This is a genomic window from Afipia birgiae 34632 (assembly GCF_000308295.2).
In the GTDB taxonomy this organism is placed as follows: Bacteria; Pseudomonadota; Alphaproteobacteria; order Rhizobiales; family Xanthobacteraceae; genus Afipia; species Afipia birgiae.
In genome coordinates, this window is record NZ_HG326655.1 from 114763 (window position 1) to 170485 (window position 55723).

60 protein-coding genes, 3 tRNA genes, 2 rRNA genes, 1 pseudogene and 1 riboswitch (2 of these 67 running past the window's edge) are annotated in these 55723 nt (G+C 61.6%); of the genes and pseudogenes, 25 read left to right on the forward strand and 41 right to left on the reverse strand.

The window, feature by feature from the left end; all coding sequences use genetic code 11:
• The 4 genes from BN32_RS23540 to BN32_RS23560 form a co-directional block, all read right to left on the reverse strand.
• Positions 1-359, reverse strand: a 23S ribosomal RNA gene (locus BN32_RS23540); it reaches 2461 nt to the left of the window's first position.
• A 501-nt stretch (positions 360-860) separates the two neighbouring features.
• Positions 861-936: transfer RNA gene (locus BN32_RS23550), tRNA-Ala, on the reverse strand.
• A gap of 97 nt (positions 937-1033) precedes the next feature.
• Positions 1034-1110: transfer RNA gene (locus BN32_RS23555), tRNA-Ile, on the reverse strand.
• A 208-nt stretch (positions 1111-1318) separates the two neighbouring features.
• A 16S ribosomal RNA gene (locus BN32_RS23560) occupies positions 1319-2807 on the reverse strand.
• Together the 16S and 23S rRNA genes with 2 tRNA genes alongside form the textbook arrangement of a ribosomal RNA operon.
• Before the next feature lie 1078 nt (positions 2808-3885).
• Here BN32_RS23560 and BN32_RS23565 point away from each other — a divergent pair.
• A complete protein-coding gene (locus BN32_RS23565) occupies positions 3886-5916 on the forward strand; it encodes a LysM peptidoglycan-binding domain-containing M23 family metallopeptidase (RefSeq protein WP_040427535.1) in 2031 nt (676 codons plus the stop codon).
• A gap of 220 nt (positions 5917-6136) precedes the next feature.
• Here BN32_RS23565 and clpB read toward each other — a convergent pair whose 3' ends face one another.
• Positions 6137-8770: an ATP-dependent chaperone ClpB gene (clpB, locus tag BN32_RS23570; protein WP_019200007.1), complete on the reverse strand. Its 2634-nt coding sequence runs from the start codon at positions 8768-8770 to the stop codon at positions 6137-6139.
• Between the two features lie 219 nt (positions 8771-8989).
• On the opposite strand from clpB, the gene BN32_RS23575 reads away from it, so the two are divergent.
• Positions 8990-9775: an MOSC domain-containing protein gene (locus BN32_RS23575; RefSeq protein WP_040427645.1), complete on the forward strand. Its 786-nt coding sequence runs from the start codon at positions 8990-8992 to the stop codon at positions 9773-9775.
• A gap of 123 nt (positions 9776-9898) precedes the next feature.
• On the opposite strand, the gene BN32_RS23580 is transcribed toward BN32_RS23575, so the two are convergent.
• From BN32_RS23580 to metX, 3 genes are all read right to left on the reverse strand, one after another.
• Entirely contained in the window at positions 9899-10513 is a 615-nt protein-coding gene (locus BN32_RS23580) for a TIGR02594 family protein (protein WP_019200005.1), read from the reverse strand.
• A gap of 187 nt (positions 10514-10700) precedes the next feature.
• The gene (gene metW, locus BN32_RS23585; protein WP_019200004.1) at positions 10701-11360 is read right to left on the reverse strand and encodes a methionine biosynthesis protein MetW; all 660 of its coding nucleotides are present in this window, start codon (positions 11358-11360) and stop codon (positions 10701-10703) included.
• A gap of 1 nt (position 11361) precedes the next feature.
• On the reverse strand, positions 11362-12561 hold the full coding sequence (gene metX / locus BN32_RS23590) for a homoserine O-acetyltransferase MetX (protein WP_040427537.1): 1200 nt from the start codon (positions 12559-12561) through the stop codon (positions 11362-11364).
• 89 nt (positions 12562-12650) lie between these two features.
• Positions 12651-12730: riboswitch (SAM riboswitch) on the reverse strand.
• Positions 12731-13093: 363 nt separating this feature from the next.
• Between metX and BN32_RS23595 the strand changes: the two genes are divergently transcribed.
• Genes BN32_RS23595 through BN32_RS23605 form a run of 3 tightly spaced genes read left to right on the forward strand, consistent with a single transcriptional unit; the run spans position 13094 to position 15996 of the window.
• On the forward strand, positions 13094-13933 hold the full coding sequence (locus BN32_RS23595; protein ID WP_019200002.1) for a chorismate mutase: 840 nt from the start codon (positions 13094-13096) through the stop codon (positions 13931-13933).
• 24 nt (positions 13934-13957) lie between these two features.
• The gene (gene hisC, locus BN32_RS23600; protein ID WP_019200001.1) at positions 13958-15052 is read left to right on the forward strand and encodes a histidinol-phosphate transaminase; all 1095 of its coding nucleotides are present in this window, start codon (positions 13958-13960) and stop codon (positions 15050-15052) included.
• Complete coding sequence (locus tag BN32_RS23605; protein WP_019200000.1) at positions 15049-15996, forward strand: prephenate/arogenate dehydrogenase family protein; 948 nt, start codon at positions 15049-15051, stop codon at positions 15994-15996. The genes hisC and BN32_RS23605 overlap by 4 nt, the downstream gene beginning before the upstream one ends.
• Positions 15997-16120: 124 nt before the next feature.
• On the opposite strand, the gene BN32_RS23610 is transcribed toward BN32_RS23605, so the two are convergent.
• Positions 16121-17248 (reverse strand): DUF2125 domain-containing protein, encoded by a 1128-nt coding sequence (locus tag BN32_RS23610; protein ID WP_019199999.1) that lies wholly within the window; start codon positions 17246-17248, stop codon positions 16121-16123.
• Positions 17249-17440: 192 nt separating this feature from the next.
• Between BN32_RS23610 and BN32_RS23615 the strand changes: the two genes are divergently transcribed.
• Positions 17441-18025, forward strand: a complete 585-nt coding sequence (locus BN32_RS23615) for a gamma-glutamylcyclotransferase (protein WP_019199998.1) — start codon at positions 17441-17443, stop codon at positions 18023-18025.
• Positions 18026-18035: 10 nt separating this feature from the next.
• Here the strand turns inward: BN32_RS23615 and BN32_RS23620 are convergent, their stop codons facing one another.
• From BN32_RS23620 to ftsE, 4 genes are all read right to left on the reverse strand, one after another.
• Positions 18036-18812, reverse strand: a complete 777-nt coding sequence (locus BN32_RS23620) for a lysophospholipid acyltransferase family protein (protein WP_019199997.1) — start codon at positions 18810-18812, stop codon at positions 18036-18038.
• A 178-nt stretch (positions 18813-18990) separates the two neighbouring features.
• A complete protein-coding gene (locus BN32_RS23625; protein ID WP_244438269.1) occupies positions 18991-19692 on the reverse strand; it encodes a YdcF family protein in 702 nt (233 codons plus the stop codon).
• Between the two features lie 148 nt (positions 19693-19840).
• Positions 19841-20803 (reverse strand): cell division protein FtsX, encoded by a 963-nt coding sequence (locus BN32_RS23630; RefSeq protein WP_019199995.1) that lies wholly within the window; start codon positions 20801-20803, stop codon positions 19841-19843.
• On the reverse strand, positions 20796-21455 hold the full coding sequence (gene ftsE / locus BN32_RS23635; RefSeq protein WP_040427541.1) for a cell division ATP-binding protein FtsE: 660 nt from the start codon (positions 21453-21455) through the stop codon (positions 20796-20798). The genes BN32_RS23630 and ftsE overlap by 8 nt, the downstream gene beginning before the upstream one ends.
• Before the next feature lie 193 nt (positions 21456-21648).
• On the opposite strand from ftsE, the gene BN32_RS23640 reads away from it, so the two are divergent.
• Both BN32_RS23640 and BN32_RS23645 read left to right on the forward strand, forming a co-directional pair.
• A complete protein-coding gene (locus BN32_RS23640; protein ID WP_019199993.1) occupies positions 21649-22530 on the forward strand; it encodes an MJ0042-type zinc finger domain-containing protein in 882 nt (293 codons plus the stop codon).
• The gene (locus BN32_RS23645) at positions 22531-22908 is read left to right on the forward strand and encodes a response regulator (protein ID WP_019199992.1); all 378 of its coding nucleotides are present in this window, start codon (positions 22531-22533) and stop codon (positions 22906-22908) included.
• Position 22909: 1 nt separating this feature from the next.
• Here BN32_RS23645 and BN32_RS23650 read toward each other — a convergent pair whose 3' ends face one another.
• Positions 22910-24127 (reverse strand): multidrug effflux MFS transporter, encoded by a 1218-nt coding sequence (locus tag BN32_RS23650; protein ID WP_019199991.1) that lies wholly within the window; start codon positions 24125-24127, stop codon positions 22910-22912.
• 152 nt (positions 24128-24279) lie between these two features.
• On the opposite strand from BN32_RS23650, the gene BN32_RS23655 reads away from it, so the two are divergent.
• On the forward strand, positions 24280-25068 hold the full coding sequence (locus BN32_RS23655) for an SDR family NAD(P)-dependent oxidoreductase (protein ID WP_019199990.1): 789 nt from the start codon (positions 24280-24282) through the stop codon (positions 25066-25068).
• A gap of 37 nt (positions 25069-25105) precedes the next feature.
• Here BN32_RS23655 and BN32_RS23660 read toward each other — a convergent pair whose 3' ends face one another.
• Positions 25106-25495, reverse strand: a complete 390-nt coding sequence (locus BN32_RS23660) for an antibiotic biosynthesis monooxygenase family protein (protein ID WP_019199989.1) — start codon at positions 25493-25495, stop codon at positions 25106-25108.
• Positions 25496-25605: 110 nt separating this feature from the next.
• Here BN32_RS23660 and soxR point away from each other — a divergent pair, with 110 nt between their 5' ends.
• Positions 25606-26064 carry a redox-sensitive transcriptional activator SoxR gene (soxR, locus tag BN32_RS23665; RefSeq protein ID WP_019199988.1) on the forward strand — a complete coding sequence of 153 codons (459 nt, stop codon included), beginning with the start codon at positions 25606-25608 and terminating at the stop codon, positions 26062-26064.
• A 21-nt stretch (positions 26065-26085) separates the two neighbouring features.
• On the opposite strand, the gene BN32_RS23670 is transcribed toward soxR, so the two are convergent.
• The 6 genes from BN32_RS23670 to BN32_RS23695 form a co-directional block, all read right to left on the reverse strand.
• Positions 26086-26619: an SRPBCC family protein gene (locus BN32_RS23670; protein WP_019199987.1), complete on the reverse strand. Its 534-nt coding sequence runs from the start codon at positions 26617-26619 to the stop codon at positions 26086-26088.
• Positions 26620-26652: 33 nt separating this feature from the next.
• Positions 26653-27051 (reverse strand): DoxX family protein, encoded by a 399-nt coding sequence (locus tag BN32_RS23675; RefSeq protein WP_019199986.1) that lies wholly within the window; start codon positions 27049-27051, stop codon positions 26653-26655.
• A 17-nt stretch (positions 27052-27068) separates the two neighbouring features.
• On the reverse strand, positions 27069-27599 hold the full coding sequence (locus BN32_RS23680; protein ID WP_019199985.1) for an SRPBCC family protein: 531 nt from the start codon (positions 27597-27599) through the stop codon (positions 27069-27071).
• A 42-nt stretch (positions 27600-27641) separates the two neighbouring features.
• Complete coding sequence (locus BN32_RS23685; RefSeq protein WP_019199984.1) at positions 27642-28079, reverse strand: VOC family protein; 438 nt, start codon at positions 28077-28079, stop codon at positions 27642-27644.
• Between the two features lie 61 nt (positions 28080-28140).
• A complete protein-coding gene (locus BN32_RS23690; protein ID WP_040427543.1) occupies positions 28141-28536 on the reverse strand; it encodes an ArsR/SmtB family transcription factor in 396 nt (131 codons plus the stop codon).
• 232 nt (positions 28537-28768) lie between these two features.
• Entirely contained in the window at positions 28769-31342 is a 2574-nt protein-coding gene (locus BN32_RS23695) for a TIGR02302 family protein (RefSeq protein ID WP_040427647.1), read from the reverse strand.
• A gap of 201 nt (positions 31343-31543) precedes the next feature.
• On the opposite strand from BN32_RS23695, the gene BN32_RS23700 reads away from it, so the two are divergent.
• On the forward strand, positions 31544-32221 hold the full coding sequence (locus BN32_RS23700) for a methyltransferase family protein (protein ID WP_019199981.1): 678 nt from the start codon (positions 31544-31546) through the stop codon (positions 32219-32221).
• 373 nt (positions 32222-32594) lie between these two features.
• On the opposite strand, the gene lysA is transcribed toward BN32_RS23700, so the two are convergent.
• The 3 genes from lysA to argH all read right to left on the reverse strand — a co-directional run bounded on the left by lysA (position 32595) and on the right by argH (position 35617).
• Positions 32595-33854 (reverse strand): diaminopimelate decarboxylase, encoded by a 1260-nt coding sequence (gene lysA / locus BN32_RS23705; protein WP_019199979.1) that lies wholly within the window; start codon positions 33852-33854, stop codon positions 32595-32597.
• A gap of 7 nt (positions 33855-33861) precedes the next feature.
• On the reverse strand, positions 33862-34137 hold the full coding sequence (gene lptM, locus BN32_RS23710) for an LPS translocon maturation chaperone LptM (protein ID WP_019199978.1): 276 nt from the start codon (positions 34135-34137) through the stop codon (positions 33862-33864).
• 82 nt (positions 34138-34219) lie between these two features.
• Positions 34220-35617, reverse strand: a complete 1398-nt coding sequence (gene argH / locus BN32_RS23715) for an argininosuccinate lyase (protein WP_019199977.1) — start codon at positions 35615-35617, stop codon at positions 34220-34222.
• 116 nt (positions 35618-35733) lie between these two features.
• Between argH and tlpA the strand changes: the two genes are divergently transcribed.
• From tlpA to BN32_RS23750, 7 genes are all read left to right on the forward strand, one after another.
• A complete protein-coding gene (gene tlpA / locus BN32_RS23720) occupies positions 35734-36408 on the forward strand; it encodes a thiol:disulfide interchange protein TlpA (protein WP_040427545.1) in 675 nt (224 codons plus the stop codon).
• 63 nt (positions 36409-36471) lie between these two features.
• On the forward strand, positions 36472-36921 hold the full coding sequence (locus BN32_RS23725) for an ArsR/SmtB family transcription factor (RefSeq protein WP_019199975.1): 450 nt from the start codon (positions 36472-36474) through the stop codon (positions 36919-36921).
• A complete protein-coding gene (locus BN32_RS23730; RefSeq protein ID WP_244438276.1) occupies positions 36888-37235 on the forward strand; it encodes an SRPBCC family protein in 348 nt (115 codons plus the stop codon). Before BN32_RS23725 ends, BN32_RS23730 begins: the two co-directional genes overlap by 34 nt.
• 97 nt (positions 37236-37332) lie before the next feature.
• Complete coding sequence (locus BN32_RS23735) at positions 37333-37695, forward strand: DUF1428 domain-containing protein (protein WP_019199973.1); 363 nt, start codon at positions 37333-37335, stop codon at positions 37693-37695.
• Between the two features lie 44 nt (positions 37696-37739).
• Positions 37740-38216, forward strand: coding sequence for a VOC family protein (locus tag BN32_RS23740; RefSeq protein WP_019199972.1), 477 nt, complete (start codon positions 37740-37742; stop codon positions 38214-38216).
• Complete coding sequence (locus tag BN32_RS23745; RefSeq protein WP_019199971.1) at positions 38200-38748, forward strand: VOC family protein; 549 nt, start codon at positions 38200-38202, stop codon at positions 38746-38748. The genes BN32_RS23740 and BN32_RS23745 overlap by 17 nt, the downstream gene beginning before the upstream one ends.
• Positions 38749-38777: 29 nt before the next feature.
• The gene (locus BN32_RS23750; RefSeq protein ID WP_019199970.1) at positions 38778-39155 is read left to right on the forward strand and encodes a VOC family protein; all 378 of its coding nucleotides are present in this window, start codon (positions 38778-38780) and stop codon (positions 39153-39155) included.
• A 6-nt stretch (positions 39156-39161) separates the two neighbouring features.
• Here the strand turns inward: BN32_RS23750 and BN32_RS23755 are convergent, their stop codons facing one another.
• From BN32_RS23755 to BN32_RS23780, 6 genes are all read right to left on the reverse strand, one after another.
• Positions 39162-39341: a putative motility protein gene (locus BN32_RS23755; protein WP_040427547.1), complete on the reverse strand. Its 180-nt coding sequence runs from the start codon at positions 39339-39341 to the stop codon at positions 39162-39164.
• A gap of 90 nt (positions 39342-39431) precedes the next feature.
• Positions 39432-40310 carry a 3-hydroxybutyryl-CoA dehydrogenase gene (locus tag BN32_RS23760; RefSeq protein ID WP_019199968.1) on the reverse strand — a complete coding sequence of 293 codons (879 nt, stop codon included), beginning with the start codon at positions 40308-40310 and terminating at the stop codon, positions 39432-39434.
• Positions 40311-40469: 159 nt separating this feature from the next.
• Positions 40470-41405, reverse strand: a complete 936-nt coding sequence (locus tag BN32_RS23765) for an electron transfer flavoprotein subunit alpha/FixB family protein (protein WP_019199967.1) — start codon at positions 41403-41405, stop codon at positions 40470-40472.
• Positions 41405-42151 carry an electron transfer flavoprotein subunit beta/FixA family protein gene (locus BN32_RS23770; protein ID WP_019199966.1) on the reverse strand — a complete coding sequence of 249 codons (747 nt, stop codon included), beginning with the start codon at positions 42149-42151 and terminating at the stop codon, positions 41405-41407. The genes BN32_RS23765 and BN32_RS23770 overlap by 1 nt, the downstream gene beginning before the upstream one ends.
• Before the next feature lie 133 nt (positions 42152-42284).
• Complete coding sequence (locus tag BN32_RS23775; RefSeq protein WP_019199965.1) at positions 42285-42857, reverse strand: cob(I)yrinic acid a,c-diamide adenosyltransferase; 573 nt, start codon at positions 42855-42857, stop codon at positions 42285-42287.
• Between the two features lie 46 nt (positions 42858-42903).
• On the reverse strand, positions 42904-43101 hold the full coding sequence (locus tag BN32_RS23780; RefSeq protein ID WP_040427651.1) for a twin transmembrane helix small protein: 198 nt from the start codon (positions 43099-43101) through the stop codon (positions 42904-42906).
• Positions 43102-43387: 286 nt separating this feature from the next.
• On the opposite strand from BN32_RS23780, the gene BN32_RS23785 reads away from it, so the two are divergent.
• On the forward strand, positions 43388-44272 hold the full coding sequence (locus BN32_RS23785) for a YihY/virulence factor BrkB family protein (RefSeq protein ID WP_019199963.1): 885 nt from the start codon (positions 43388-43390) through the stop codon (positions 44270-44272).
• Here BN32_RS23785 and BN32_RS23790 read toward each other — a convergent pair.
• A complete protein-coding gene (locus BN32_RS23790; RefSeq protein WP_019199962.1) occupies positions 44223-45536 on the reverse strand; it encodes an ATP-binding protein in 1314 nt (437 codons plus the stop codon). The two genes, BN32_RS23785 and BN32_RS23790, sit on opposite strands and share 50 nt — an antisense overlap.
• Positions 45537-45601: 65 nt before the next feature.
• Positions 45602-46480, reverse strand: coding sequence for a tRNA glutamyl-Q(34) synthetase GluQRS (gluQRS, locus tag BN32_RS23795; protein WP_019199961.1), 879 nt, complete (start codon positions 46478-46480; stop codon positions 45602-45604).
• A gap of 233 nt (positions 46481-46713) precedes the next feature.
• Between gluQRS and BN32_RS23800 the strand changes: the two genes are divergently transcribed.
• From BN32_RS23800 to BN32_RS23810, 3 genes are all read left to right on the forward strand, one after another.
• On the forward strand, positions 46714-47538 hold the full coding sequence (locus tag BN32_RS23800) for a DNA-3-methyladenine glycosylase family protein (RefSeq protein WP_019199960.1): 825 nt from the start codon (positions 46714-46716) through the stop codon (positions 47536-47538).
• Positions 47535-48626, forward strand: coding sequence for a DUF2855 family protein (locus tag BN32_RS23805; protein ID WP_019199959.1), 1092 nt, complete (start codon positions 47535-47537; stop codon positions 48624-48626). Before BN32_RS23800 ends, BN32_RS23805 begins: the two co-directional genes overlap by 4 nt.
• Positions 48627-48744: 118 nt before the next feature.
• The gene (locus BN32_RS23810; RefSeq protein WP_019199958.1) at positions 48745-49302 is read left to right on the forward strand and encodes an HNH endonuclease; all 558 of its coding nucleotides are present in this window, start codon (positions 48745-48747) and stop codon (positions 49300-49302) included.
• 10 nt (positions 49303-49312) lie between these two features.
• Here BN32_RS23810 and BN32_RS27945 read toward each other — a convergent pair.
• The 5 genes and pseudogenes from BN32_RS27945 to BN32_RS23830 form a co-directional block, all read right to left on the reverse strand.
• Positions 49313-49468 (reverse strand): annotated as a pseudogene (locus BN32_RS27945) (alkene reductase); the annotation flags it as partial.
• 123 nt (positions 49469-49591) lie between these two features.
• Entirely contained in the window at positions 49592-50314 is a 723-nt protein-coding gene (locus BN32_RS23815; protein WP_019199957.1) for an LrgB family protein, read from the reverse strand.
• The gene (locus tag BN32_RS23820) at positions 50311-50697 is read right to left on the reverse strand and encodes a CidA/LrgA family protein (RefSeq protein ID WP_040427653.1); all 387 of its coding nucleotides are present in this window, start codon (positions 50695-50697) and stop codon (positions 50311-50313) included. Before BN32_RS23820 ends, BN32_RS23815 begins: the two co-directional genes overlap by 4 nt.
• An 83-nt stretch (positions 50698-50780) precedes the next feature.
• Positions 50781-51575: an LssY C-terminal domain-containing protein gene (locus BN32_RS23825; RefSeq protein ID WP_019199955.1), complete on the reverse strand. Its 795-nt coding sequence runs from the start codon at positions 51573-51575 to the stop codon at positions 50781-50783.
• Between the two features lie 76 nt (positions 51576-51651).
• Complete coding sequence (locus BN32_RS23830) at positions 51652-52152, reverse strand: hypothetical protein (protein WP_019199954.1); 501 nt, start codon at positions 52150-52152, stop codon at positions 51652-51654.
• Between the two features lie 188 nt (positions 52153-52340).
• Here BN32_RS23830 and BN32_RS23835 point away from each other — a divergent pair, with 188 nt between their 5' ends.
• Positions 52341-52610: a PsiF family protein gene (locus BN32_RS23835; protein ID WP_040427655.1), complete on the forward strand. Its 270-nt coding sequence runs from the start codon at positions 52341-52343 to the stop codon at positions 52608-52610.
• 108 nt (positions 52611-52718) lie between these two features.
• On the opposite strand, the gene BN32_RS23840 is transcribed toward BN32_RS23835, so the two are convergent.
• Positions 52719-53258, reverse strand: coding sequence for a disulfide bond formation protein B (locus BN32_RS23840; RefSeq protein WP_019199952.1), 540 nt, complete (start codon positions 53256-53258; stop codon positions 52719-52721).
• Between the two features lie 142 nt (positions 53259-53400).
• Between BN32_RS23840 and BN32_RS23845 the strand changes: the two genes are divergently transcribed.
• Together BN32_RS23845 and BN32_RS23850 are read left to right on the forward strand one after the other, a co-directional pair.
• Positions 53401-53485, forward strand: a tRNA-Leu gene (locus BN32_RS23845).
• Between the two features lie 144 nt (positions 53486-53629).
• Positions 53630-54022: a hypothetical protein gene (locus BN32_RS23850; protein WP_051488588.1), complete on the forward strand. Its 393-nt coding sequence runs from the start codon at positions 53630-53632 to the stop codon at positions 54020-54022.
• Between the two features lie 43 nt (positions 54023-54065).
• Here BN32_RS23850 and BN32_RS23855 read toward each other — a convergent pair whose 3' ends face one another.
• The 3 genes in view from BN32_RS23855 to BN32_RS23865 are tightly spaced (at most 26 nt apart) and all read right to left on the reverse strand, a layout consistent with a single transcriptional unit that may run on beyond the window.
• Positions 54066-54503: a hypothetical protein gene (locus BN32_RS23855; RefSeq protein ID WP_019199950.1), complete on the reverse strand. Its 438-nt coding sequence runs from the start codon at positions 54501-54503 to the stop codon at positions 54066-54068.
• Between the two features lie 26 nt (positions 54504-54529).
• Positions 54530-55300, reverse strand: coding sequence for a thioesterase family protein (locus BN32_RS23860; protein ID WP_019199949.1), 771 nt, complete (start codon positions 55298-55300; stop codon positions 54530-54532).
• 18 nt (positions 55301-55318) lie between these two features.
• A protein-coding gene (locus BN32_RS23865) for an NAD(P)H-dependent flavin oxidoreductase (protein WP_019199948.1) crosses the window boundary here: on the reverse strand, positions 55319-55723 show its end. Its footprint extends 564 nt past the window's final position; 405 of the gene's 969 nt are visible here — the last part of the coding sequence; the start codon falls outside the window, past its right edge — the gene reads right to left on this strand; the stop codon is at positions 55319-55321.

Consider the following 55723-nt stretch of genomic DNA (forward strand, 5'->3'; position numbering starts at 1 on the left):
AGGTTCTGGTTGTCTCACATTTATGACTGGCCTGGTCCGCGTTCGCTCGCCACTACTAGCGGAGTCTCGGTTGATGTCCTTTCCTCCGGGTACTTAGATGTTTCAGTTCCCCGGGTTCGCTTAAAACCTCCTATGTATTCAGAGATTTCATACCTTCACTTGATAACCGAAAATCCAAACCCACGGTGACTTGCGTCATCGTGCGCTTAGAGTTTCGGCTATCGAAGGTGGGTTTCCCCATTCGGAAATCTGTGGATCAAAGCTCCTTCGCAGCTCCCCACAGCTTATCGCAGCGTAGCACGTCCTTCATCGCCTCTCATCGCCAAGGCATCCACCGAACACCCTTAAGGCACTTGATTGCTCTCATTATCAATATCCACACACTCGGCAGAATGTTGAACTGCACACTTGCTGAAGATCCGGAGATCATCAGCGCGCCCCCTCGATAGAGGCTGCATGCAGCTGGATATGATTAGAAAGACCAGCTTGCTTCGTAAGATCGAACCGATAGTGAGGCGGTCAAGCTTCACTAACAAAGACGCTGTCACACAAGGTAACAACATCGGCCGTCTTGCGACGCCCGATGCCATCCCGAACCATCTTGCGATGCTTCAGAATGAGCGGCCAGGAGATAGTGCAAGAATCCGCAACGCACATCTTGCGATATGCTTCGCGATCCAAGCTCGGATCGATCTCCTCTTTACGATGTCAGAAATCCCGCAGGCAGCGTTCTGGTGAGAACATTCTGCATGCGAAGTGATGTATCGCGGACATTGAAACAGGCGCCACCCGTACGGGGCACACTGTGAACACGCTGCTATCAAGCAGTCGCTATGAACTCGTCGCCCCATCCAGACTTCTGGTGGAGGCAGACGGGATCGAACCGACGACCTCATGCTTGCAAAGCACGCGCTCTCCCAGCTGAGCTATGCCCCCGTTCCAGAAGACGAATGCTCAACGCAAAGACAGCGTTTCTACAAGATGCGATGTCGTGACGTGAGCGCAGCAACCTCAATGGATAGTCGCGCAAATATGGTGGGCCTGGGAAGACTTGAACTTCCGACCTCACGCTTATCAAGCGCGCGCTCTAACCAACTGAGCTACAAGCCCCAACGACGAGGAGCTCGGCCGGCGCGACGTCGCATATGCAACGTGCATCGCTGTGGCGCCGCCCCTGGCGCGTGTTCGTCCGCGAAGAAAGAGAAACGAAGACGGCGGTGTCCCGCCAATGCAGCTCAGCGATTGATCCAATCACTGGCCACTGATGTTTCTAAAACGATCCGATAGTTGCCGAAGCAAGCTGAAGGACCATCCTTAGAAAGGAGGTGATCCAGCCGCAGGTTCCCCTACGGCTACCTTGTTACGACTTCACCCCAGTCGCTGACCCTACCGTGGCCGGCTGCCTCCCTTGCGGGTTAGCGCACCGTCTTCAGGTAAAACCAACTCCCATGGTGTGACGGGCGGTGTGTACAAGGCCCGGGAACGTATTCACCGTGGCATGCTGATCCACGATTACTAGCGATTCCAACTTCATGGGCTCGAGTTGCAGAGCCCAATCCGAACTGAGACGGCTTTTTGAGATTTGCGAAGGGTTGCCCCTTAGCGTCCCATTGTCACCGCCATTGTAGCACGTGTGTAGCCCAGCCCGTAAGGGCCATGAGGACTTGACGTCATCCCCACCTTCCTCGCGGCTTATCACCGGCAGTCTCCTTAGAGTGCTCAACTAAATGGTAGCAACTAAGGACGGGGGTTGCGCTCGTTGCGGGACTTAACCCAACATCTCACGACACGAGCTGACGACAGCCATGCAGCACCTGTGCTCTATGCCCCGAAGGGAAGGCTCCATCTCTGGTGCCGGTCATAGACATGTCAAGGGCTGGTAAGGTTCTGCGCGTTGCGTCGAATTAAACCACATGCTCCACCGCTTGTGCGGGCCCCCGTCAATTCCTTTGAGTTTTAATCTTGCGACCGTACTCCCCAGGCGGAATGCTTAAAGCGTTAGCTGCGCCACTGAAAAGTAAACTTCCCAACGGCTGGCATTCATCGTTTACGGCGTGGACTACCAGGGTATCTAATCCTGTTTGCTCCCCACGCTTTCGTGCCTCAGCGTCAGTATCGGGCCAGTGAGCCGCCTTCGCCACTGGTGTTCTTGCGAATATCTACGAATTTCACCTCTACACTCGCAGTTCCACTCACCTCTCCCGAACTCAAGATCCTCAGTATCAAAGGCAGTTCTGGAGTTGAGCTCCAGGATTTCACCTCTGACTTAAAGACCCGCCTACGCACCCTTTACGCCCAGTGATTCCGAGCAACGCTAGCCCCCTTCGTATTACCGCGGCTGCTGGCACGAAGTTAGCCGGGGCTTATTCTTGCGGTACCGTCATTATCTTCCCGCACAAAAGAGCTTTACAACCCTAGGGCCTTCATCACTCACGCGGCATGGCTGGATCAGGCTTGCGCCCATTGTCCAATATTCCCCACTGCTGCCTCCCGTAGGAGTTTGGGCCGTGTCTCAGTCCCAATGTGGCTGATCATCCTCTCAGACCAGCTACTGATCGTCGCCTTGGTGAGCCGTTACCTCACCAACTAGCTAATCAGACGCGGGCCGATCTTTCGGCGATAAATCTTTCCCCGTAAGGGCTTATCCGGTATTAGCACAAGTTTCCCTGTGTTGTTCCGAACCAAAAGGTACGTTCCCACGCGTTACTCACCCGTCTGCCGCTGACGTATTGCTACGCCCGCTCGACTTGCATGTGTTAAGCCTGCCGCCAGCGTTCGCTCTGAGCCAGGATCAAACTCTCAAGTTGGACTTGAACTTTGAACCGGCTGATCACATCGTTTTGACGAGGTCCCACCATTTTTGGTCAACCGAAGCTGACCGCCGTCCGTGATTCACATCACTGACAGCGATGGTGTAACCTTATAAAACGTGTACCGCCGAAGTCTTTCGTCCGGTCTCAACCCCTTGAAAGCCGAAGCTTTCTCGCGATCGAGACCCGCAAGGACTCCGCCGTCCACGTTTCTCTTTCTTCATCTTTACTTGTCAAACAACCCGGTGCCGAAGCATCGCCCTCCCTGTACGGGAGAAAATCTCGTTTCTGATCTTCCAAAGTGAAGGTCATCAGGCGACATCCCGTAGGATGCCAGCGCCCCGAAGGGAGCGAACCAGTAGACCCTCCCGAAGAAGGAAGCAATCTCTTTTTTCAGAATTATTCGGCGATTTTCTCTTTCGAAGAAATCAACGAACCTCTCTGAAGAAGAGGATTTGCCAAGCATCTATTCCTAGACACCCGGCAACCTTACCTCGAAAACAAATCCTCAACCGACATATATCGGCTGATGCTTCACTCTTCAAGGTGAGGAGCTTGTGAGACACAGACAACCGCCCGGGCCGTTGGGCCCCGGCGCCGCCGCGCTCAGTGGCCGTCTTATAGGGCAGGCCTTCGAACCTTGTCAACGCCCTTGTCAAAAATCCGTCGCACTGCACCGAAGATATTTTGCAACGCAAAGAAGTCCCCGGTTTATTGGGCTTTTGCGCCGTACTAGAGCCACATTCCTGCGACGTTCTGCACAGGAAACATGCCTTGGCCGGGCGAATAGAAGTATAGTTTCGGCCGGCCGGTTCGAAGATTCGGCGGTGATGCGGGATCGTCGTCTGACTTGGGATCGAAAAACATCCTTGGGGTCAAAAAGAATCGACGAGTTGACGTTCGGCGATCTCGCCAACACTTTGGCGCACGGCGAATAAACGACGGCGGGATAACCAGGCGCTTGTGGCTCGTAATTGCCCCACCCGGGGCAATGAGCCGGACGAAAGGCAAACTGGCAGTTCGTTGCGTACTGAGTATTTTGTAGACCAAGACGAAGACTTTGGGGGACGGCAGTTTGAACCACGGGACGTCACGCGGGGGACACTATGGGCGTGCCGGGATCATTGATCTCGGTCATGAGCCCCCGCTATCCGTCGACGGGTCGGAAGCCGCGGTGATCGACCGCCGCCGTGTCTCCGTGCAGTGGTTCAGCGGAACGATTCTCACTGGTCTGTGCGGCGCGGCTCTGATCGGCGGCGCCGTTTTCGCGTCACTCGATGGCGAAATGACCTTTGCCAAGGTGCCGGAACGCGTCGAAGGCGCGCTGCGCGGCGCGTTTGGCGCCAATGACAAGGGGGCTGTCGCGCGCAAGAGCGACCGTCTTCCGCCGCCGAGCGAATCGGCGGCGGCGCGTCAGGTGATCCGCGTCTCCACTGCAGTGCGCGCCGGCGGCCGCGACGTGATGCGGGTGCGCCCGTTCGTCCGAATTGCCGGCAACCTGTCGCTGACGACCAGCGATCTCTCCGCGAAAGTCCCCGCCTTCAATGCCCAGCGCATGCTGACCGATGTCGGCACCGCGGCACCCGCGGACGGCGACGATTCGCAGAATCCGAACGCCGCCGAGCCGGATGCCGAAGTTTCATTTGTGACGCGCGACCTCGCCTCGGTGCTGCCCCGCGCCAAGATCGCAGCCAATGTCGCCATTGATGAGGTGCTGCTTCGGGTTCGGGATGCATCGAGCTGGCGAGGTAACAGCGCCGTCAAATATGCGTCCAGCAACCCGGCCGATCTCAAGATGGCCTATGCGGCGGAAGGCACGCCCGATCCCTATGCCGGGTTCGAGGCCCGCGTGGTGCCGGAAAACGTCACCCTGCTGCCGAAGACCAAGGAACAGATCACCGGCGGCAACCCTTCGAGCGAGCGAATCCATATCGTCAAGAAGGGCGACACCGTCCAAACCATCCTGCGCGACATGGGCGCGAGCCCCGGCGAAGCGCTGGCGATCGCCAACAATCTTGGCGCGCGCGGCCGCGACGCCGGACTGAAGGAAGGCCAGAAGCTGCGCATCATGATGGCCGGCACCGGTCCGGGACTTCAGCGCCAGCAGCCGGTCCGCGTCATCGTCGCCAACGAAACTACTATTGAAGCGGTGGCAGCGCTTTCGGATCTCGGTAAATACGTCGCCGTCGACGTCCAGAGCTTCAACAGCGTGGCGGAAACCGCCAATGCCAGCGACGACGATGACGAAGATGACGGCACCGGCGTGCGGCTCTATCAGAGCATCTACGAGACCGCGATGCGCAACAAGGTTCCGGCCGCCGTCATCGAGGACATGATTCGCATCTACTCCTACGACGTCGACTTCCAGCGCAAGGTGCAGGCCGGCGACTCGTTCGAGGTGTTCTTCGCCGGTGAAGACGAAACACCGGTCAACAACGAAAAGACCGAAGTGCTGTACGCCGCCCTCACCGTCGGCGGTGAAACCAAGAAATACTATCGCTTCCAGGCCCCCGACGATTCCATCGTCGATTACTATGACGAGACCGGTAAGAGCGCGAAGAAATTCCTGGTCCGCAAACCCGTCAACAACGCGATCATGCGCTCCGGCTTCGGCGGCCGCCGTCACCCGATCCTCGGCTATACCAAGATGCACACCGGCGTGGACTGGGCCGCCCCTTACGGCACGCCGATCTTCGCATCCGGCAACGGCACCGTCGAGAAAGCCGGCTGGGAAGGCGGCTACGGCAAATATATCCGCGTCAAGCATCCCAACGGATATGAAACCGCCTATGGCCATATGACCGCTTTCGCCAAGGGCATGGAGCCCGGCAAGCGCGTGCGGCAGGGCCAGGTGATCGGCTTCGTCGGATCGACCGGCCTCTCCACCGGAGCGCATCTCCACTACGAAATTCTGGTCAACGGCCGCTTCGTCGATCCGATGCGTATCAAGCTGCCGCGCGGACGGTCGCTCGATGGTCCGATGCTGGCGAACTTCGAAACCGAACGCGACCGGCTCGACGGCATGATCAACACCCGGCCCGGCGGCAACCGTCCGCAGCCGCAGGCCGCCAAAGGCCAGAAGACGGCGCAGGCCAGCGACCGCTAGGCTCTACACGCTGAAGAAGAAATAAATTCGAAAGCCCTGCTGCGGTTCGCCCTTCGCGGACAGGAAAAGAAACGAACCATCCTGTCATGGCCGGGCATAGCTGTTCATAGAACGGCGTCGCTTCCGCTCGCCTTGTCCCGGCCATTCCGACAAACAGAACACATGTCCGACTCATCAGGATCACCGGGACAAGCCCGGTGATGACAAGATGTGTGTGAGTTCAGTTCAGCTTGCTCTTCGGCACCGGCGGTGCCTCCGCATCGATCTTGGCGAGCTGACCGTTGAAGGTCAGGCCGCCATCGCCAGCAGAGACCGCGACGGTTTCACCGTCATGGACGCGGCCAGCGAGAATCATCTCCGCCAGTGGATCCTGCACCGCGCGCTGGATCGCACGCTTCAGGGGACGTGCGCCGTAAGCCGGATCCCATCCCTTCGCAGCCAGCCAGTCGCGTGCCTTGTCATCCAGCGTCAGCGTGATCTTGCGATCCGCCAGCAGCTTCGACAGCCGCTGCATCTGGATGTCGACAATGCGGCCCATTTCGGTTCGCTGCAGCCGGTGGAACAGGATGATCTCATCGACGCGGTTGAGGAATTCCGGACGGAAGCTCGACCGCACAATGGCCATCACCTGATCGCGCACCGCAGCCGTGTCCTCGCCCTCCGCCTGACTCACGAGATACTCGGAACCGAGGTTCGAGGTCATGATGATCAGCGTGTTGCGGAAATCGACGGTGCGGCCCTGACCATCGGTCAGGCGGCCATCGTCGAGCACCTGCAACAGCACGTTGAACACATCCGGATGCGCCTTCTCGATCTCGTCGAACAGCACGACCTGATACGGACGACGCCGCACCGCTTCGGTGAGCGCGCCACCCTCATCATAGCCGACATAGCCCGGAGGCGCGCCGATCAGCCGCGCCACCGAGTGCTTTTCCATGTATTCGGACATGTCCATGCGCACCAACGCGGTCTCGTCGTCGAACAGATATTCGGCGAGCGCCTTGGTCAGCTCGGTCTTGCCGACGCCGGTGGGGCCGAGGAACATGAACGAGCCGATCGGGCGGTTGGGATCCTGCAATCCGGCGCGCGAACGCCGCACCGCTGTGGACACCGCACCAACAGCCTCAGCCTGACCGATGACGCGCTGCGCAAGCTGCAACTCCATCTTGAGCAGCTTCTCGCGTTCGCCCTCAAGCATCTTGTCGACCGGAATGCCAGTCCAGCGCGACACCACCTGCGCGACGTGACTGGCCGTCACCGCTTCCTCGAGTACAATATTGCCGGCCTTCTCGCTCTCCTCGAGCGCCTTCAGCCGCTTTTCGAGATCGGGAATGCGGCCATAGGCCAGCTCGCCCGCCTTCTGGAATTCGCCGCGCCGCTGCGCGTCGGCCAGTTCCTGGCGTGCCTGCTCCAGTTCGCTTTTAACCTTCTGGGCATCCGACAGCTTGTCGCGCTCCGCCTGCCACTTCGCAGTCAGCGCGTCGCCCTTCTCTTCGAGCCCGACGAGCTCCTTCTCCAGCCGCTGCAGGCGATCCTTCGACGCTGAGTCGGTTTCCTTCTTCAGCGCTTCCTGCTCGATCTTCAGCCGCACGATCTCGCGATCGATGTTGTCGAGCTCTTCCGGCTTGGAATCGATCTGCATCTTCAGCCGCGCCGCGGCCTCGTCGATCAGGTCGATGGCCTTGTCGGGCAGAAAGCGGTCGGTGATGTAACGGTTCGAGAGTGTCGCGGCAGCGACGATCGCGGAGTCCGTGATGCGGACACCGTGATGCAGCTCATACTTCTCTTTCAGGCCGCGCAGGATCGACACCGCGTCCTCGACGCTCGGCTCGCTGACGAACACCGGCTGGAAACGGCGGGCCAATGCCGCGTCCTTCTCGACATGCTTGCGATATTCGTCGAGCGTGGTCGCGCCGATGCAATGCAGTTCACCGCGCGCCAGCGCAGGCTTGAGCAGATTCGACGCATCCATCGCACCATCGGCCTTGCCGGCGCCGACCAGCGTGTGCATCTCGTCGATGAACAGGATGATCTGACCGTCGGAGCCGGTGACTTCAGACAGCACGGCCTTCAGCCGCTCCTCGAACTCGCCGCGATATTTCGCGCCGGCAATCAGCGCGCCGAGATCGAGCGACAGGACCATTTTGTCCTTGAGGCTTTCGGGCACGTCGCCGTTGATGATCCGCAGCGCGAGGCCCTCGACGATGGCCGTCTTGCCGACACCGGGCTCGCCGATCAGCACCGGGTTGTTCTTGGTGCGGCGTGACAGCACCTGAATCGTGCGGCGGATTTCCTCGTCGCGGCCGATCACCGGATCGAGCTTGCCGTCGCGTGCGGCCTGCGTCAGGTCGCGGGCATACTTCTTCAGCGCGTCGTAGGCATTTTCCGCCGACGCGCTGTCGGCGGTGCGGCCCTTGCGCAGCGCATTGATCGCAGCATTGAGGTTTTGCGGCGTGACCCCGCCTTTGGCGAGCAGAGTGCCGGCCTCGCTGTCCTTATCGAGCGCAAGCGCAAGCAGCAGCCGCTCTACCGTGACAAAACTGTCGCCGGCCTTGTCGGCAGCCTGTTCAGCCGCATCGAAGGCGCGCGCCGTTGCCGGCGCCAGATAGACCTGCCCTGCGCCCCCACCGGACACTTTCGGCATCTTGTTCAGCGCATCCTCGGTGGCTTTCAGGATCGCGCGCGAATTCCCGCCCGAGCGGTCGATCAGACCGCCGGCCAGACCTTCACTGTCGTCGAGCAACACTTTCAGGATATGCAGGGGCGTGAATTGCTGATGGCCCTCACGCACGGCCAGAGTCTGTGCCGACTGGATGAATCCCTTCACACGGTCGGTGTATTTTTCAATGTTCATTCGGGTTTTCCCTCAGCCTGCCATCTCCGCCCCGAAGGCACGGATATTAGCATCTTCAATGGGTTTCCGCCGACGGCATTGACGTTCCTCAACCCGGGGCGGCGACCGGCATTGCACCGGCCTGGCGTTCATGTGGGAACTCCGGTCCGCCTGTGAAAGAGGCAGGGGCAAAATTTGACCGAGATGGAACGGAACGGAGAATCCGCCTACGAATACGGAATGAAGCAGCAAAACTCCGCCACCGTTGCCGGTATCTATCGCTACCCGGTCAAAGGCCTTTCACCGGAAGCGCTCGACAATGTCACCCTGCAGGAGGGCCAGACGCTGCCGGCGGACCGGCGCTATGCCATCGAGAACGGGCCTTCCGGGTTCGATCAGGCCGATCCGAAGTATTTTCCGAAGAATCGGTTTTTGATGCTGATGCGCAACGAGCGCCTCGCGGCGCTTCAGAGCCGGTATAACGACGGCAGCAACGTCCTGACCATCGGTTACAACAACGCAGAGGTGCGCGGTGATCTGGAAACGCCTGACGGACGCGCCGCGATCGAGACCTTTTTCACCGAGAATTTTTCGCCCGAATTGAAAGGCCCGCCCAAAATCCTGTCGGCTCAAGGCCACAGCTTCTCCGACGTCGCCGCCAAGGTCGTGTCCATTATCAATCTGGCCAGCGTAGCCGCCATTGAGACCATTGTCGGGCAGCCGGTTCACCCGCTACGCTTTCGCGGCAATCTCTATGTCAGCGGCTGGGCTGCCTGGCAGGAATTCGATCTGCTCGGGAAAGTACTGACGATCGGCAGCGTACGGCTGAAAGTGGTCAAGCGGATCGTGCGCTGTGCCGCTGTCAATATCGATCCGGTCACCGCCGAACGCGGCATGAACATCCCGCATGCATTGATGCAAATGTTCGATCACGCCGATTGCGGCGTCTATGCCGAGGTGATCACCGGAGGCGATATCAAGGCCGATGATTCAATCACCGTACTTGAAGAACAGCGATTGCTCTGAGCAGAGGTGCCGTCACCCTGCGGAGCGCGCTGTTGCGCGCCTCGAAGGGCGACGGCATTGGTTCGTCATCCTTCGAGGCGCGCCGAAGATGGCTTGCACCTCAGGATGACGTTGCCGCGCAAATCAGCTTGACGGCATGACGTAGGCGTGGATGCGTCCGCGCGAAAAGCTCGCCTCGGCGACACGGCGGCCGTAGTTGCCCGAGATCACGATCGGATTGCCCTTGGCGTCGATGCCGCTGACGACCCCGACATGACCGCCGCGGCGTCCGCGTGACATCACCGCGATGGCGCCGACCTGCGGGCCGGAGATGCGCTGGCCGTAGCTCGCGAACGAACGCGCCATATCCGAACCGGTGCCTTTGTGTCCGGATTTTTCGAGAACCATGTTCATGAAGCGCGCGCACCACAGACTGGCCCGGCTCGTGGGATTCCCGCTGCCGATATAGCGCCGCGCTTCGGCGACAATGTTCGATCCGCCGAAACCACCGAAACCCTGCGAGGTTGACGTTTCCACAGAGGCCGCAGCAGCAGCGGAACGGCCGCGCCGCGCATGATGACGAGTGCGGTGGCCATAATACTTTTTAGCGTGATGCTTGGATTGGTGAGCGTGATAGTGCCGGCTTGCGCCGTGGTGTGGCCTCGCCGAAGCCGGTGTCGCCAATGCGACGATTGCCACCGAACACAGCGCCAGCGCGGCGCTCCGAAGCGGCAGACGAAATTTACGCGATGCAGTCATTCAACAGTCCTTCGTGACACCCTGATGCCCATCGTTCGCACGCGAACGACATGCCGCAGCGCACAAAACGGGTGGGTGTGACGAGAGCAAGACGCGGTAAGGCGCTCGCCGAGTCATTTCGCGGCGATAGCGGGATCATTTGATGGCGAGAATGCGAACATACACGGCCACATTAGAGCCGTGAATGTTAATCGCGGCGCGTGAGCAGGAAGACGCCCTGTTCGCCGAACATATTCCAGAACCACCACGGCGCGTTGAGCCGCAGCGGCCGGCCATAGAGATCGAGCGCGACGGCGCGCTCCATGTTGACGTTGATCTCGTTACAAAGCTGCACGAAATCCTTGATGGTGCAGAAATGGATGTTCGGCGTGTCGTACCACGTCGCCGGCAGGTTGTCGGTGCGCGGCATCTGGCCCTTCACGAGCAACTGGAGGCGCATTTTCCAGTGGCCGAAATTCGGGAACGACACGATGGCGCGGTGACCGATGCGCAGCAGGTTTTCAAGCACCACGCGCGGCTGGCGCGTCGCCTGCAGGGTCTGCGACAGGATCACGTAGTCGAACGCATCGTCGGGATAATTGATCAGATCGGTGTCGGCGTCGCCCTGCACCACCGCAAGCCCCTTGGCGACGCAGCGGTTGACGCCCTCGCGGGACAGTTCGATGCCGCGCCCGTCGACGCCGCGTGTTTCCAGAAGCCGCAGCAGATCGCCTTCACCGCAGCCGACGTCGAGCACCCTTGAGCCGGGCTCGACCATCTGCGCGACCAGCAGATGGTCTGCGCGATAACCGTTCTCGGTGACGGGAAGAACCGCGGTCTGACGAAACGCCTGATCCTGGATCGTCATGTTATCGGCTCGCCGAGGTCAGGCCGTGCGCCGACGCAGCCGATTCAAGAAATGCGCGGGAGATTTCGATGAACTCGGGCACGTCGAGCAGAAACGCATCGTGTCCCCTGTCGGTCTCGATTTCCGCAAACGACACCCGCGCGCTGCCGGCGTTGAGCGCATGCACGACCGCGCGCGCCTCCGACGTCGGAAACAGCCAGTCGCTGGTAAACGACACCACGCAGAAACGCGTGCGCGTGCCGCGCCAGGCTTCCGCCAGCACGCCGTCGTGATCGGCGGCGATGTCGAAATAGTCCATCGCACGGGTCAGGTAGAGATAGCTGTTAGCGTCAAAGCGCTCGACAAAGGACGAGCCCTGATGACGCAGATAGCTTTCCACTTCGAAGTCCGCATCGAAGGAGAATGTCGGAACATCACGATCCTGCAGGCGGCGGCCGAACTTGCGATGCAGTGCCGCGTCGGACAGATACGTGATGTGCGCGGCCATGCGCGCGACGCCGAGCCCGCGGTGCGGATGGGTGCCGTCCTCAAAATAGCGTCCGGCGCGCCAGTCCGGATCGGCCATCACCGCCTGACGGCCCAATTCATGGAATGCGATGTTCTGCGCCGAATGGCGCGTGCTGCACGCAACCGCCAACGCGGAGAACACGCGCTCCGGATACGCTGTAGTCCATTGCAGCACCTGCATGCCGCCCATCGATCCGCCGACGACAGCGAACAGCTTCTCGATGCCGAGATGATCGAGCAGCATCGCCTGTGCCCGCACCATGTCGGGGATGGTGATGACGGGAAAATCGAGTCCCCACAATTTGCCGGTCGCGGGATTTGTCGATGACGGACCCGTCGAGCCCATGCATCCGCCAACCACATTGGCGCATACGACGTAGTAGCGATCCGTGTCGATCGGTTTGCCGGAGCCAACCAGCGTCTGCCACCAGCCGGGCTTGCCCGTGACTGGATGCACATTCGCGACATGCTGATCCCCGGTCAGCGCATGGCAGATCAGAATGGCGTTGGAGCGATCCCCATTGAGCTGGCCATAGGCCTGATAGGCGATCTGGAACGGCGCGAGATCGATGCCGCAGTCCAGCCGCAGCGGCTTGTCCACACCGAACAGCGCGACCAGCGACGACGGATGATCCGCCTCGTGTGCGCGCTCAGTGGACACCGTGTCGCTTTTCAAGGGTTTAACATTAACCATCTTGTTACTGGCCTCCTCAGCAGGTCTTTCAGACCAACATCGGAAATCAGGCCACAAAAAACCCGGCCTGAAACGAGGTTCGGCCGGGATCACTTATGTCCCCGGCCTGTTTAGCGAGTTGTTTAACGTGGCTGCAAGCCGGCCGGCTCAAATGACCACGGAATAGCTAAGTTACTAGTCACGAACGGCCTTTTCGTCAAGCTGCACCGCGGAATCACAGGCCGCCCCTGCACTGGCCTGAGGCCGGAATTGCCAATGTTTTCTTTGCTTTCAGGCGATCTCCTGCCTATCAATGCGCCCGTCACCTGGTGCCCTGAATCCGAAGTTCGCCCGATTTTGCAGCACGCTCCCGGCGAACTTCGGATTCAAAAGGGCACTAGAGAACTAAAATTCTAACGTGGTTTTGGTTCGCAAGTCCGCAAATGGACGTGCTGAGAAAATGTTACGGACTTGCGAGCCACCACACTAGCCATTTTCGATCAATTCCAGACGGCCTTGCGCCGCAAGCCGCGTTCGGACCCAAGTTGAACCAATGACCAAACAACCGCCATCACTTCAGGACCTGCGCCGCGAAATCGATTCCATCGATGAGCAGGTGCATGGTCTGTTGATACAGCGCGGCGACATCATCGACCGTCTCATTTCGGTGAAGAAGACGCAGGAAGTCGGCTCGGCGTTCCGGCCCGCGCGAGAGGCCGATATGATGCGCCGGCTTGCGCAACGTCACCGCGGCATCCTGCCGCTCGACACCATTGAGAGCATCTGGCGCGTCATCATCTCGACGTTCACCTACGTCCAGTCGCCGTTCTCGGTACACGCCGATTTATCCGTCGGCGAATCGGCGATGCGGGATTCGGCGCGATTTCATTTCGGCTTCACCGTTCCGTTTCTTGCGCACTTCAACGCCGAGGCCGCGGTCGAGGCGGTGGCCAAATCAAAGGGTGATCTCGCGCTGATTTCAGCTGTGAGCAGCCGCTCGCCGTGGTGGAGCGCGCTGGAGCCCGCAGCCGCCCCGAAGATCATTGCGCGATTGCCGTTCGTCGAGCGCGCCGATCATCCGGCTGCACTGCCGGTGTTCGTGGTCTCGCGCGTCGCGGCGGACGCAATGGTCACCGAAGTCGAGATGTGGAGCGTTCGCGTATCCGGCTGGAGCGCGGATGTGGCGCGCGCGCTGTCGCCGTTCTCGGAAATCATTGCCGTTCCCGACACAGCATCCGACGGCGCTGCCCTCTTGATCTCAGTTCCGGGCACAGACGGGCTGGCAAAAATCACCGCCGCGCTGGTCGCTGCGGGGGCGTCCGTGCGCTCATCAGCCCTCGTCGGAAGCCATGCAACGCGCTATACGGTGCCGCCGACCACTGCGTCCAAATAGTCTTTTCTTTCGGAGTTCAAGTTGATGTCACGTCCTGTGCCGAAGCCGGGCATTCTCGATATTGCACCCTACACGCCGGGCAAAAGCGGCGCGGGGCTGACCGGCCGCGTCTTCAAGCTGTCCGCGAACGAGACCCCGCTCGGGCCGTCGCCGAAAGCCATCGCAGCTTACAAGGCTGCGGCCGATCATCTGGAAGATTACCCGGAAGGCACCTCGCGCGCGTTGCGCGAAACCATCGGACGGACTTACGGACTCGATCCCAACCGCATCATCTGCGGCGCGGGCTCGGACGAACTTCTCAATTATCTTGCCAACACCTATCTCGGTCCCGGCGACGAAGCGATCCACACCACCCACGGCTTCCTCGTCTATCCGATCGCCACCATGGCGAACGGCGCCATCAATGTGATCGCGCCCGAGAAGAACTACACCGCCGACGTCGATGCGATCCTCGGGGCCGTGACGCCGCGCACCAAGATGGTGTGGCTTGCCAACCCGAACAATCCGACCGGCACCTATGTGCCGTTCGACGAGGTCAAGCGCCTGCGCGCAGGATTGCCGCCGCATGTCCTGCTGGTGATCGACGCGGCGTATTCCGAATACGTCTCGAAGAATGACTACGAAGCCGGCATCGAAATGGTCGCCACCACCGACAACACGGTGATGACGCGCACCTTCTCGAAGATTCATGGCCTCGCGTCGCTGCGCGTCGGCTGGATGTACGGCCCGGCGAACATCATCGACGCGGTGAATCGCATTCGCGGCCCGTTCAACGTCTCGACATCTGCGTCGGATGCAGCCATCGCATCGCTGGAAGACGCCGAGCACCAGAACAAGTCCCGCGTGCACAACGAAACGTGGCGCACATGGCTCACCGACGAAGTCGGCAAGCTGGGACTTGAGGTGACGCCGAGCGTTGCGAACTTCATTCTGATCCACTTCCCGCAGGAGAAGGGCAAGACTGCAGAGGACGCCGACGCATTCCTCACCAAGCGCGGCCTGATTCTGCGCGCGCTGAAGAACTACAAGCTGCCGCATGCGCTGCGCATGACCGTCGGCACCGAGGAAGCCAACCGCCTCGTGGTCGCGGCGCTTGCCGAATTCATGGGGCAGAAGTGAGCGCCGGGCCATTATTCGGGCGAATCGCGCTGATCGGCTTCGGCCTGATCGGCGGCTCGATTGCGCGTGCGGCGCGCGCCCAGGGGCTTGCGGGAGAGATCGTGGCCACCGCGCGCTCGCCGGCAACCCGCGCGCGCGTGCAGGAACTCGGTATCGTCGATCGCGTGGTGGATACAAACGCGGAAGCAGTGAAGGACGCTGACCTAGTCATATTGTCCATCCCGGTCGGCGCCTGCGGGCCGGTCGCGGAGGAAATTGCGCCGCATCTCAAACCGGGCGCGATTGTTTCCGATGTCGGCTCCGTCAAGGGCATGGTGCTGCGGGACATGGCCGCGCATCTGCCGAAGACCGTCCATTTCATTCCGGCGCACCCGGTGGCGGGCACCGAACATTCCGGTCCCGATTCAGGCTTCGCCGAACTGTTCATCAACCGCTGGTGCATCCTGACGCCGCCGCCGGAGGCCGATCCCGCCGCCGTCGAGAAGCTCGCGACATTCTGGCGCGCGCTCGGCGCCAATGTCGAAACCATGGCCGCCGATCACCACGATCTGGTGCTTGCCGTGACCAGCCACCTGCCGCATCTGATCGCCTACACCATCGTCGGCACCGCCGACGAACTGGAAGACGTGACGCAGGCGGAAGTGCTGAAATTCTCCGCCGGCGGTTTCCGCGACTTTACCCGCATCGCGGCATCCGATCCGACCATGTGGCGCGACGTGTTTCTCGCCAACAAGGACGCCGTGCTGGAAATGCTCGGCGCGTTTCAGGAAGATCTTTCGAAGCTCACCCGTGCGATCCGCCGTGGCGATGGCGAGGCGCTGTTCGATCACTTCACGCGGACCCGTGCGATCCGCCGCGGCATCGTCAATCTCGGTCAGGAAACCGCCGATCCGGATTTCGGCCGCAAGCACGCGAACCTGCCGAAGCCGGACGGGAAGTCATAGCGGGCTAGAAAGCTCGGAGTGTCATGCGCGGGCTTGACCCGCGCATCCATCTTAAAAATCTTCTTGAGAAGATGGATTGCCGGTCAAGCCCGGCAATGACGATCAAAGCAATCTGGCCCGCTGCTCAAAACAGCGGCGCTGTCTGCGCGATCCGCAACGGCCCGATGGAAATCACGCCTTCGGTGAATTTCAGCGGAAATGCCCGCGCCGGCTTGCCCTCCAGCGTCGAGGCCTGACCGAGCATGTTAATGCCCGCGACCACGCCGGCATTGGCGTTTTTCCGCGCGACGTTGCCCAGTCCCGGAATCATCCGGTCGAGTGCACCGATCACCTTGTTGACGTCCTGCGCGCTGATGCCGGGGGCGATCCGATCGACGGACGATTGCGGCACGCCGTCCATCAACAGCTTGTCGATACCGAGTTGCGATACCACCCGCTCAAGCCCTGCAACCGTCATCGTCAGTTCGCCGTCGAGATAACCGGTCGGCGTGAGGGCGAGCGAACCCGCGGCAACCGCGATGGTCTCGCCCTGCTGCACGCGCGACTGGGTGAAGTCGAGGCGGCCACCGGCTGCCTGAATTTCACGAAAACGTTCCGGCCAGGGTTTCGGCGCAAAGTCCTTCAGTCCGCGCAACAGCGCGCGGATATCCGCATCGAACGGTTCGGCGAGAATGGGATGCAGTCCCTGCAAGCTTCCCGCCGTCACCTGAAACGCGGTTTCCACCACCGGATAGTTGGACAGCGAGCCTTCCAGCAGACGCGTGTGCAGTTCGAGATGCTTTGCACGCAACAGTGGCGTCTGGGCTGAGCCGTTCATACGATCGAGCGCCGGATCGTCGAACACCAGCGACACACGCTGCGGCGTGGGCAGACCGGAAGCGCTTGCGCGGCCCGTGGTCCAGCCGGCGACGAAGGACGGCGCCTCCCCTCGGCCGCTGACGGTGGCAGGTCCGGTGAATTCGGCGATGATTTTGGTCGGATCGTAGACCTGCGCGACGACCAGAATATCCTTCAGCCGCGCGGTGAGCTGGCTCTGGTCGGCAGTTTGCGACGTCAGCGTCACCACCGGGCTTTCGCAGCGGACCTCCATGCGGAACGGGAAGCCCGCGACAGAGCGGCTGGCACATTCATAGGCGCGGCCGGATTTCGCCTCGCGGGTGCGCCATTCCTCGAATTTCTCGTCAACATGGGACGCCGCATAGAACCAGAATCCGCTCCACGCCGCTGCTGCGGTGAGGACCAGAACCGGCATTACAAAAACGGGCCAGAGACGGCGGCGAGGTGCGATAGGAGATGTCGGCATGGCAGGAGCTAGATCACCTGAATCGGGCAATTGAAAGATGCACTGTTCGCGTAAATCCCCTTGAAGTCCAGAAGGTTGGACGTCCTTCGGTTGCACGTACGGAAGCAGACTGGTAGGCGTCATCTATCAGGTAACGCAATCATGGCCGCAAAAATCCTTTCAGAACCGGAGTTTCCCGAGGGGGACCTGTGGGTGTTCGGCTACGGATCGCTGATCTGGAAGCCGGGCTTCGCGTTTCTCGAACAGAAGCCAGCGCGGCTGATCGGCGAACATCGCTCGCTCTGCATCTATTCGATGGTCCATCGCGGCACGCCGGAGAAACCCGGACTGGTTCTGGGGCTCGATCGCGGCGGAGCCTGTCAGGGCGTCGCGTTCCGGGTAGCGGCCACCGAACGAAAAACAACAGTCGCCTATCTGCGCGAGCGCGAGCAGGTGACGGGCGTCTATCGCGAGGTGATGCGTTCGGTCTGGCTTCAGGGCGACGCCCGCCAGCGCGTCAGCGCGCTTGCCTATGTCGCCGACCGCAGCCACGATCAATATGCGGGCCGGCTGACGATGGACGAACAGTTACGACTGGTGCGCCAGGGTCACGGCGCTTACGGGCCGAACGACGAGTACGTCATCGCGACGGTGACCGCGCTCGAGGCGCAGGGTGTGCGCGACGCGCCGCTGCATCGTCTCGCAGCACTGCTGCATGGCGAAGCCGCACTGCACCGCCACACCTGATCGCTTGCGCTCAGGACCTGATGGACGTAGCGACCGGCGCGGAGAAGCCGATCAATCTCACCTGCTCCTCGCGTCCCGCCTTTACCAGCCGGTCGGTCGCCTCTTCGATGACGGCCTGCATGCGCGCGGTGAACTCCTGACGCTTGAGGCCCGGCGGGATCGGATCCAGAAATTCGATGACGAGAGTTCCGGGGTAACGCATGAAGGTCCGGCGCGGCCAGAACAATCCGGAATTCAGCGCCACCGGAATGCACGGCACGCCGGCCTCGCCATAGATCAGGCTGACGCCGCTCTTGTAGTCGGGCGGGGCATCGACAGCGCGGCGCGTCCCCTCGGGAAAAATCAGGAGCTGACGGCCGCGCTGGATTTCGCGGGCCGCGCGCTTGGTGATGTCGATCAATGTGCGTCCGCCGGCTTTGCGATTGACGCCGATCATGCCGGCCTTGCTGAGATACCAGCCGAACAACGGAAGCCAGAGCAACTCGCGCTTCAGGATGTAAAGCGGCTCGTCGAAAAATTGCAGCAGCGCGAAGGTTTCCCAGGTCGACTGATGTTTCGCGGCGGCAATCAGCGGACCTTTCGGAATTTTTTCGAGCCCGCGATATTCGACCTTGGTGTTGCAGATGATCCGCATCCACCAGATGCTCGTCTTCCCCCAGTTGGTCGCAATCCAGACGATGCCCCAGCGCGGCATCGCATAGGTCGGGAGTCCGAGCAGCACCCAGAACGCCAGGTTCAGATAGAAAACAATATTGTAGAGCAGCGAACGCAGAAATACCGAAACCATCGATGAACTCGCCTAGTGTCCCGAATCCGACGTTCGCCTCATTTTGCAGCCCCTCCAAAGCGAACGTCGGATTCGAAAGGACACTAGAAAATTATAATTGCTGGTCGTCCTTTGGTTCTGACATTCGCAAGAGTGCCGCTGAGGTGGGATGCGAATGTCAGAACCGGACCACTAGTTACTAATTGGCGGACACGGTGGCTGGTTTTGAGGGCGATGGGGCCTGTGTGCCGATTTCCGGCATACCGCCCTGCCCTACGCCGCCAAAGGCGACCCGCGTCTGCGCAAAAAGATATTTGGCGTACTCCGATAGCAGGAGCCGCAATGCTGCGCCACTTGTCCACCACGGTTCTTCGCGCCACTTTTCGCCGACCACAGCGAACGGAACAAGCTCGATATCGGGCATGGAGTGCGACAGTTCAACGATCGCGCGCGGCATATGATAGTTCGATGTCACCACGATCAGGGAATGGAAGCCGCGCTCCATCGCCCAGCGCCGCGTCTCCGTCGCATTGCTTCGGGTGTTGACGGCGGAGCGGTCCAGATCGACGCAGCAGGCCAGGAGGCGCTGGCTGTCGGGCAGCGAGCGCTGAATGTCGCTGTAACCGTTGGTCGGATGTACGCCGGAAATCAGGAGCCGGCGTCCATATCCCATCGACAGCAATTCGAGCGCATCCGAAACACGCGACGATCCGCCGGTGAGGACCACGATGCCGTCGGCATTGCGCGACGGCTTTTCCTCGGACGGAGGCACCCGCGACAGGAAATCCACAAAGCCCAACCCGACAAACAGAAGGATGCCGGCGGCCGTCAGCATCGCCACACGATGGCGCAAGCGCCCGTGCGTCGGCGTGACATCGTGGCGGTGTGTGGTCTCGGACAATCTCAACTCGCTCGGGCGCATCGATGTGATATCGCGCGTTCCTGTATCACCTTATCGCAAAATCCGGCACGGCTGTGGCCTGAAACGTCACCAACACCATGTTTTGACGCGTCGTTTTCACTCTAGCCGATGCTTCCCCGCCGAAATCTCAATCGATTTCTTCGAGAGTTGCAAAAAGCGTCCGCCGCGACGCCCACGCGGTCACAGCGGCAATCATGAAGGTCTGGGCGGCGAGCACGAGATAGCCCGACGCCGGCAGTGCGAACGTGCCGAGCAGCGCGGCGAACTGGTCGCCAACGGGCGTGCCGGAGAACCAGCTTGCGACCGATTCCGAGAAACCAAAGGTCAGCATCGCGGCCAGCCCGCCGATCAGACCGCCCTCCAGACCAAGCCGCAGAAAGTGGCGTAGAAAGCGGTTGGCGATGTAGCGGTCCTGCGCGCCGACGAAGTGCAACACCTCGACGATCGGCCGGTTGGCCGCCATCGCGCCGCGTGTGGCAAATGACACCGAAATCACGGTCGCCACGATCACCAGAATGAGAATGCCGGTGCCCGCCAGAACAATCGCGCCGGTCATTGAGCGCATGCGCTCGATCCAGGCGCGATGATCGTCGATGGTCGCGGACGGCGCCGCCTGGGCGACGCTCCGGCGCAGCGCCGCCAGATCCGGAGCCGATCCGGGCGCGATGCGCACCACGATGACGCGCGGAACGGGCAGATCGTTCAGTGACAATCCGGTGCCCAGCCACGGCTCGAGCAACCTGGCCGATTCATCCTTGGTGAAGGGCCGCACTTCCAGAATACCGGGTTGTGCTCGCGCCGCCTCGGTAACACTGCGAACGTCACGCTCGATGTCGCGTCCCGGTGAGGGCCGCAGCTGGATCGTCAACTCGCTGGCCACGTCGGATTGCCATTGGGCCGCCGACGACCGCACCAGCAGCACCGCGCCGGTCGTCATCGATGCGAGATACGTCATGATGGCCACGACCGCGATCAGCGCGCGCCCGGCAATCGATCCGCGCGGAACGATCGGCGACAGATTTCGCGCATTCGCCGCGACTTGCGACGTGTTGTCGCCCAGATCCATCATGATTTTTCGGTCATCAATCATAGATGTGCAGCCGCGATTCATGGAGCACCATGCGCCGCGCCTCGTATTGATCCATCAGCGCGATGTCGTGGGTCGCGATGATGACGGCGGTGCCGGATTTGTTCAATTGAATGAAAAGGCTGAGCAGCCGCCGCGCCAGCGACGGATCGACGTTGCCGGTCGGCTCGTCGGCCAGCAGCAGTTGCGGGCGGGCGATCACCGCACGCGCAATCGCGGCGCGCTGCTTCTCACCGCCCGACAGGATCGGCGGCAGCGCGTCCATCCGCTTGCCAAGCCCGACCCAGTTGAGAAGGTCGATGACCTCCTTGCGATAGCTGGATTCGCTGCGCCCCATCACGCGGAAAGGCAGCGCGACGTTTTCATAGGTTGTCATGTGGTCGAGCAGCCGGAAGTCCTGCAGCACGATCCCGATGCGCGAACGCAACTCGGCACGCGCGTCCTTGTCGAGCAGCGACACATCCTTGCCGAACAGATTGACCAGACCTCGCGTCGGCCGCAGCGACAGGAACAGCATGCGCAGCAGCGAAGTCTTGCCCGCGCCGGAAGGCCCGGTGAGAAACTGGAACGAGCGGGCGGGAATCTGGAAAGTCAGGTCGCGCAGGACCTCCGGGCCGAGCCCGTAACGCAAACCGACATTTTCGAACCGGACCAATCTCAGCTCCGTTCGACATGACCGATGGAGACGCTGTTCGGGGTGTCCCCGGACACCCCCATAGCCGGCAACCGCCGGGGCGGACGCCATAAACGCTTTTGCGGCCGTTATGGTTTCCGATTCGTTAACGGACGCCGGATAGCATCTAGTGGTCCGATTCAGGCATTCGCATTCCCTCTCTGGCGATTCGTCCATGCATATCGTTTGTCCCCACTGTACGACATCCTACGCGGTCGATCCGGCCAATTTCAGCGAAGCCGGACGCCGGGTCCGGTGCGTCCGGTGTCAGGAAGTCTGGCTGGCGGTGCCGCAGGAACTGGCATCCACCACAGCCATGTCCCGGAACGACATGGAAGACTCCGGGCCACAAGACGATTTTGGACCGCGAGACGACGCCGCAGGCGATTGGCGCGAGGACAATGCGCCGCACGTCGACAGCCCGTCGATTTCCGCCGGATGGCCCGAGCCGGAAGCCGCTCAACCAGCCGCCGAAGCCGACGGGAACTGGACCGCCCTTGCCCGGCAAGAGGCGATGACCGAAGCCGCTCCGGTCAAATCGTCCCGGTTCAAGAAACTTGGCGCCTCTGTCGCGCCGTTCCTGAAATCGGCGAACTGGGCCAAGGCGCTGCCTAGCGTTTTGACGCTGCCGACCGTCTGCGTGGCGCTCGGCGCGATGGCGTTCAGCCTGATCGTTTGGCGCGCCGACGTGGTTCGGGCGATGCCGCAGACCGCAGCGTTCTTCAGGATGACCGGCATGGGCGTAAACCTGCGCGGCCTCGCCTTTGAGGATCTCAAGATCAGCACCGAGACGGTCAACAACAAGCCGGTGCTCCTGATTGAAGGCGCGATCGTCGATGTCACGCGCAAGACTGTCGAAATTCCCCGGCTACGGTTCATCGTGCGGGACGCCAAGGGTGCGGACATCTACGCCTGGAATGCCGTGCTGGAGCAGCCGGCGCTCAACCCCGGCGAGAAAGCCTGGTTCAAGACGCGGCTGGCCTCACCGCCGGCGGAAGGCCGCGAAATTGCCGTGAGGTTCTTCCACAAGCTGGACATTGCGTCCGGAGGAACCTGAATGTCGCGCGTCCTGATCGCCGATGACGAAGAGTCGATGCGCCTGCTCGTCGCACGGGCGATCGCCATGGATGGCCATGAGATCGTGACCGCGGAAGACGGCGCCGAGGCGCTGGAGATTCTGAACCGCGACAACGGTGCATTCGATCTTCTGCTCACCGACATCAAGATGCCGGTGATGGACGGCATCGCGCTGGCGCTCGCCGTCGCGCGCGACTTCCCGCGGCTGACGGTCCTCATGATGACCGGCTTCGCCGATCAGCGCGAACGCGCGTCCGGACTGGAAGCAATCGTGCACGACGTCATCACCAAGCCCTTCGCGGTGGCGGACATCCGTACCGCGGTCGCAGATGCTCTGGCGTCGCGCGACCCGGACTAGATCATTCCGCAAGTTGTGGCACGGCCTTTCCGGATCGCAACGTCAGCCGCGTCAGGATGAACGCCGCAACCGCGCAGACCGCGATGGTAGCGACCATCGGCAGCGCCGTACCATCGAAGAAAGCACTGGCGACGACGATCATCACGGCGCCTGTGATCATCTGCAGCGTTCCGCCAAGTGCCGACGCCATACCCGCAATCGGCCCATGATCTTCCAGCGAAAGTACCATGGTTGAGGGAATCACAAGTCCCAACCATGCGTTGGCGATGAACAGCATCACAACCAGCACTGCGAGGCTGTCAACACCGGCTGCGGTCACCGCAAGCAAGGCGAGTGCCGCCGCCGTGAAGCAGCTCACCGCCACCGAAACCACGCGCGCGATCCCGAACCGCCCGGCAAGATAGCCGCTGAACTGCGAAGCGCCGATGAAGCCGATGGCGTTCACCGAGAACGTCAGCCCATACTGCGTCGGTGTCAGACCGAAGTGTCCCATATAGATGAAGGATGAACTCGCGAGGAAGGCAAAGAAGCTCGCCATGCCGAAGCCGCCGATGAACGTCAGTCCAAGGAAGCGCCAGTCGCGGAACAACTCGCCGAAGCCGTCAAGCACGCTGCGGACGCTGACCTCCACGCGTTCTTCGGGCGGCCGCGTTTCGGGCAGCACGAATGCGACCAGCAGGAACGAGAGGATTGAAGCAGCGGTGACCGCGGCAAACACCGAGCGCCAGCCGAATGGCACGATCAGGCCGCTGCCGACCAGCGGCGCCAGAATCGGCGAGACACTGAAGACCAGCATGACCAGCGACATCAGCCGCGTCGCATCGACGCCGGTATGAAGATCGCGGATCACCGCACGCGGAATCACCATCACGGCGGCCGCGCCGAGGCCCTGCACGAAGCGGAAGAAGATCAGCCACGCAATGGACGGCGCCAGACCGCAGCCGATGCTGCCGAGCGCGAAGATCACGATGCCGAAATAGAGCGGCGGCTTGCGGCCCACCATGTCCGAAACCGGGCCGTAAACAATCTGGCACACACCGAACGCCATGAAAAACGCCATCAGCGTCATTTGCGTGGCCGCGGTGGATGCCTGCAGGTCCGCCGCGATCGCCGGCAGCGCGGGCAAATACATATCAATGGCGAACGGCCCGATCGCGGACAAAAGACCAAGCACAATCGCGTTTTTGGCAAAGCTTGATGACGTAGAGCTGGAAGACATAGCGTGACGTATCCTTGAGATTCCTGGCAATTGTGTGAGTGGTTAGGCGGTCAATTCGCGCGACCGGCGCGGGCGGCTGTTGTGACGAGCCGCGAAAAATGGTCAATGCCATGAGGAGTGCTGACGGCATCGAACAAAAAACGGGACGGGACATGGCCAAGGGACAGAAGAAGGTCGCGCTGGTGACAGGCGCGGCGCGGGGCATCGGACTGGCCGCGGCAAAGCGGTTCCTGGCCGACGGCTGGCGTGTCGTGCTGCTCGACATCGAGAAGGACTTGCTCGCGCAGACCTTCGAGACACTCGCCGCACCTGACGCGACCCTGGCGGTCCATTGCGACGTCTCGGACGCTGACGCGGTCGGCGCCGCCTTCAGGCAGGCGGTTCAGCACTTCGGGCGACTCGACGCGCTGGTCAACAATGCCGGTATCGCGATCTTTAAGCCGCTGCTCGAAACAACGCAAGCCGACTGGGATCGTGTGCTGGCGGTCAACCTGACCGGTCCGTTTCTCTGCACCCAGGCGGCAGCCCCGCTGATGCGCGAGAACGGCGGCGGCGCGATCGTGAACATCACCTCGATCTCGGCGCTTCGCGCCTCGACGCTGCGCACCGCTTATGGCACGAGCAAGGCTGGCCTCGCCCATCTGACCAAACAGTTTGCCGTCGAACTCGCGACGCTCGGCATCCGCGTCAACGCTGTCGCGCCGGGCCCGGTCGATACCGCGATGGCCAAGGCGGTTCATACGCACGCGATCCGCGCCGATTATCACGACACCATTCCGCTCAACCGCTATGGCCTCGAGGAAGAACTCGCCGAAGCGATCTTCTTCCTGTGCAGCGACCGCGCCAGCTACATCACCGGCCAGATGCTCTCCGTCGACGGTGGATTTGAAGCCACCGGTATCGGCCTGCCGACGCTGCGCGGCGAAGGCCGCAACGGCTAAGAACAAGTCATCTCGACTGCTTCCGACGACAAGACGCTTATGCGGCCGCATCTCCCATGTGCATCGATCTCCGGCTGTCTGTTCGCTGCGGGCGGCCGGCCTCGATCCGGGACTGTCCCATGCCGTCGGTAATATCCACGATCTGCCTCTGATATTCGGCAAACATCGCGGTCGAGATCCAGTCTTCGTAGTGGTCTTCGGTTTCAAACACGCTGATGAGCAGAGCCGAATTTCCATCGACGTCGCGATAGACCCGGCCGCCGTGGAAACCGGGAACCCGGTCCGCGAAACGATCGCGCCCCGCTTCCAGCAGGCTCGCGAGTTCGTCGATTTTTCCCGGCTTGGGCGTGAAACTGTTGATGAGCACGAACGGCCGCGGCGGGCTGTCCTGTGATTGAACCCGGTCCTGATACTTCGCTGCTGGCATGATTTCATCTCTGATTGGCGGTCAGTCACACGCATGAACATCGCAATGCGATGCTTGCTGAGACGATGAGGGCAGCCTAAAACCTCAACCATAGTTGAGGTCAAGCGATGATGAAGCAAAACAAACCTGCCGGAATTGCACGGGATTTGAGCGTCGGCGAAGTATCCGAGCGCTGCGGGGTTCCGGTCTCCACTCTTCACTTCTACGAATCGAAGGGATTGATTTCGAGTTCGCGCAATCGCGGCAACCAGCGCCGCTATCCGCGAGCGGTGTTGCGCCGTGTCGCCGTCATCAAGGTGGCGCAGAGTACCGGATTGCCGCTGGCGACAATCCGCAATGCGCTGGCGTCGCTGCCCGACGGGCGCGTCCCGACAGTCAAGGACTGGGCCAGACTGTCGGCGGCGTGGCGCGCCGACCTCGAGGGTCGGATCGCCACGCTGACCCGCCTGCGCGATCAGTTGAGCGGTTGCATCGGATGCGGATGCCTGTCGCTCAAGACCTGCCCGCTTCGCAATCCGCAGGACAAGGCGCGAGAGCGGGGTCCGGGCGCAAGGTTGTTTGATCGATAGCGTGGACACCGCATCGCTCCGTCACTTCTCCGCGACGGCCTTCATGCTGGTCAGGCCCTGCTGAAACTGGCCGCCGACCATGCGATCCATCTTGAAGACCATGTGCATGATCTTCGCCATGTAGGGCGCCGGACCATGCATGGCCCAAGTGACAGTCGTCGTGCTGCCCAGCGGCCGCATGGTGAACTCGGCGATGTTGTGGGCCTCGAACGGGCTGAAGAAATCCAGCTTGATGACGATCTTAGACGACGGCGTCGCATCGAGGATCTCCATGCGGCCGTGGCCGATATTCTTGTTGCCGCTCCACTCGTACACCGAACCCTTGCCGCTCGGCGCGCCGCTGAAGGTCCGCTGCATGGCGGGATCGACATGCTCGTAGGGCGACCACGATCCCCAATTCTTGTAATCGTTGATCAGCGGGAAGATCTTGTCCGCGGGCGCATTGATATCGATCGAACGCTCGATGCGGAAAGTGTTCGGCCGTAGCGCGGCGAGGATCAGAACGATCGCGATCACAGCCGCGAGGATGATGGCAATATACATCAGGGTGGTCATGTTACTCTCCGTCTCAGATGTTGAGTTCAGGCGTCAGCGACGCCAGGGGAAAATCAAACGCAGCCGCTCGTCGCGCAGATAAAGCCCGCCCCAGAGCAGGATGCCCAGATAGACGCCGAACAGCGTGTGGCTGAACAGCGGGCTGCCCGCGCGGACGTGCACGTAGATCGCGCCGCCGAGGTAACCCGTCAGCAGGATCGCGCCGAGCACCGAGGTCCGCGGATACGCATAGAGCAGCGTGCCGACAAGCGTCAGCACGCCAAGGGTAACCGCGAGATTCGTCGGAATTCCGAGCTGACGCGACGTCTCGATGACGATATCGAGCGGGATCAGCTTGATGGCGCCGTCGAACAGCAGGAACAGGATAACCAGACCGCTGAGGATGCGTCCGGTCCACAGCGCGGTCGTCGAAATCGGAACAAGTTCGTTCATGATGCTTGCTCCAGATGTCAGGCCTGCAGTGTCGCGAGATACGCGGCGAGCTGATCCCATGTTCCGCCGTAGCCCTGCGTCATGCTGGCGAAGCCGCCTTCGAACGTCGTGCGCTCTTCGTTCGACGCGTTGAGCGCGACCACGCGATTGACCAGCAGCGTCTTGCCGCCCTGATCGATGAAGGTCGCGGTGCCCAGCATTTCGATCGGCCATGTCGGCGCCATGGGATGACGGGTCAGGTCGCCGTCCTTGTCAGAAAACGAGCTGACAAAGACCAGCCGCTCGGGCTTCACAATCTCGCGGAACATCCACTTGCCCCACATCTCGCTGCCGTCCGGCGCCTGCATACCGTAGTGGAATGTGCCGCCGGGCTTGAGGTCAAGATTGCCGGCGATCATCTTGAACCCCTTCGGGCCCCACCATTTCATCAGATGGTCTCTCCGGGTAAAGACCTCCCAGACCAGATCGCGCGGAGCATCGAACACACGCTCGATGACGAATTCCTTGCTGAAAGTTTCTGCCACCGCGGCAGATTGAGTCGAGGCCATCTCTTTACTCCGAAAGATGTTTGCTTTTGATGTGTGCTGCGATCAGGCTGCCGGTGCCGGCTGCGGATGCGCGAGACTCCAGCCATGACCGAACGGATCGCGCACCTGCGCGTAACGCGCGCCCCAGAATGCATCCCAAGGCTCGAGAATCGATGTTGCGCCGGCGGCGATCGCGCGCTTGTAGGCCTCGTCGCAGTTCGGCACTTCGAGATGGATGAGGAACGTCGAGCCGCCGAGCTTGCCGGGAGATTCCGTCTTGCCGTCGCCGTGGTGGCAGTACTCGGGGAAGTAGTCCATCAAATACACCGCCGCGCCATTCACGATCATCTGCGCATGCATCAAACGCTTGCCGTCTTCCGCCGGCATCCGCATGGTTTCGGTCGCGCCGAATGCCTTGCTATAGAATGTCAACGCATCAACGGCGCCATCGACCACGAGATGCGGAACGAGCGGCGGAATCTGAACTGGTTGGTCGGCCATGGATAAACTCCTTACTTCGGTTGGTGCTGATGTGTCCGAACGTCGCCGGGAAGCGGTCCCTCTATTTCTTTAGCGGCGCTCGCTGCGGCGATTTCCGCTTTGCCGTCTTGCGGCGCTTTGAAGAGGCTTCCAGTTTCTCTTTCGCCTGCAACTCGCCGAGATACGCCTCAAGGCGATCCAGTCCCGCCTCCCAGAAGCGGCGATAATTCTCGAGCCAGTCGTCAACTTCCTTGAGCGCCGCCGGCTCAATCCTGCACGGACGCCACTGCGCCGCGCGACCGCGCGTCACCAGACCGGCATGCTCCAGCACTTTCAGATGCTTCGACACCGCGGGCATGCTCATGGCGAACGGCTCCGCCAGTTCCGTCACCGACGTCTCGCCGAGCACCAGCCGCGCCAGGATGGCGCGGCGGGTGGGATCGGCAAGCGCGGCAAATTTGATGCTGAGCGGGTCCATCGAAGCTCCAAGATAACCATTCGGTTAAATAACCTTTTGGTTAAATACTAGCGCCGGGCAAAGCTGTCAAGCGCGGTATCGGAAAATTCGGAACAGGACCGGGAACAGTTCAGATGTCATCACCGGGCATAGCCGCCTGAAGGACGGCGGCGCTTGCTCGCCTATGTCCCGGTGATCTCGGGATGCCCGGGACAAGCCCGGGCAGACGGTGGAACAGCAGGAAGCCTAAAACTCAATAATCCTTGAGCAAACGCTCGATGTAATCGAGTTCGATCTGCGGCCGCTGCGGGTCGGCGAGACGGCGGCGCAATTCTTCCAGAATTCGGCGCACGCGCTGCACGTCAATCTCGCCGGGAATCTTCACGGTGAGATCGTCGCTCCATTCGCGGCCGTTGAGCGGCCGCCCGAGCGGATCGGTGGTGTTGCCGCTGTTCTGCTGACGGCCCATCCGATTACCCGGTCCGGTGTCCTGCCCTTCGCCCGGCTGCATCGATTGCGCCAGATTCTGCGCGCCCTTGCGCAAGGCTTCGAGTGCGCGGCCCTGCGAATCCACCGCGCCGTCGGCATTGCCCTGCCCAAGCTGGCTGCCGGCATCGCCCATCGCGGAGTCGGCATCGCCAAGCGAGTCGCCGCCGTCCTGGCCATCCTGTCCCTGACCTTGTTGGCCCTGCTGACCTTGACCCGGCTGACCCTTTTCGCCGCGCCGGCCCGGCATCATGCCGTTCTTCTTCATGTCGTCGAGCAATTTGCTGAGCCGGTCACGCAGCGCCTGCTGGTCCTGGCGTAGCCCGTCCATCTGACTCTGATCGCCCTGCTCGCCGCGGCTGCGATCGCGCCGGGATTCCTGCCCCTGCTTGAACGTCTTGTCGCGCAGTTGCTGCTGCTTGCGGATCATGTCGCCGAGTTCGTTCAGCGCCTGCTCCATGTCGCCGTCGCCCTGCCCGGGCTGCGCCATCTGCAGGTTTTCCAGCATCTGCTGCATCTGATCGAGCAGCGCCCGCGCGGCATCCTTGTCGCCGGAGCGCGACAACCGCTCCATACGATCGATCATGTTCTTGAGGTCCTGCTGGCGCATCACCTTGGTATTGGGATCGAGCGGCCGGGCCAGTTGCTGCGGATTGTTACGCAACTGCTCGGCCAACTGGCGCATAAAATTGTCCAGTGCCGCGCGCAGATTGTCGGTCAGCTTCTTGATCTCTTCGTCGCTGGCGCCGCGCTCCAGCGCCTCCTTGAGCGCATCCTGCGCAGCACGCAACGCCTTCTCGACATCGGTGATGTTGCCGTCCTCGATCGCAATTGCGAGCGCCCACAGGCTGTCCACGGTCGCCCGCATCGCATCGCGCGTATTGGCTCGGCCGAGCTGGCTCGCGACGATACGCAGCCCGAGATAATGTCCAAGCTCGGGCGTGAACGCCTCGGGCGCAATCATCAGCGCTTCCAGCGCAATCAGTACCAGCGGCTTCTGATTGGCGTCGAGTGCGAGGTTGCGGCGCTGCTCGATCAGCGCGCGCGCCAGCGGCTTCACAAACAGGCGTTCCGGCAGCCGCATGTCGAACGGCTCGCTGCGTCCTTCGTTGCCGGCTTCGTCTTTCGCAGTCAGCGTCAGCGTGACATCTGCGCCGGCGTAAGGATTTTCGCTCAGATCCTTCACCGTCTGGCCGACGCCGTTGCGCGTGCGCACATTCGGCAATCCGAGCGTGATCGACGGCGGATCGAACAGCGGCTGCGCCTTGGCGCTATCGTCCCCGGCGCCTCCCTCTTTCGCGGCGCGAGGTGCGAACTGCGCTTGCGCTTCGGTCACGCCGTAATCGTCTTCGAGCTTGTAGGACAACAGCAGCGCCCCCTTGGCCTGCCGCTCGGGATCCTTGGCGAGTGAGATATTGGGCGCACGATCAGGCACCGCATGGAACGTCCATTGCGGCTGCCCCGAAGGCGAACGGACATGCGCGGTGCCATCACCCGTGATGGTGAAATGCCGCTCGTTGGTCCCCTGTGGCGCGTTTCCGGCGACAGGCACTTCTGTTACGCCGCCGCCTGCAGCAACATCGAGCCTGCCGCCGCTGGACCGGACAATCAGTGTGCTCGCCGCTGGGACCGAGACAGGCCCCGTCTCCGACTGATGCGCATCCTTGTTCAAGGAGTTGGACAGGATGATCGGCGGACGGCTGGTGTAGGGCGGCGGCGTCACCCATGCATCGACGCGAACGTTCGCTGCGGAAAACGTGCCGTCCCAGTCGAACGCCGCAACAACCCGCGCGAAACGATCGCTGCCGGCGGCGACATAGGTCGCAACCAGCAGCACGACGACCAGCGCACGCAGCGCCCAGGGATCGTGCAGTGCGAGGCGCGGCGACGGCAGACCGGCGCGGATGCGCTTGATTGACGCCAACGTGCGCGCACGCTGCTCCTGCCACAGCGCCTGCGTAATCGGGTCCTGCGACTTCAGCGTATCGGTCAGCGCCGTGGCCGGGCGATGGCGAATGCCGGTTCCACGATCGAGCCGCCGCAGCGCGTCCTCGCGTGTTGGCCAGCGAAACCGGACCGCCGGAACCAGCGCCCCGACAGCCAGCAGCACAAAGACGGCAGAGGCAATGATGCGCGCAACAAGCGGAAGAGCGATCCAGAGACCGGCCCAGGATGCGGCCAGAAAAAGTCCCGCAACCGTCAGCAGCCGAGCGAGATGCGGCCAGCCGCGTTCCCACGCGACCGCAAGCCGCGCCCGCTGCAAGGCCTGCGCAAGCTGAAGCTGCCGCGCCGATTCAGGATCGCGCGGGCGCTCTGATGGGTCTGGTGTCAGTCCGCTCAACCGCTTCTCCAGATTCACTTGAAGTGCAGCCTAGCACGGCGGCGGCAATGAGGCATGGCCTCAGCCACATACCCACATGCAAGGGGCCTGCCGCAGCCAGATTGCCGCTTTTCACGAAAGCGTGACGCCGCAAGGCTGCGGCCCGATATCGACCTTGTTCCGGAATGGGCTACGTCACGCGCGCACGACTGTGGAGGCGCTATGACCACCAACGCCAGAAAAGCACTCGCCGGGCTGCTTCGATCGCTTCTGGTCGTCGCAGCGATATTTTTCATACCGGCCTGGTCGCTCCGCTTCTGGGAAGGCTGGGTCTACATCGCGATCATGGGCGCCGCCTCGGCCGCCATCATTCTGTATCTCGCGCGGCACGATGACGCGCTGATCGGGCGGCGGCTCAAGGCTGGTCCCGTTGCCGAAAAGGAAAAGAGCCAAAAGATCATTCAAACACTGACAGCGGCAGCCGGCGTCATTCTGTTTCTGGTTCCCGGCTTCGATTTTCGCTGGCAGTGGTCGGATGTTCCTATGGCCCTGATCGTTCTTGGCGATATCGGCGTCATGGCGGGATATGTCATCATTTTTCTGGTGTTTCGCGAGAACACCTACGCATCGAGCATCGTCGAAGTCGCCGAGAGCCAGAAGGTTGTCTCGACCGGCCCATATGCTGTTGTCCGGCACCCGATGTATGTCGGAGCAATCGTGCTGTTTCTTGCGACACCGCTAGCGCTCGATTCCTGGTGGGCATTCATACCCGCGATCGTCCTGAGCGCGATGATCGCCGTACGCCTGATTGATGAAGAGAGATTTCTGGTCACCCATCTGCCCGGCTATGACGACTACCGGCGGAAAGTGCGTGACCGGCTGATTCCAGGATTGTGGTAGATCGCAACCAAGCGGCAGCGACCAAGCCACGGCCTTGCAGTCCATCGCGCAGACGGTGAATCGCTGTCTGCTCTGCTCATCAATTGAGCTTCGCTCCTGCGGCGTCTACGACCCTGCCCCACCGCTCGTAATCGGTGCGGATCGTCTGTGTGAAGGCGTCAGGTGTCGAGGTCGTGACAGCAAGACCATGCGTAATATTGTCCAGCGTCTGAATGCAGAGATCATCCGCATCGGACCAGAGCAGCAATGAGAAGATAATTTTTATTCCGATCCGGACTGAAAAAGCACCGCCCAGCGCGGCATTTCCGGCGCTCGTGGCCTGTCAGCACTCGCGGCCGGACAGGCGAGCGTTACACCGCAATGCTGACTGCAGCTACAACCACGGCGCCGTGCGGTCCATCGCGATCAGCGCCTCGGCGTCGATGCGCGGCCGCACCACGGCATACTCGCCATCCTTGACCAGCACCTCGGGCACCAGCGCGCGCGTGTTGTAGCTGCCGGACTGCACTGCGCCGTAAGCACCGGCTGTCATGATCGCCACAAGATCGCCCGGCTTCGGCTCAGCCATCTTGCGGTCGAGCGCCAGATAGTCGCCGGTTTCACAGACCGGCCCGACCACATCCGCGGTGAAGTCGCGGGCGTCGTTCTCGCGCACCGGCACAATATCGTGATGCGCCTCGTACAGCGTCGGGCGAATGAGGTCGTTCATGGCCGCGTCGATGATGACGAAATTCTTCGCATCACCATGCTTCACATAGATCACGCGACTGACAAGAATCCCGGCGTTGCCGACGATCATGCGCCCGGGCTCGAACATCAATGTCGCATCGATCCCCTTCGTAACGCGCTTGACCATCGCCGCGTATGCAACCGGATCAGGCGGATTGGGCAAATCGTGCTCATAGGGAATGCCAAGGCCGCCGCCGAAATCGACATGCGAAATGGTGTGACTATCCGCACGTAGCGTACCGACGAATTCCACCATCAGCTTGAAGGCATCCTCCAGCGGTCCGAGATCAGTGATCTGGCTGCCGATATGCATATCGACGCCGGTGACCTTGATGCCGGGCAGCTTCGCGGCGCGGGCGTAAACCTCGCGCGCACGGCTCAGCGGAATGCCGAACTTGTTTTCGGACTTGCCGGTGGAGATCTTCGCATGCGTCTTGGCGTCGACATCCGGATTGATGCGCACCGAAATACGCGCGGTGCGGCCCGTCTCGCTCGCAAGCTTCGACAGCAGTTCGAGTTCAGGCTCGGACTCGACGTTGATGCAGAGAATATCTTCGGCAAGCGCCTGCCGCAGTTCGGCTTCGGTTTTGCCGATCCCGGAGAACAGGATCTTCTGCGGCGGAATGCCCGCAGCGCGGGCGCGCTTCAGTTCGCCGCCTGATACCACATCGGCGCCCGCGCCGAGCTTGGCGAGCGTGCGAAGCACCGACTGATTGGAATTTGCCTTCATCGCATAGCACACCAGCGTCGGCACGCCGGCAAAGGCCTCGGCGAAGACGCGGTAGTGACGCTCAAGTGTCGCGGTCGAGTAGCAATAGAACGGCGTCCCCACCTCATCGGCAAGACGGGTCAAGCTCACGTCTTCGGCGTGCAGCACGCCGTTGCGATACTGGAAATGATTCATGGCAGGATCAATCCAGGATCGCGTCGAGCGGGATCCGCTTTTTTTCGCCGCGCGGCGCGACCGCGATGCTGCTTGAGCCCGGCGGACGATAAACCTGGCTCTCCAGGTTGGCTACGGAGTTCGGGTCACCCATAACCGCCGTGCCACCGTTCTGCCGCTGTTCGGCAACTGCACCGGGCGGAAGGTCGAGGCCCGCCTTGCGACCGCAACCGGCAAGCACGGATGACAATGCGATCAGCCCGATGGCCGTCAGCTTCGAGAAGGAGTGCGAGCGAGGAGTCACGTGTCAGTCCTTGAAATTGCGCGCCACCATACAAAGAAGGGGCCGTTCTGGCGAGGCCCGGATCAAATGAAATTATCAGGGATCAGCCCGAATTTTGCTCTTTTTCCAGCCGCTTGAGCCATTCCTTGGCCTGTGCGCGGACATTGGCCGGGGCGGTGCCGCCATAGCTCGTGCGGCTTTCCACCGAGGCCTGTACGGACAACACGTCCATCACCGAGGCGGTGATTTTCGGCTCAACCGCCTGCATCTCGCTCAGTGGCACCTTGTGCAGGGCGAGGCCCTGCTCCGCGGCTTTCCCGACGATTCGTCCGGTGACGTGATGCGCGTCGCGGAACGGCATCTTGAGCGTGCGCACCAGCCAGTCGGCGAGGTCGGTCGCGGTGGCGTAGCCCTCACCGGCCGCCACCTTCATGCGCGCTTCCTCTGGCACCAGATCAAGCGTCATGCCGGTCATGGCGCGGATCGCAAGCGAAAGCGCGGCGAATGCTTCCATCGCGCCTTCCTTGTCTTCCTGCATGTCCTTCTGGTAGGCGAGCGGAAGCCCCTTCATCACGATCAGCAATGCCGTCAGCGACCCGATAACGCGGCCGGTCTTGGCGCGCACCAGTTCGGCGGCGTCCGGGTTTCTCTTCTGCGGCATAATCGACGAGCCGGTCGTGAACTTGTCGGACAGGCGCACCAGCCCCACAAGAGGCGACGTCCAGATCACGATCTCCTCGGCGAAGCGCGACAGATGCACCGCTGCAATCGCAGACGCCGACAGTGTTTCAAGCACGAAGTCGCGATCCGACACCGCGTCCAGGGAATTGGCCATCGGCCGGTCGAACCCGAGCGCGCTCGCGGTGGCGTGACGATCGATCGGAAATGACGTGCCGGCCAGCGCCGCAGCACCCAGCGGACTTTCGTTCAGCCGCTTGCGGGCGTCCGCGAACCGGCCGCGGTCACGCGAGGCCATTTCCGTGTAGGCCAGCAGATGGTGACCGAATGTCACAGGCTGCGCGGTCTGCAGATGCGTGAAGCCCGGCATCACTGTGTCGGCGTGCTCGATCGCGCGATCGACCAGCGCGCGCTGGAACGCGGCCAGCGCCCGGTCGATATCGTCGATGACATCACGCACGTACAACCGGAAGTCGGTCGCAACCTGGTCGTTGCGCGAACGCGCAGTGTGCAAACGGCCTGCGGCCGGCCCGATCAATTCACCGAGGCGGCTCTCCACATTCATGTGAATGTCTTCGAGCGCGCGCTTGAACGAGAACGAACCCTTGCCGATTTCTGACAAAATCGTGTCTAGACCGCCCGTGATGTTTTTTGCATCGTTGGCCGTGATAATGCCCTGAGCCGCAAGCATCGCAGCGTGAGCCTTAGACGCAGCGATATCTTGGGCGTAAAGGTGCTGATCGACGTCGATCGAGACGTTGATTTCCTCCATGATCGCGTCGGGACTTTCACCGAAGCGGCCGCCCCACATCTTGTTGCTCATATCCTGGTACTCACGCGTTTCTGCTCAGATCCAACCGCCAACCGACACTTTTCCGTCAAACCGTCCGTTTCCTGTACCGCGACGGCAACATGACGATTCCAACCGAGACGAGGCCTATGACCAACATCAATCCATCGACGCCCGGTTTGCCCCGCAAGAATGCTTCTCGCATTCGAGTAACCATCGTTTCCGCCATTATAACGGCTGCGGCAGGACTGGGTGGGATATACGGGATCGGCGGGTTCATGCGCAATGCGCACGCGCAGGCCCAATGTGCGCCGGCGGTCGATCTGGCCAAAAAGATCGCCCCTTTGGCGAAAGGCGAGGTCGCCGCATTAACCATGGCCACTGCTCCGCTTCAACTGCCCGATCTCGCGTTCGAGGATTCCGAGGGCAAGACCAGAAAGCTGTCGGAATGGAAGGGACGCACCGTCCTCGTCAATCTGTGGGCGACCTGGTGCGTGCCATGCCGCACGGAGATGCCAGCCCTCGACAAGCTGCAGGAAACCCTTGGCGGCGCGGACTTTGAAGTGGTCGCGATCAATATCGACACCCGCGATGCCGAAAAGCCGAAAAAATTTCTCAAAGAGGCCGCGCTGACCAAGCTCGCCTATTTCCATGACCGGAAGGCGAAGGTGTTTCAGGATCTGAAGAGCGCCGGGCGCGCGCTGGGCATGCCGACCTCCGTACTGGTCGATGGCGCAGGATGCGAGATCGCGACCCTCGCAGGCCCCGCCGAATGGGCCAGCGATGACGCTTTGAACCTGATCAAGGCCGCCACCGCGAAATAAAGCCGCAGGTCCATTTGACGTCGCCCCCTTGACGTCGCTTCGCTCGCCTCTATACTTAACCACATGGTTTACTATTCTACCGACCGCCTGAACCGCGTGTTTGCCGCCGTCGCCGATCCGACGCGGCGCGCATTGCTGGCCGAACTTGAAGGGCGCGACAGCGTCACCATCAGCGAACTGGCGAAACCGTTCGCGATGTCCCTGCCCGCCGTCATGAAGCACCTCGATGTGCTCTCGGACGCCGGACTGATCACCAGGAGCAAGACAGGCCGCACAGTCACGTGCCGCCTGACAGCGGCCCCGATGGAGCAGGCAATGGAATGGCTCAGCCGCTACCAGCGATTCTGGACCGCACAACTCGATCGTCTCGCCGCTTTTGTGGAGAAGGATTTATGCTCACCCAGCCAAGCCTCACCCTCGCCCGACGACTCAAAGCCCCAGCCTCCAAAGTCTTCGAAGCGTGGACGGACCCCGCCAAAATCGTCCAGTGGTTCGGACCCGGACACACCATAGGCGACAGCGTAAAGGCCGACATGGATGTGCGCGTCGGCGGGCACTTCCGAATCAACTTCAGCACCGACGACGGCGAATCGCATCAAGTCGGCGGCAAGTATCTGGAAGTGACGCCCTACCAGCGCCTGGTTTTTAGCTGGGCGTGGCATTCGACGCCGGAGCGGGTCTCGCAGGTAACCGTGGTGCTGCGCGAGGAAAGCGACGTCACGCTGCTCACGCTGACCCACGACAAGTTCTTCGATGAAGCGGCCCGCGACGGCCATAAGCGCGGCTGGACCGGAACACTCGACAAGCTCGAGCAATTCTTCGCCTGACTTCGCGTCAGAGCGCGAGACCTGAGCGGCCCTTTAACACTCACCACCGCCGGATCGTTCGCCGGCACAAACCTGGAAACCACCAAAGGAGTCTGAAATGCAGTATGTCGATGGATTTGTTCTGCCGGTCCCGAAGAAGAACATGAAAGCCTACACGGCCATGGCCAAGTTGGCCTGCAAGGTCTGGATCGATCACGGCGCTCTCGATTATCGCGAATGCGTTGCCGAAGACGTCAAGCCCGGCAAGGTCACTTCGTTTCCGCAGAGCGTGAAGCTGAAGGCCGGTGAGACCGTGGTCTTCTCCTGGATCACCTACAAGTCGCGCAAGCATCGCGACAGCGTGATGAAAAAGGTGATGGCGGATCCGCGCCTCGCAAAAATGATGAATGATCCGAAAAATATGCCCTTCGATGGCAAGCGCATGTTCTGGGGCGGCTTCGACACCTTCGTTACGGCGTGATCTGCGCCACCCGCTCATTGCTTTGACACACAAGGAGTCACGCCATGCAAAAGATCGTGCCCTGCCTGTTCTTCGACGGCAAAGCCGAAGACGCCGTCAACTTCTACAAGTCCGTCTTCAAGTCCGCCAAGATCGGACACATCGCCCGCTACGGCGACAACATGCCGATGCCCAAGGGCTCGGTCATGACGGCAGAACTTGAGATCGAGGGACAGAAGTTCTTGGCGCTGAACGGACCTCCGATGTTCTCCTTCTCACCAGCCATCTCGTTCATGGTGAACTGCGAAACCCAGCAGGACATCGACCACTATTGGGAGAAGCTCTCCGAAGGCGGCGAGACGCAGCAGTGCGGCTGGCTCAAGGACAAGTTCGGCGTGTCGTGGCAGGTCATTCCGAACGAGATGCCCCATCTGATGGGGGGCGCGTCGCCCGCGCAGTCGCAGAAGGTGATGGAGGCGGTCATGAAGATGACCAAGCTCGACATCAAAGCATTGAAACAGGCCTATGAGCAGGCAGCCTAGCGCGACGCACCGCTACGAGTTCCCTGACCGGAATGACGTCAATGTCATTCCGGTCCCCGGGGGCGCAACCAATCTCTACACCCGCGCGTTTCATGCCGCGTGGGCGCAAGCCGAAACCATCGTGATGCAAAGGAGTGCAGCCATGTTGAAAACAAGCCATGCATTCAGCGGCTTCTCGACCAATGACATCGGCAAAGCGAAGGAATTTTACGGCCGCACGCTGGGACTTGAAGTGTCCGAAGAGCACGGAATCCTGAACCTGCATCTCGGCGGCGGCGCCGATGTGCTGATCTATCCAAAAGCCAACCATGCGCCGGCGACATTCACCGTGCTCAATTTTCCCGTCGACGACGTCGACAAGGCAGTCGACGAGCTTGTTAAACGCGGCGTCCATTTCGAGATTTACAACGATCCCGGCATCAAGACCGACGACAAGGGCATCTCCCGCGGTAACGGCGGCCCCACCATCGCCTGGTTCAAGGATCCCGCAGGCAATATCCTGTCCGTGCTTGATATCAGCGGCACAATGTAGCGCCCAGACGACCGATGAGGGAGACCGCCATGACGTCGCACGGCCATTTTCACTGGAACGAACTCGTCACGCCCGACGCCAAACGCGCCATGCAGTTCTATCAGACGACCATCGGCTGGACGTTCGAGCCGATGCCGATGGAGGACGGCGCCACCTACTGGGTCGCCTATGCCGGCGGCGAAATGGCCGCGGGAATTTTCCCGACCGATCGCCCGGCGTTTGAGGGCGTTCCGGAAGGCTGGATGTCATATCTGGCGGTGGACGATGTGGATGCGCGCGTGAAGACCGCTGTCGCGGCAGGCGCGCAACTGATGCGGCCGATTTTCGATGTGCCGCATGTCGGCCGCATCGCGATCCTGACCGAACCCGGCGGTGCCGGAATCGGGTGGATCACGCCGGTCTCCTGACCGGGTTCAGGCCGAAATATCGAGATTGCCGCCGACGCCCGGCGGATTGTTCGCGGCTGGCTGGAGCAATTGCAGCACCGATCTTTCCGAATCGATATTCTGCTTCATGACGCTGGTTGCGATCTGCTGCTGGGTGCTGGCAGCCTGCATGGCCATCATGCTGCTAACGATGCTCATTACGTCCATGGAAACGCACTCTCCGCGACTCAAGTTGAGTGAACCTAGCGGGAGGCGGTTAACAAACTTTAGCTGGAGGGTTCTGCCACGCGCGGCGAATTAGCGCGTCGGGACCGGCTTGTCGCCACGATAGTCATAGAAACCGCGCTGCGACTTACGGCCGAGCCAACCGGCTTCGACATACTTCACCAGCAGCGGGCACGGGCGATACTTCGAATCGGCCAGTCCCTCGTGAAGCACCTGCATGATCGACAGACAGGTATCGAGTCCGATGAAATCGGCAAGCTCGAGCGGCCCCATCGGATGGTGCGCGCCGAGCTTCATGGCGGCATCGATCGCTTCGACGTTCCCGACGCCCTCATAGAGGGTGTAGATCGCCTCATTGATCATCGGCAGCAGGATGCGGTTGACGATGAAGGCCGGGAAATCCTCCGAAACGGCAATCTGCTTGCCCATCGCGGTGACGAACTCGCGGGCAGCGTCGAACGTCGCGTCGTCGGTGGCGATGCCGCGAATCAGTTCGGCCAGCTCCATCAGCGGAACCGGGTTCATGAAATGGATGCCGATGAATTTCTCGGGCCGGTCGGTCGAGGCCGCCAGCCGGGTGATCGAAATCGATGACGTGTTCGACGCTATAATCGCTTCGGGCTTCAGCACCGCGCAAAGATCGTGGAAAATCTTGCGCTTGATCTCTTCCTTCTCGACCGCGGTCTCGATCACGAGGTCGCAGGCCGCGAGCCCGTCGAGACTCTCGGCCGAGACGATTCTGGCGAGAGCCTTCTTATGCGCGTCTTCGGTAATGGTCTTCTTGGTGACCTGACGCGTCAGGTTGCCATTGATGGTAGCCATCGCGGACTTCAGGCGATCGGCGGACACGTCGTAGAGCACGACATTGAAGCCGGCGAGCGCGGCAACGTGTGCGATGCCGTTGCCCATCTGCCCTGCCCCAATCACGCCAACCGTCTTGATCGCTGCCATTCGCTTCCGGTCTCTGTGGTTCTCGGTCTCAGGATACGGCAATCACCTTGCCGTCTCCTCTTTAACATTACGTCAAACACCGGCCCGGGTTTCGGAATTCCCGCCGGCCGGTGCCTAACATAACATGTTCCGGGCGCGTCGTGCGCCCGGATGTCGGTCTTATAGTGCAGCGGTCAGTTCAGGCACGACCTGGTAGAGATCCGCGACCAGGCCGTAGTCCGCGACCTGGAAGATCGGCGCGTCTTCGTCCTTGTTGATCGCAACGATCACCTTGGAGTCCTTCATGCCGGCCAGATGCTGGATCGCGCCGGAAATACCGATGGCGATGTACAGCTCAGGCGCGACCACCTTGCCGGTCTGGCCGACCTGCCAGTCGTTTGGCGCATAGCCAGCGTCCACTGCAGCGCGCGAGGCACCGACGCCGGCGCCCAGCTTGTCCGCCAGCGGCTCGATGTACTTGGTGAAGTTCTCACGGCTCTGCATGGCGCGGCCGCCGGAGACGATGATCTTCGCCGAGGTCAGTTCGGGACGATCGCTCTTGGCGACTTCCTCGCCGATGAAGCTCGACAGCGCCGGATCGGCCGCAGCCGCGGCGTTCTCGACCGATGCGCTGCCGCCGTCGCCGGCAGCGGCGAACGTCGACGTGCGCACGGTGATGACCTTCTTGGCGTCCTTCGACTTCACGGTCTGGATGGCGTTGCCGGCATAGATCGGCCGCTCGAACGTGTCGGGCGAAACCACCTTGATGATTTCGGAAATCTGCATCACGTCGAGCAAGGCAGCGACGCGCGGCATCACGTTCTTGAAACGCGAGGTCGCAGGCGCGACGAATGCATCATACGATCCGCCCAGCGAGACAATCAGTGCGGCCAGCGGCTCGGCCAAATCGTGCTCAAGGCTCGCGTTTTCGGCGAGCAGGACCTTGGTGACGCCCTTGAGCTTCGAAGCCGCTTCAGCGGCAGCCTTGGTGCCCTCGCCGCCGCCGGCCACGAGAACGTGAACCTCGGCGCCAAGCGCAGCCGCAGCCGTGAGCGCCTTGTTGGTGGAATCCTTCAGGGTGGCGTGGTCGTGTTCGGCAATCAGCAGTGTGGTCATCAGAGCGCCCCCGCTTCCTTGAGTTTCGACACCAGTTCAGCGACGTCCTTGACCTTGACGCCAGCCTTGCGGCCCGGGGGCTCGGTTGTCTTGAGGACCTCGAGGCGCGGCGAAAGGTCAACGCCGAAGCTGTCGGCAGCCTTCTCGTCGATCGGCTTCTTCTTCGCCTTCATGATGTTGGGAAGGCTCGCATAGCGCGGCTCGTTGAGACGCAGGTCGGTGGTGACGATTGCCGGTCCCTTGACCTTCACCGTCTGCAGACCGCCGTCGACCTCGCGCGTGACCTTGAAGTCCGATCCGTCAACTTCGAGTTTGGATGCGAACGTCGCCTGCGCCCAGCCGAGCAGCGCAGCCAGCATCTGGCCGGTCTGGTTGCTGTCGTCATCGATCGCCTGCTTGCCGAGAATGACGAGGCCCGGCTTTTCCTCTTCCACGACAGCCTTCAGAATCTTGGCGACGCCAAGCGGCTCGACGTTGCTGTCGGTCTTCACGAGAATGCCGCGGTCGGCGCCCATGGCGAGGCCGGTGCGGATCGTCTCCGACGCCTGCGCCGGTCCGATCGACACCACCACAACCTCGGTCACCTTGCCGGCCTCTTTCAGGCGCAGGGCTTCCTCGACAGCGATTTCGTCGAAGGGATTCATCGACATCTTGACGTTGGCGAGCTCGACGCCCGTTCCGTCGCTCTTGACGCGAATTTTGACGTTGTAGTCAACGACGCGCTTAACCGGCACCAGAACCTTCATCGGTTCCCCTTCGTCCTGAAATGGTTGATCACATCCACTTTAAAGCGGTTGGCGGCGGAACCTAATGGTCCCGCCAATCCGGGTCAACGCGCGAAAAACTAGAAATACAGGAAGGTATACCTAATACGCGCGATCACCGGTTTTGTCCCGGTACCCAAAGCACATCGCGGGCACCGTTGTCATTGACCGAGCGGCCGGCCACGAACAGAAAATCCGACAACCGGTTCAGATACTGCACGGCTGCATCGCTCACCGGCTCGTTCGGCTGGGATGCCAGTTCCACCACCATCCGCTCCGCCCGGCGGCAGACGGTTCTCGCCAGATGCAGGTGGGCCGCAGCCGGTGTTCCGCCAGGCAAAATGAACGAGTTCAGCGGCGCCAGATCGGCATTCAGCACGTCAATGTCCTGCTCGAGACGCTCGACCTGCGTGGCCAGCACGCGCAGCCGTTCGGCTTTGCCCTCTCGCTGCGGCACCGCGAGATCGGCGCCGAGATCGAACAGGTCGTTCTGCACCCGGCCAAGCATCGCATCGATAGCCGGGGCCTGCACCAGATGAAGGCGGGCCACGCCGATCACGGCGTTGGTTTCATCGACGGTTCCATAGGCGCTGACACGGAGATCGTACTTCGCACGGCGCTCGCCGCTGCCGAGCGCCGTGGTGCCGTCATCGCCGGTGCGTGTGTAAATCCGGTTGAGAATGACCATCGCGTTGATCCGTTGTCGCGGTTGAAGTCCCGTCCGCCCCCGTCAATCAGCTCCTGCCGAGCGCCCAGACGGCAAGCATGGCGATGACGATGGCGATAAACTGAAACAGCACGCGCAGCCGCATCAACCGTTGCGAGGTGTTGGGCGAGCCGCCGCGCATCATGTTGAACAGGCCGAGCAGCAGCACGATCGTGACCGCTGCCAATGCGATGGGGAGAGCTATGCTTGAGAGGAACGATGTCATGAGGGGTACATAACACCGGCAATGGCCTTGCGCCATCGCCTGGCCGAAAATGCCGGAGAGCACCTTTTCGCTGGTGTGGCGGTCCGCAAGCCCGCACGGCGATTGCGTTTGCGGGCTTGCAGACCGAAACCACACCAGCATTATATTTTGCCAGCGTCCTCCCGAATCCGAAGTTCGCTACCGGGGTTGTTTGAAATACGCTGAACTCCGGATTCGGGACATTGGCCGTACATGACTTTGGGTGTCCGGCGCGGTAAATCATGGATGTGATGAATCAGGGTGAAACGTGAGGCTGCTCCGAGACGCCTTCAATATCGCACTCGATGCGTTCTACACGTTCCTGGCCGATGACGGCTGGGCGATCGCCAGTCATATCGCGCTGTCGGCACTGATGGCGCTGTTTCCCTTCCTGATCGTCATTACCTCCCTTGCCGGCGTATTCGGATCCAAGGACCTTGCCGACCGGGCTGCTGAGATGATGCTGGAGACCTGGCCCTCGCAGGTCGCCGATGCCCTGTCCGGTGAAATCCACAATGTGCTGACCCAGTCGCATAGCGGGACGCTGACCGTCGGCCTCGTGCTCGCGATCTACTTTGCCTCGAACGGCGTCGAGAGCCTGCGCGTCGGCCTCAATCGCGCCTATAGCGTGGTCGAACAGCGCAGCTGGTACTGGCTGCGCCTTGAATCGATCGGCTACACCATGGTCGCCGCGGTCATGTCGCTGGCAATGGCTTTTCTGATCGTGCTTGGACCGCTTTTGCTCGCCGCCGCGCGGCGTCACATTCCGCTTCGGATCGAGCCGAACGAGGATCTGCTGACGATCCTGCGCTACGGCTTCACCATCGTCGCGCTGATCGTCGCGCTGGTGATCCTGCACAAATGGCTGCCGGCCGGGACGCGCCGCATGCGCGATATCCTGCCAGGCATCGTGGTCACGATGATTGGTTCGCTGGCGGCCGGCATCGTGTTTGGAAAATATCTTGAGCGCTTCGCCAGCAATTACGTCACGACCTATGCCGGCCTTGCATCGGTGATGATCGCGCTGGTGTTTCTATATTTCATCGCGGCGATTTTCGTCTATGGCGGCGAACTCAACGCGTCGATCGTCAAGTGGCAGAACTCTAACGCCGCGTTGCGTGAAGAAGCGCCGTCGCCAGCGCGCGCGGGCTGACCGGCTTGGTCAGGAACGCGTCGGCGCCTGCCGCGCGCGAGGCCTCTTCATCCTCCGCACGGCCTGACACGCCGATGATGGCGATGCGCCCACGCGCCCCTTCGAGCCCGCGGACACGCCTGATCGCCTCAACGCCGTCGATGCCCGGAAGCACCATGTCCATCAGCACCGCATCGAAATCGCCTTGCGCGATCCGCTCAGGCGCCGCTTCGCCGCGCCCGATGAATTCTGCCCGATGGCCGAGTTCGGTCAGAATGGCGTTGAGCACAACGCGGCCGAACGGATTGTCCTCGATGCTCAGAATGCGGAGGCCTTGCGACGGACGCGGCGGCATCTCCGATCCCGACGCAGATTGCAGTCCCTTGGCCCGCTTCACCGCAACGGTCAGCACAAACGTCATCCCTCCGCCGCTGCGCTGGGTCGCTGTGATGTCGCCCCCCATCGCACGGGCCAATTGCTTGACCGACGACAATCCAAGGCCCGCACCACCGAAGCGGGAGGCGATGCTGACGTTGGCCTGCGAGAATGGCTTGAACAGCCGCCTGATCTCCGCGAGCGAAAGGCCGATGCCGCTGTCGGATACCTCGAAGGCAATGCCGAGCTTGTCCCCCGAGCCGCCGTTCGCCGAGACCTTGAGAGCCACCGTGCCCTGCTGGGTGAACTTGACCGCATTGTCGACCAGGTTTTCCAGCGCTGCCCGCAACCGCACCGGGTCGCCGATCACGAAAACCGGCAGTTTCGCAGCGATTTCGACCTGCGATCGCAGCCCCTTCGCGGCGGCGCGGCCGGCCAGCGAATCTCCGATTGCCCGTGACAGCGCCTGAAGGTCGAAGAAATCCTGACGCACCGCGAGCCCGGCGCTGTCGTGGCGCGCGGCGTCGACGAACAGTGTTGCCAGCGCGGCCAGATGTTCCGCGCCGACCTTGATCGTTTCGACCCAGCGCCGCTCGCGTTCATCAAGTTCGGACGTCGCCAGCAGCGAACTGATCGCCAGAATACCGGTCAGCGGCGTGCGGACCTCGTGGGCAAAAGCAGCCAGCGCGGCCTCGACGATGCGCGATTCCGGCTCCGGCCGTTTGACGCGTGGCCTTACCGGGGGCTTGGCGGCAGCCCTTTTCAGAGGAGCCTTGTTCAGAGGAGCCTTGTTCAAAGCGGCCTTTTTTGGAGCCGCCGACTTCGCCGTGCGCGCCGTCCGCGCAGGCGTTTTCGCGCCACGCTTGACGCGCGTCTTCAGGCTACGCTTGACGCGCGATTTCGCCGCCATGATTCCCCACCCATCCGGCACCCAACATGACATGCCGGAGGCTGTCGAGTCACGCTACGGCGGGTTTAAGACGGGTTAATACCAACAAGACGCCGCACCTCGGCCGGCGTCGCCCCGCTGGCCCGCAAATCCCGGAGCGCCGTGGACCGTGTCGATTTCGACAGCTTCTGCCCGGCATCGTCCAGCACGAGGGCATGATGGCGGTAAACCGGCTGCGGCAACCCGAGCAATTCCTGCAGCAGGCGGTGCACGCCCGTCGCCCAGAAGAGGTCCTGGCCCCGCACGACGTGGGTGACGCCCTGCAAAGCGTCATCAATCGCCACCGCCAGATGATAGCTCGTGGGCGTATCCTTGCGGGCCAGGATAACATCGCCCCATTGTTCGGGCCGCGCCAGCACGTCGCCGGTTTCGCCGTCAGGGCCTGCCCCCTGCTCGGTCCATGTCAGGGTTCTGGCGCGCGCCGCCGCAGCAGCCATATCCAGCCGCAGGGCATAGGGCGCTCCTGCGCGGAGTCTTTGCGCGCGCTCCACCTCCGCCAAATGCCTGCCGATGCCGGGATAGAACGGAGCACCATCGGGATCGCGCGGCCACGCTCCCGAACGCTCCTTTTCCTCGACCATGCGGGCAATCTCCGTACGGCTTTCGAACGCCGGATAAAGCAGGCCGTCACGCGAAAGCCGCTCGACCGCCTCACGATAAAGCGCGAGGTGTTCCGACTGCCGCCGCACCGGTTCTTCCCACGAGATCCCGAGCCACGCGAGATCCTCGTAAATCGCCTGCTCGTATTCCGGCCGACAGCGCATCGCGTCGATGTCCTCGACCCGCAGCAGCATCCGCCCGCCGCTTTGCCGCGCCAGATCGAAATTCAGCAACGCCGAGCGCGCGTGGCCGAGATGGAGAAATCCATTCGGACTTGGCGCGAAACGGAAAACGGGTGGCGGCATGGTTCGATCCTGTTCGACGCATGCTGCTAGTGTCCTGAATCCGAAGTTCGCTTCATTTTGCAGCACCTTCCGTAGCGAACTTCGGATTCAAAAGGACACTAGAAACTATAATTCTAGTGTGGCTTTGGTTCGCAAGTCCGCAAAAGAACGCGATGTAGAATGATGCAGACTTGCGAACCGCCACACTACAACAATTGCACTCGCGTCCGATTCCCTTCATGCTCACAAATTCAATGACAGTCCATCTCAACACGCAAGCGGACCTCGACGACGCCGTTCACGCGCTGGTCCGTATTGACCCGCGGCTCGGCTCCGTCGTTGACGTCGCCGGGATGCCGTCCCTGCGGCGGCGCGAACCCGGCTTCGCGGGTCTCGCAGCCATCGTCTGCGGGCAGCAGTTGTCGACCAAGGCCGCCGCGGCGATCTGGGGCCGCGTCAGCACTACATTTGATCCGTTTCATCACGACGCGCTGAAAAATGCGCGCGCAGACCGGCTCGGGCGTCTGGGTTTGTCGGCGGCGAAGATCAAGTCGCTCAAATTCATCGCGCGCGAGTTGAGCGCGGAACGGCTGAACCTTGAGGTACTCGCCGAAGAGGACGCCGACGCCGCCCACGCCACGCTGACCAAGCTGCACGGCATTGGCCCCTGGACCGCCGATATCTACCTGCTGTTTTGCCTTGGTCACGGCGATGCGTGGCCCGCCGGCGATCTCGCGATCCAGGAAGCGATGCGGATCGGACTCGGACTGAAATCGCGTCCCACCGTCAAAGAGATGCAGCCGCTGGCGGAGCCATGGCGGCCGTTGCGTGGCGCGGCGGCGCATCTGTGGTGGTCGTATTATCACGCGATCAAGAAACGCGAAGGCGTCATCGCAGGAACTGCAACAACGCCGAAGCCGCAGGCGAAGAAAATGCCGCCAAAAGCCAAATCTGTTTCAAACACCAAACCCGTTTTAAACAAATCCCGCGTCGTAAAGACGTCAACGAAGACGATGAAGAATGCGTTACCGAAGAAAGCTGCAAAGAGAGCAGCGATGAAAACGGGAGTGCGGAAATGACATCGGCCACTCAATTCGTCGTGGGGTGCAATGATCTGACGAAGTGCAGACTGGTCGAAGTGCCGTTGCCGAGCGTGGCCCAACTGCCCGAGGGCGGGCTGCTGGTGAAGGTCGAACGTTTCGCATTCACCGCGAACAACATCACCTATGCGATGCTGGGCGACCAGTTGAAGTACTGGCATCTGTTTCCTGCGCCGGAAGGATTCGGCAACATTCCGGTGTGGGGATTTGGACGGGTTATCGAATCGCGCCATCCCGACATTGCTGTGGGCGAAGTGCTGTTCGGCTATCTGCCAATGGCGACGCATCTCGTGATCGAAGCGGCCGACGTGAAGAAGACCGGCTTCCGCGACGCGTCCGCGCACCGGCAGAGCGTTTCGCCAGTCTACAATGCTTATTCCCGCGTGACCGGCGATCCGGCCTTCGAGGGCCGCAATGGCGACTATCAGGCATTGCTGCGGCCGCTTTTCATGCTGTCGTTTCTGGTGGATGACTTCCTCGCCGACAGAGATTTCTTCGGCGCGGAAAGCGTGATCCTCTCCAGTGCATCGAGCAAGACGGCGTTTGGATTGGCGTGGCTGCTGCATACCCACCGCAAGCCCGTGCGCGTGATCGGCCTCACCTCCGCGGGCAACGTGGATTTCGTGACATCGCTCGGCTGCTACGACGAGGTTGTGACCTACGACAAGATCGAATCGATGCCGGATCAGCCGGTCGCTTTCGTCGATATGGCGGGCAATCCCGATCTGCGCACCCGGCTGCACAAGCATTTCGGCGACCGGATGGCTTACAGCGGACGGGTTGGCCTCACCCATCAGGCCGCCGCACCAGACGACGACTCACTCCCCGGCGCCAAGCCGACATGGTTCTTCGCGCCGGACCAGATTCGAAGGCGCGCCAAGGAATGGGGGCCCGGCGGCATCGATCAGCGATTCGGCGCGGTGTGGTCGGGTTTCACCGCGGCGATGGGACCGAAGCTCGATGTGGTGGAAAGCCGGGGTTCCGATGCGGTCCAGCGGATCTATCTGGACACGCTGAAAGGCCGCGTAAAACCGGCACAAGCGCACATGCTGTCGATGGCCGATTAAGGCGCAAGGGTGACCGGCAGGTGAGCGGAAACGCTCTTCACAATCCCGTCACGCTCCCTGTAGTATGTCGAGACAAGCTGCTTCGCAGCCAATAGGGTTTTGGGGCCAGGAGCGTTACTTGAACGCACATGTCTCGCAAGGCGGTTGGCCGGTGCTCGTGCTGAATGCGGACTTCCGGCCGCTGAGCTATTATCCGCTGTCGCTCTGGTCCTGGCAGGATGCTGTCAAGGCCGTGTTCCTCGACCGCGTCAATATCGTTGCGAACTACGATCACGCGGTTCACAGCCCCACCTTCGAGATGCAGTTGCCGAGCGTGGTCTCGCTCAAGTCGTTCGTAAAGCCGACAACGCATCCGGCCTTCACGCGGTTCAACGTTTTTCTGCGTGACCGCTTCTCCTGCCAATACTGCACCTCGCAGGACGATTTGACCTTCGATCACATCATCCCGCGCTCGCGGGGCGGCCAGACCACTTGGGAAAACGTCGTCGCCGCCTGTTCTCCGTGCAACCTGCGCAAGGGCAACATGACGATGGCGCAGGCACGGATGCATCCGCGCCAGATGCCGTTCGCCCCGACGGTTCACCAACTCCACCGCAACGGCCGGCTGTTCCCGCCGAACTACCTGCACGAAAGCTGGCTCGACTATCTCTACTGGGACACCGAACTCGATCCGTAAGCGTTCGCGCTCAGGCTTGCTCGTAAAATGGATAGTCTGTGTAGCCCGCTTCCGCGCCACCGTAGAAGGTCGCGCGATTGTAGGGCGTGAGCGGCGACTTCCGCTTGAGACGAAGCGGCAGATCCGGATTCGAAATAAAGTGACGGCCGAAAGCAATCGCGTCCGCCGCCGGCGATTGCCCGGTTTCGGAGCGGAACGCGCGGCTGACTGGAAAGGGCTGAGCCGCGCCGCCTCTGCCAGAACCTCAACGGACAAATAGTTGACCCCTCGCCCATCGGCGAGGGCTTTCTCACCGCAGCAACAGCGTCGCTGCAACCGGCACCAGCAACGATGTGACCAATGCGTTGAGTCCCATCGCGATACCTGCGAACACGCCCGCGACTTCATCGACCTGAAACGCCCGCGCCGTGCCGATGCCGTGCGAGGCAAGCCCCGCCGCGAAACCGCGCGCGCGAAAGTCAGTGATGCCCAGCCGGTTCATTGTCGGGGTAACCACGATCGCACCCATGATGCCGGTGAGAACCGTTGCAACCGCCGTGATGGCGGGATTTGCGCCCAGCGTTTCGCTGATGCCCATGGCGACGCCGGCGGTGACCGACTTTGGCGCCAGCGACAACACGATTTCGCGCGGCAGGCCGGCGGCCTCCGCGAACAGCACCACGGAGACGATGGCTGTAATGCAGCCTACCACCAGCGCCATCAGCATCGGCACAATCGCCGACATTACGGTCTTGCGATTTTCGTAAAGCGGGACTGCGAGCGCGACGGTCGCAGGGCCAAGCAGGAAGTGCACGAACTGCGCACCGCCGAAGTAGGTCGTGTAGCTGGTTCCGGTCATGTGAAGAAACACGCCGATGATCCAGATCGAGTGCAGTACGGGATTCATCAGCGGGTGGCGGTGCGTCGCGAGCGACGCCGCGTCGGCTATCGCGTAGACCACGAGCGTGACCGTCAGCCACAGCAGCGGCGTTTGCGACAGATAGACCCAAAGCGAGAACGGATTGTCGCTCATGACGCTTTGCGTCCGCTGCGCATCAGCCGGCTGGTGATCAGAAACGTTCCGGCGGTGACCAGCAATGTCACCAGCACCGAGGCAGCGAGGATCACGAAAATTGCAAGACCCCGCGTCGCGAGCAGATCGAGTTGCTGCACCACGCCGACACCCGCCGGTACAAACAGCAGCGACAGATGCGCCAGCATCCCCTTTGCCGTCCCCTCCACGGCGTTTTCGCGCAATGGCCCTCGCGCCAGAACCGTAAAATGATCGCGCATGATGAGAATGACAAACAGAAGCGCCAGCCCCACCACCGGCCCCGGCACGGGCACCCGCAAGGCGCGAACCGCCGCCTCGCCGATCAGCTGACAGATCAGGATAACACTCAGGCTGGCGATCATGGACGACTCCGAAGCAAATTCACGCCGCATATCACGCGAGGCGACGCTCCGTTGTCAATCGCAGCACGCAGATGGCCGCAGTATCACTGCTGCGATCGCCGATAAAGCTCGGCGATGTTCTTCCAGATCGTATCCTTGAGTTCGTTCACGGCCGGCCCTGCAAGAATGATCGGCGGCCGGTGACGCCTGATGCAGCCTTCCACCAGCCGCAAAACCCATACTTCGCCATCCGTATAGTAAAGGTCGCCCTCGCCGTTGCGTCCGCGGAGCGTGGGGCCAACACCGGCCACGGTGTAGCGAGCCTCGATCATCCCGGCGGCCTGCAGATCGGTTTCGATCAACTGCCGCTCGGCATCGACATCCGGCGCAATGTGATGCGTAACCGCTCCGGTATAATGGCTGAAGCCCACGCCGCGATCAAATGTCACCGCGCCAAGCCAGACCGGCCGCTTCTCTTCTCCATCCTTCAGAACCATCCACAACCGAATGTGGTGCCGCTGATCGGCGCTCTTGCCGACCGGCTTCTCGAAGGCGAAGTCCTCGCGGCGACCGTCGTAAAACAGCGGACTGACCGGCGCGCTTGGATAGGGCCGGTCCAGCAGCACACTGTCCGATATTTCCAGAGACGAACGCAAAGTAATCGGATCGGCGGGCACCCATCCTGCCTCGCGCATCGCGCAAAGAATGTCGTTCCGCGATCCAACCAGCCCGACATTGACCGGATCGGCGGGGATGCCTTGCGCGGTGACGGTCACCATCGGCAGGCCATCGAGTTTTTTCTGGTGCTCATAGTGCCGCCAGAGCGACGGCAGCAGCAGATAGGCGATCGCGCCATAGACGGCGAGAATGACGACGAGTGCCGCGAGCGCACGCTTCATGGCGTGCGATGACGGCCGTCGCGCCGAACCAGCCGGGCTTCATGCGCCCGGCTGCTCCGCTGGCGATCTGCCAATGTCAGCCTTTCAGCCGTTTGGTGCATTCGCTGTAATAGCCGCCGCCCTTTTGAATCCACTTCAGGCCGCCATTGGCGTTGGTGGCCTTGTTGGCGTTGTACTGATCGACGCAGGTGTGCATGCGCGCCTTGCCTGCCGTCTCGCTGGAATATTTCGGAGCAACGGCGGTCGGGAACACAGCAGCGCCTGCCGCGGCTGGAGCAGCAGCGGGCTTCGGCGCTTCAGCAGCCTTAGGAGCCTCCTTGGGTGTAGCGGCTGCTTTCGGTGCAGCCTTCGGGGCTTCCTTCGGAGCAGCCGTTGTCGCGGCGGCCGGCGCCGCGTCGGTGCCGCACTGCGCCTTGCGGAAGTCATTCCACTTCTGGTCGCCCAGCGTACCTGCTGCCTTCGCGGCCTTATACTTGGCGCTGCATTCCTGGGCGGTCAGGGCCTGCGCCGGCATAGCAATGAAACTCGCCGCGCCGGCCAGCAGCGCCGCGCAAAACAGATTGGCTCGGATTGTCATCGAACTCTCCTGAAAAGGGATCTCGAAAGCAGCACATCCTAGCTTACGCGGATTTGCATTCAACGCGCCGTCGCCCTTATCGATCAAAAAATAATGAAGGACCGGCTCTCTTTCCGCACTGCGGCGTTCACCGGCGGTTCATGCGCGCGGGCCAACGCTTGCGCTATCTGCAACGCGAGATTTCACCCATGATCAGTCTCTCTTCACGCATCATTGCCATCACCGTCGCCTCACTGATAGTTGGCGGTTCTGCCTTCGCTCAGACGGCAGCCCCTGCCACGCCCGCGACGCCCAGCGCCAAAACCGCCCCCGCCAAGGCGGCTGCTCCCAAGGAGAAACCCGAACGTACGGCAGCCTCGCTCGAATGTTCGAAGCAGGCCGACGCCAAGGGATTGCACGGAAACGAGCGCAGGAAATTCCGCTCCGAGTGCAAGAAGAGCGCCGGCAAGGCCAACTAGCCCATAGATCGGAAAGTGAGCCGGCCGTCGCAACCGGTTCGTCTTCGATCGTCATCGCGCCACGCATGAAAAATGCGTGGCCCGCAGGTCGACGCCGACAATTAGCCGTCAGGCTGACTTCATCGATTTGCCGATACCCCACAACGCAAGGGCGGCCAGGGCGAGCGAGATCAAAGCGTTGTAGCCCGCCAGCGACAAGCCGAGAAAGCGCCACTGCACTTCGTCGCAGCGGATCACTTTCACCTTGTTGAGGCCGTCCAGCAGATTGCCGCCGCCAAGATCGGTAATCGGCCCGCTGCAATCGGTCGGGCCCTGCCAAAAGCCCCATTCAACGCCGGCATGGTAGGCGCCGAGGCCGGCATTGGCGAGCCACATGACGGCCAAGGCTCCGAGGCCCGCAATCAGAAGCGGCCGCGAGACATTCCGGGCGGCTCCGAGCGCGATCAGGGCCGCAAGCGGGATCGCCAGATAATAGGCATAGCGCTGCTCGAGGCACAGCGGACAGGGCCGGATATCAAGCACCAATTGAAAGAACCATGCGCCCACAAGGGCGTCGGTCGCTATGAAAGCGATGGCCGCTCCAGCAACAAAAACCGGATCCCTCGGGCGCCCCATGTATCCCGGCTTGAAGGTCGCATCGCTCGCCACGTGGAATCTCCTGTTCGGAGCGTCCTAACTCGCCCACCGGCCGCTGTCGACGCTCATTCCATCACAGGCGGTTGACCACAACCGCGCGCGAGCTATATTCCGCCCGCTTCACGACCCCTGCCCTCGAGCACCGGTCCTGTTGGCCCCTGTGGCGGAATTGGTAGACGCGCTCGACTCAAAATCGAGTTCCGCAAGGAGTGCTGGTTCGATTCCGGCCAGGGGCACCAAGACTTTTACTAAAGTCCGCCCCATCGGCGAGTTTATCTCCGGTGATGAGATGCTTCTATTGACTGCGCGAACGCGAATAACCGTCGATATCAAAGACGTCACGCCTGAAGGCAACTTCAGCGTCAATACTGGAATGACAGCGCATGCGACACCAAGCTCACTCGCCGCCGGCAGCAACCCCAGACACGCCTCTCGCGCCTGAAACTGCATTGCTCCAGGGTTTGTACAAGGTCGAGTTTGAAACCCCGCGGGGCAAGGCCTTAGGGGTCATCAACGCGGAAAACGGAAAGCTCCGGGGCGGGAGTTCTGCGTTCGCGTATATCGGAACCTACACCCAGAACGGCCAATCGTTTACCGGGAGCGTTTCCAGCCTTCGGCATACGCCTGATTCCCATTATCCGTCAGTGTTCGGATTCGACGAGGTCATGATCAATTTCAACGGAACCGTCAAAGGCGGCTTCGCGATCTGCGAAGGCACCGCAAGGGAATTTCCAAGCCTCGCATTCAAGGCCGTTCTGACCCGGGTTGCCGATTAACAAGGGGCAGCCTGAAACGAACCGGGCGAGGAAAAGAGGCGGTTCAGCCGCATTTCATCTTGCCCTTGAATAGCTCTTCGCCGCCTGACTGATAGACCGACAGAACATATCGCCCGGCATAGGTATCGTCGTCGGCCTTGTATGTTCCGATCAAGATGAGGCTGGCGAGATTGTCGCCCTTGTCACCCGGAATTCCCAGCCGGATGCGAAGCTCGTTGCCGTAGATCCATTGCTGCTCGACATTCTTGAGCTCGATCACGCGCTTCGACCGGAGAAACTTGTCGTCGCCAACCTTGATTTCGACCGAAGCCTGATTGATCTGGACGATGCCGCCCACCCCGCCCGTGAACGCGAAAAATTCAAGATTCAATTGCTTGTCATCGATCGAGCAGTCGAGATTGCCGGTCGCGTACACGCTTTGCGCGGCAAGCGGCAGGCACACCAGAGCTATCTTCAAGCCTGAAACGATGCGCGATCCCATCCGTCGCCCCTCCGTTCGCGCTCGGCTCAGCGCGGCTCGACCACGAGACACTGAATGGCCCGACCGAAATATCCCTGAGCATCGCCAAGGCGCGAGACGGCAAGGCCGGCGCCGTCAGCGCCCAGCGTCATTTCGGAATTCAACAGGATCCAGTCGCCCACCGGCTGCCGCGCAAACGTCACCGTGAGGTCGGCGTTGATGAAACTCCAGCGACTGAAATCCAGCACTGCCGAAACGCCGTTGGAGCAATCTGCTGCAAGCGCAGTCCTCATCGCCTGCGAGATCGCCGCTCCCTCGACAATCGGACGCTCGGGCCGAAACCAGATGGCGGCGGACCCCAGCTTCAGAAACCCGCCTTTGACGGCGCGGAGCGTTACCCCGCCAAGGAAGCTGCTGGACGTTTGCGGCTCTTCGCGGCCGGCCTCCGGACCCGGAACGTCAATCGGCATCTCCGGCACAACATCGCCGGGCAGCGTCACCGCCTGCGTCCTGATCTTGAGAACGGTGGCGCGGACCACTTCAACGCCGTTCGCCGAAAGACGAACCGCGCAGAGCTGGATCTTGCGGCCCTCGCGCACCACCTCGGCCTCGATTGTAAGCGGAGCAACCGGCACCGGGCGCATCAGGTCGACGGTCAGCCGCGCGACATGCATTGGCTGAGGCGTTGGAATGCGCTCGGCGGCCCATACGATCAGGGATGACGGCGCACCGCCATGCTGCATGCCGGGATCCCATGGGCCCGCAGCATGTTCACTCGTGATGACGCGATTGCCTTCGACGCGAAAGACGGCATCCATGATGTGTTTCGTCTGGCTCTAGAGCGGCGCGTCGGCTGCGGCCTCGTATTCCCTCTTGAAGCGCGCCACCAGTTCTGCGACCGGCACCACCTTGTCGACGCTTCCGATGCCCTGTCCGCTGCCCCAGATTTCCTTCCAGGCCTTCGGCTTGTTGCGTTCGCCGCTGGCGTCGGTGCCGAAATTCATCTTCGACGGATCGGACACCGGCAGATTATCCGGGTCCATGCCAGCCGCCACAATCGACGGCTTGAGATAGTTGCCGTGCACGCCGGTGAACAGGTTTGAATAGACGATGTCGTCGGCCGAAGACGCAGCGATCATGCTCTTGTAGTTATCAGGCGCGTTGGCTTCCTGAGTGGCGATGAACGCCGAACCGATATAGGCAAAGTCGGCGCCGAGCACGCGCGCTGCACGAATGGCGCG

Coding starts and splice junctions, on each gene's coding strand:
- BN32_RS23580 (WP_019200005.1), bottom strand. CDS start 10,513: ATGACTGCATCGCGTAAATTTCGTCTGCCGCTTCGGAGCGCCGCGCTG.
- BN32_RS23685 (WP_019199984.1), bottom strand. CDS start 28,079: ATGGCCGACCAACCAGTTCAGATTCCGCCGCTCGTTCCGCATCTCGTG.
- BN32_RS23850 (WP_051488588.1), top strand. CDS start 53,630: ATGCGACACCAAGCTCACTCGCCGCCGGCAGCAACCCCAGACACGCCT.
- BN32_RS23855 (WP_019199950.1), bottom strand. CDS start 54,503: ATGGGATCGCGCATCGTTTCAGGCTTGAAGATAGCTCTGGTGTGCCTG.
- BN32_RS23805 (WP_019199959.1), top strand. CDS start 47,535: ATGACATCGGCCACTCAATTCGTCGTGGGGTGCAATGATCTGACGAAG.
- BN32_RS23700 (WP_019199981.1), top strand. CDS start 31,544: ATGACCACCAACGCCAGAAAAGCACTCGCCGGGCTGCTTCGATCGCTT.
- BN32_RS23815 (WP_019199957.1), bottom strand. CDS start 50,314: ATGAGCGACAATCCGTTCTCGCTTTGGGTCTATCTGTCGCAAACGCCG.
- BN32_RS23735 (WP_019199973.1), top strand. CDS start 37,333: ATGCAGTATGTCGATGGATTTGTTCTGCCGGTCCCGAAGAAGAACATG.
- argH (WP_019199977.1), bottom strand. CDS start 35,617: ATGAGCAACAAGATGTGGGGCGGCCGCTTCGGTGAAAGTCCCGACGCG.
- BN32_RS23740 (WP_019199972.1), top strand. CDS start 37,740: ATGCAAAAGATCGTGCCCTGCCTGTTCTTCGACGGCAAAGCCGAAGAC.
- BN32_RS23860 (WP_019199949.1), bottom strand. CDS start 55,300: ATGGATGCCGTCTTTCGCGTCGAAGGCAATCGCGTCATCACGAGTGAA.
- BN32_RS23800 (WP_019199960.1), top strand. CDS start 46,714: ATGACAGTCCATCTCAACACGCAAGCGGACCTCGACGACGCCGTTCAC.
- BN32_RS23745 (WP_019199971.1), top strand. CDS start 38,200: ATGAGCAGGCAGCCTAGCGCGACGCACCGCTACGAGTTCCCTGACCGG.
- BN32_RS23775 (WP_019199965.1), bottom strand. CDS start 42,857: ATGGTCATTCTCAACCGGATTTACACACGCACCGGCGATGACGGCACC.
- BN32_RS23760 (WP_019199968.1), bottom strand. CDS start 40,310: ATGGCAGCGATCAAGACGGTTGGCGTGATTGGGGCAGGGCAGATGGGC.
- BN32_RS23575 (WP_040427645.1), top strand. CDS start 8,990: ATGAAGCAGCAAAACTCCGCCACCGTTGCCGGTATCTATCGCTACCCG.
- BN32_RS23645 (WP_019199992.1), top strand. CDS start 22,531: ATGTCGCGCGTCCTGATCGCCGATGACGAAGAGTCGATGCGCCTGCTC.
- BN32_RS23675 (WP_019199986.1), bottom strand. CDS start 27,051: ATGAACGAACTTGTTCCGATTTCGACGACCGCGCTGTGGACCGGACGC.
- BN32_RS23680 (WP_019199985.1), bottom strand. CDS start 27,599: ATGGCCTCGACTCAATCTGCCGCGGTGGCAGAAACTTTCAGCAAGGAA.
- BN32_RS23835 (WP_040427655.1), top strand. CDS start 52,341: ATGATCAGTCTCTCTTCACGCATCATTGCCATCACCGTCGCCTCACTG.
- lysA (WP_019199979.1), bottom strand. CDS start 33,854: ATGAATCATTTCCAGTATCGCAACGGCGTGCTGCACGCCGAAGACGTG.
- BN32_RS23620 (WP_019199997.1), bottom strand. CDS start 18,812: ATGGTTTCGGTATTTCTGCGTTCGCTGCTCTACAATATTGTTTTCTAT.
- BN32_RS23825 (WP_019199955.1), bottom strand. CDS start 51,575: ATGAAGCGTGCGCTCGCGGCACTCGTCGTCATTCTCGCCGTCTATGGC.
- BN32_RS23595 (WP_019200002.1), top strand. CDS start 13,094: ATGACCAAACAACCGCCATCACTTCAGGACCTGCGCCGCGAAATCGAT.
- BN32_RS23615 (WP_019199998.1), top strand. CDS start 17,441: ATGGCCGCAAAAATCCTTTCAGAACCGGAGTTTCCCGAGGGGGACCTG.
- BN32_RS23790 (WP_019199962.1), bottom strand. CDS start 45,536: ATGGCGGCGAAATCGCGCGTCAAGCGTAGCCTGAAGACGCGCGTCAAG.
- BN32_RS23770 (WP_019199966.1), bottom strand. CDS start 42,151: ATGAAGGTTCTGGTGCCGGTTAAGCGCGTCGTTGACTACAACGTCAAA.
- gluQRS (WP_019199961.1), bottom strand. CDS start 46,480: ATGCCGCCACCCGTTTTCCGTTTCGCGCCAAGTCCGAATGGATTTCTC.
- BN32_RS23765 (WP_019199967.1), bottom strand. CDS start 41,405: ATGACCACACTGCTGATTGCCGAACACGACCACGCCACCCTGAAGGAT.
- BN32_RS23610 (WP_019199999.1), bottom strand. CDS start 17,248: ATGCCGGTTCTGGTCCTCACCGCAGCAGCGGCGTGGAGCGGATTCTGG.
- BN32_RS23830 (WP_019199954.1), bottom strand. CDS start 52,152: ATGACAATCCGAGCCAATCTGTTTTGCGCGGCGCTGCTGGCCGGCGCG.
- BN32_RS23660 (WP_019199989.1), bottom strand. CDS start 25,495: ATGCCAGCAGCGAAGTATCAGGACCGGGTTCAATCACAGGACAGCCCG.
- soxR (WP_019199988.1), top strand. CDS start 25,606: ATGAAGCAAAACAAACCTGCCGGAATTGCACGGGATTTGAGCGTCGGC.
- clpB (WP_019200007.1), bottom strand. CDS start 8,770: ATGAACATTGAAAAATACACCGACCGTGTGAAGGGATTCATCCAGTCG.
- BN32_RS23750 (WP_019199970.1), top strand. CDS start 38,778: ATGACGTCGCACGGCCATTTTCACTGGAACGAACTCGTCACGCCCGAC.
- BN32_RS23780 (WP_040427651.1), bottom strand. CDS start 43,101: ATGACATCGTTCCTCTCAAGCATAGCTCTCCCCATCGCATTGGCAGCG.
- BN32_RS23690 (WP_040427543.1), bottom strand. CDS start 28,536: ATGGACCCGCTCAGCATCAAATTTGCCGCGCTTGCCGATCCCACCCGC.
- BN32_RS23650 (WP_019199991.1), bottom strand. CDS start 24,127: ATGTCTTCCAGCTCTACGTCATCAAGCTTTGCCAAAAACGCGATTGTG.
- BN32_RS23725 (WP_019199975.1), top strand. CDS start 36,472: ATGGTTTACTATTCTACCGACCGCCTGAACCGCGTGTTTGCCGCCGTC.
- BN32_RS23640 (WP_019199993.1), top strand. CDS start 21,649: ATGCATATCGTTTGTCCCCACTGTACGACATCCTACGCGGTCGATCCG.
- metW (WP_019200004.1), bottom strand. CDS start 11,360: ATGACGATCCAGGATCAGGCGTTTCGTCAGACCGCGGTTCTTCCCGTC.
- BN32_RS23755 (WP_040427547.1), bottom strand. CDS start 39,341: ATGGACGTAATGAGCATCGTTAGCAGCATGATGGCCATGCAGGCTGCC.
- BN32_RS23655 (WP_019199990.1), top strand. CDS start 24,280: ATGGCCAAGGGACAGAAGAAGGTCGCGCTGGTGACAGGCGCGGCGCGG.
- metX (WP_040427537.1), bottom strand. CDS start 12,561: ATGGTTAATGTTAAACCCTTGAAAAGCGACACGGTGTCCACTGAGCGC.
- BN32_RS23630 (WP_019199995.1), bottom strand. CDS start 20,803: ATGATTGATGACCGAAAAATCATGATGGATCTGGGCGACAACACGTCG.
- BN32_RS23820 (WP_040427653.1), bottom strand. CDS start 50,697: ATGATCGCCAGCCTGAGTGTTATCCTGATCTGTCAGCTGATCGGCGAG.
- hisC (WP_019200001.1), top strand. CDS start 13,958: ATGTCACGTCCTGTGCCGAAGCCGGGCATTCTCGATATTGCACCCTAC.
- tlpA (WP_040427545.1), top strand. CDS start 35,734: ATGACCAACATCAATCCATCGACGCCCGGTTTGCCCCGCAAGAATGCT.
- BN32_RS23670 (WP_019199987.1), bottom strand. CDS start 26,619: ATGACCACCCTGATGTATATTGCCATCATCCTCGCGGCTGTGATCGCG.